At 58.6% G+C, this 57671-nt stretch carries 47 protein-coding genes and 1 pseudogene (2 of these 48 cut by a window edge); 19 read left to right on the top strand and 29 right to left on the bottom strand.

What is annotated here, in order from left to right; genetic code table 11:
* Positions 1-339: the start of a LysR family transcriptional regulator gene (locus tag DFR51_RS09510; protein WP_121050320.1), read on the bottom strand. Its footprint begins 636 nt before the window's first position; 339 of the gene's 975 nt are visible here — the first part of the coding sequence; the start codon lies at positions 337-339; its stop codon lies beyond the left edge, outside the window.
* Positions 340-411: 72 nt separating this feature from the next.
* On the opposite strand from DFR51_RS09510, the gene DFR51_RS09505 reads away from it, so the two are divergent.
* From DFR51_RS09505 to DFR51_RS09495, 3 genes are read left to right on the top strand one after another with little or no spacing between them, the layout of a single operon-like run.
* Entirely contained in the window at positions 412-2556 is a 2145-nt protein-coding gene (locus DFR51_RS09505; RefSeq protein WP_160119034.1) for a TonB-dependent receptor, read from the top strand.
* A gap of 12 nt (positions 2557-2568) precedes the next feature.
* Entirely contained in the window at positions 2569-4071 is a 1503-nt protein-coding gene (locus DFR51_RS09500) for an AMP-binding protein (RefSeq protein WP_197723667.1), read from the top strand.
* Between the two features lie 10 nt (positions 4072-4081).
* Positions 4082-5929, top strand: coding sequence for an AMP-binding protein (locus tag DFR51_RS09495; protein WP_121050312.1), 1848 nt, complete (start codon positions 4082-4084; stop codon positions 5927-5929).
* A gap of 228 nt (positions 5930-6157) precedes the next feature.
* On the opposite strand, the gene DFR51_RS09490 is transcribed toward DFR51_RS09495, so the two are convergent.
* The 9 genes and pseudogenes from DFR51_RS09490 to DFR51_RS09450 all read right to left on the bottom strand — a co-directional run bounded on the left by DFR51_RS09490 (position 6158) and on the right by DFR51_RS09450 (position 17775).
* Complete coding sequence (locus DFR51_RS09490) at positions 6158-6808, bottom strand: TetR/AcrR family transcriptional regulator (protein ID WP_170151770.1); 651 nt, start codon at positions 6806-6808, stop codon at positions 6158-6160.
* Positions 6809-7298: 490 nt separating this feature from the next.
* Positions 7299-8375, bottom strand: a complete 1077-nt coding sequence (locus DFR51_RS09485; protein ID WP_121050306.1) for a CaiB/BaiF CoA transferase family protein — start codon at positions 8373-8375, stop codon at positions 7299-7301.
* 290 nt (positions 8376-8665) lie between these two features.
* Positions 8666-10183: an AMP-binding protein gene (locus DFR51_RS09480; RefSeq protein ID WP_121050303.1), complete on the bottom strand. Its 1518-nt coding sequence runs from the start codon at positions 10181-10183 to the stop codon at positions 8666-8668.
* Positions 10180-10596 (bottom strand): MaoC family dehydratase, encoded by a 417-nt coding sequence (locus DFR51_RS09475; protein ID WP_121050300.1) that lies wholly within the window; start codon positions 10594-10596, stop codon positions 10180-10182. The genes DFR51_RS09480 and DFR51_RS09475 overlap by 4 nt, the downstream gene beginning before the upstream one ends.
* On the bottom strand, positions 10589-11032 hold the full coding sequence (locus tag DFR51_RS09470) for a MaoC family dehydratase N-terminal domain-containing protein (RefSeq protein WP_121050297.1): 444 nt from the start codon (positions 11030-11032) through the stop codon (positions 10589-10591). The genes DFR51_RS09475 and DFR51_RS09470 overlap by 8 nt, the downstream gene beginning before the upstream one ends.
* 1 nt (position 11033) lies before the next feature.
* Positions 11034-12212, bottom strand: a complete 1179-nt coding sequence (locus tag DFR51_RS09465; RefSeq protein ID WP_243445486.1) for a lipid-transfer protein — start codon at positions 12210-12212, stop codon at positions 11034-11036.
* Between the two features lie 584 nt (positions 12213-12796).
* Positions 12797-14053, bottom strand: a pseudogene (locus DFR51_RS09460) (IS701 family transposase).
* A 148-nt stretch (positions 14054-14201) separates the two neighbouring features.
* Positions 14202-15188 (bottom strand): enoyl-CoA hydratase/isomerase family protein, encoded by a 987-nt coding sequence (locus DFR51_RS09455; RefSeq protein WP_121050294.1) that lies wholly within the window; start codon positions 15186-15188, stop codon positions 14202-14204.
* A 400-nt stretch (positions 15189-15588) separates the two neighbouring features.
* A complete protein-coding gene (locus DFR51_RS09450) occupies positions 15589-17775 on the bottom strand; it encodes a TonB-dependent receptor (RefSeq protein ID WP_160119032.1) in 2187 nt (728 codons plus the stop codon).
* A gap of 425 nt (positions 17776-18200) precedes the next feature.
* On the opposite strand from DFR51_RS09450, the gene DFR51_RS09445 reads away from it, so the two are divergent.
* From DFR51_RS09445 to DFR51_RS09430, 4 genes are read left to right on the top strand one after another with little or no spacing between them, the layout of a single operon-like run.
* Positions 18201-19328 (top strand): DmpA family aminopeptidase, encoded by a 1128-nt coding sequence (locus tag DFR51_RS09445; protein ID WP_197723666.1) that lies wholly within the window; start codon positions 18201-18203, stop codon positions 19326-19328.
* Positions 19325-20476 carry an NAD(P)/FAD-dependent oxidoreductase gene (locus DFR51_RS09440; protein WP_121050284.1) on the top strand — a complete coding sequence of 384 codons (1152 nt, stop codon included), beginning with the start codon at positions 19325-19327 and terminating at the stop codon, positions 20474-20476. Before DFR51_RS09445 ends, DFR51_RS09440 begins: the two co-directional genes overlap by 4 nt.
* A complete protein-coding gene (locus DFR51_RS09435) occupies positions 20473-21804 on the top strand; it encodes an aspartate aminotransferase family protein (RefSeq protein WP_121050281.1) in 1332 nt (443 codons plus the stop codon). Before DFR51_RS09440 ends, DFR51_RS09435 begins: the two co-directional genes overlap by 4 nt.
* The gene (locus DFR51_RS09430; RefSeq protein ID WP_121050278.1) at positions 21804-22520 is read left to right on the top strand and encodes a gamma-glutamyl-gamma-aminobutyrate hydrolase family protein; all 717 of its coding nucleotides are present in this window, start codon (positions 21804-21806) and stop codon (positions 22518-22520) included. Before DFR51_RS09435 ends, DFR51_RS09430 begins: the two co-directional genes overlap by 1 nt.
* Before the next feature lie 15 nt (positions 22521-22535).
* Here the strand turns inward: DFR51_RS09430 and DFR51_RS09425 are convergent, their stop codons facing one another.
* From DFR51_RS09425 to DFR51_RS09400, 6 genes are all read right to left on the bottom strand, one after another.
* The gene (locus DFR51_RS09425) at positions 22536-23306 is read right to left on the bottom strand and encodes an enoyl-CoA hydratase/isomerase family protein (protein ID WP_121050274.1); all 771 of its coding nucleotides are present in this window, start codon (positions 23304-23306) and stop codon (positions 22536-22538) included.
* Positions 23303-24208, bottom strand: a complete 906-nt coding sequence (locus tag DFR51_RS09420; RefSeq protein ID WP_121050271.1) for an SDR family oxidoreductase — start codon at positions 24206-24208, stop codon at positions 23303-23305. Before DFR51_RS09420 ends, DFR51_RS09425 begins: the two co-directional genes overlap by 4 nt.
* 199 nt (positions 24209-24407) lie before the next feature.
* Positions 24408-25628, bottom strand: a complete 1221-nt coding sequence (locus tag DFR51_RS09415) for an acyl-CoA dehydrogenase family protein (protein ID WP_121050268.1) — start codon at positions 25626-25628, stop codon at positions 24408-24410.
* Positions 25629-25639: 11 nt separating this feature from the next.
* Positions 25640-26695 (bottom strand): acyl-CoA dehydrogenase family protein, encoded by a 1056-nt coding sequence (locus DFR51_RS09410; protein ID WP_121050266.1) that lies wholly within the window; start codon positions 26693-26695, stop codon positions 25640-25642.
* Between the two features lie 241 nt (positions 26696-26936).
* Positions 26937-28424, bottom strand: coding sequence for an N-acyl-D-amino-acid deacylase family protein (locus tag DFR51_RS09405; protein ID WP_174234233.1), 1488 nt, complete (start codon positions 28422-28424; stop codon positions 26937-26939).
* On the bottom strand, positions 28424-29749 hold the full coding sequence (locus DFR51_RS09400; RefSeq protein WP_243445485.1) for a dipeptidase: 1326 nt from the start codon (positions 29747-29749) through the stop codon (positions 28424-28426). The genes DFR51_RS09405 and DFR51_RS09400 overlap by 1 nt, the downstream gene beginning before the upstream one ends.
* Before the next feature lie 6 nt (positions 29750-29755).
* On the opposite strand from DFR51_RS09400, the gene DFR51_RS09395 reads away from it, so the two are divergent.
* Entirely contained in the window at positions 29756-31381 is a 1626-nt protein-coding gene (locus DFR51_RS09395; RefSeq protein WP_121050257.1) for a serine hydrolase domain-containing protein, read from the top strand.
* On the opposite strand, the gene DFR51_RS09390 is transcribed toward DFR51_RS09395, so the two are convergent.
* Positions 31359-32636 carry a peptide MFS transporter gene (locus tag DFR51_RS09390; RefSeq protein WP_126494445.1) on the bottom strand — a complete coding sequence of 426 codons (1278 nt, stop codon included), beginning with the start codon at positions 32634-32636 and terminating at the stop codon, positions 31359-31361. The two genes, DFR51_RS09395 and DFR51_RS09390, sit on opposite strands and share 23 nt — an antisense overlap.
* A gap of 5 nt (positions 32637-32641) precedes the next feature.
* Positions 32642-33652, bottom strand: a complete 1011-nt coding sequence (locus DFR51_RS09385; RefSeq protein WP_160119030.1) for a CPBP family intramembrane glutamic endopeptidase — start codon at positions 33650-33652, stop codon at positions 32642-32644.
* A gap of 85 nt (positions 33653-33737) precedes the next feature.
* Here DFR51_RS09385 and mlrC point away from each other — a divergent pair, with 85 nt between their 5' ends.
* Positions 33738-35330 (top strand): microcystinase MlrC, encoded by a 1593-nt coding sequence (gene mlrC, locus DFR51_RS09380; RefSeq protein ID WP_121050248.1) that lies wholly within the window; start codon positions 33738-33740, stop codon positions 35328-35330.
* Here mlrC and DFR51_RS09375 read toward each other — a convergent pair.
* Genes DFR51_RS09375 through DFR51_RS09365 form a run of 3 tightly spaced genes read right to left on the bottom strand, consistent with a single transcriptional unit; the run spans position 35327 to position 38549 of the window.
* Entirely contained in the window at positions 35327-35686 is a 360-nt protein-coding gene (locus DFR51_RS09375; protein ID WP_160119029.1) for a nuclear transport factor 2 family protein, read from the bottom strand. The genes mlrC and DFR51_RS09375 overlap by 4 nt on opposite strands.
* Positions 35687-35697: 11 nt before the next feature.
* A complete protein-coding gene (locus DFR51_RS09370; protein ID WP_121050242.1) occupies positions 35698-36996 on the bottom strand; it encodes an MFS transporter in 1299 nt (432 codons plus the stop codon).
* The gene (locus DFR51_RS09365; RefSeq protein ID WP_121050238.1) at positions 36993-38549 is read right to left on the bottom strand and encodes an AMP-binding protein; all 1557 of its coding nucleotides are present in this window, start codon (positions 38547-38549) and stop codon (positions 36993-36995) included. The genes DFR51_RS09370 and DFR51_RS09365 overlap by 4 nt, the downstream gene beginning before the upstream one ends.
* An 89-nt stretch (positions 38550-38638) precedes the next feature.
* Here DFR51_RS09365 and DFR51_RS09360 point away from each other — a divergent pair, with 89 nt between their 5' ends.
* Positions 38639-40855 carry a TonB-dependent receptor gene (locus tag DFR51_RS09360; RefSeq protein ID WP_121050235.1) on the top strand — a complete coding sequence of 739 codons (2217 nt, stop codon included), beginning with the start codon at positions 38639-38641 and terminating at the stop codon, positions 40853-40855.
* A gap of 117 nt (positions 40856-40972) precedes the next feature.
* Positions 40973-41575, top strand: a complete 603-nt coding sequence (locus DFR51_RS09355; protein WP_121050232.1) for a TetR/AcrR family transcriptional regulator — start codon at positions 40973-40975, stop codon at positions 41573-41575.
* A gap of 1314 nt (positions 41576-42889) precedes the next feature.
* Here the strand turns inward: DFR51_RS09355 and DFR51_RS09345 are convergent.
* From DFR51_RS09345 to DFR51_RS18800, 3 genes are all read right to left on the bottom strand, one after another.
* Complete coding sequence (locus DFR51_RS09345) at positions 42890-43543, bottom strand: hypothetical protein (RefSeq protein WP_243445483.1); 654 nt, start codon at positions 43541-43543, stop codon at positions 42890-42892.
* 93 nt (positions 43544-43636) lie between these two features.
* A complete protein-coding gene (locus tag DFR51_RS09340; RefSeq protein ID WP_243445482.1) occupies positions 43637-44671 on the bottom strand; it encodes a hypothetical protein in 1035 nt (344 codons plus the stop codon).
* A 91-nt stretch (positions 44672-44762) separates the two neighbouring features.
* A complete protein-coding gene (locus DFR51_RS18800) occupies positions 44763-45032 on the bottom strand; it encodes a hypothetical protein (RefSeq protein WP_126494443.1) in 270 nt (89 codons plus the stop codon).
* A gap of 234 nt (positions 45033-45266) precedes the next feature.
* On the opposite strand from DFR51_RS18800, the gene DFR51_RS09335 reads away from it, so the two are divergent.
* Positions 45267-45449 carry a hypothetical protein gene (locus tag DFR51_RS09335; protein ID WP_121050229.1) on the top strand — a complete coding sequence of 61 codons (183 nt, stop codon included), beginning with the start codon at positions 45267-45269 and terminating at the stop codon, positions 45447-45449.
* Between the two features lie 133 nt (positions 45450-45582).
* Here the strand turns inward: DFR51_RS09335 and DFR51_RS09330 are convergent, their stop codons facing one another.
* Entirely contained in the window at positions 45583-47358 is a 1776-nt protein-coding gene (locus DFR51_RS09330) for an FAD-binding protein (RefSeq protein WP_160119027.1), read from the bottom strand.
* A 134-nt stretch (positions 47359-47492) separates the two neighbouring features.
* Between DFR51_RS09330 and DFR51_RS09325 the strand changes: the two genes are divergently transcribed.
* Complete coding sequence (locus DFR51_RS09325; protein WP_121050223.1) at positions 47493-47843, top strand: EthD domain-containing protein; 351 nt, start codon at positions 47493-47495, stop codon at positions 47841-47843.
* 24 nt (positions 47844-47867) lie between these two features.
* On the opposite strand, the gene DFR51_RS09320 is transcribed toward DFR51_RS09325, so the two are convergent.
* The 3 genes from DFR51_RS09320 to DFR51_RS09310 all read right to left on the bottom strand — a co-directional run bounded on the left by DFR51_RS09320 (position 47868) and on the right by DFR51_RS09310 (position 50414).
* Positions 47868-48830, bottom strand: a complete 963-nt coding sequence (locus DFR51_RS09320) for a uroporphyrinogen decarboxylase family protein (protein WP_126494441.1) — start codon at positions 48828-48830, stop codon at positions 47868-47870.
* A complete protein-coding gene (gene pip, locus DFR51_RS09315) occupies positions 48827-49771 on the bottom strand; it encodes a prolyl aminopeptidase (protein WP_160119026.1) in 945 nt (314 codons plus the stop codon). Before pip ends, DFR51_RS09320 begins: the two co-directional genes overlap by 4 nt.
* A 208-nt stretch (positions 49772-49979) precedes the next feature.
* Positions 49980-50414 (bottom strand): ACT domain-containing protein, encoded by a 435-nt coding sequence (locus tag DFR51_RS09310; RefSeq protein WP_121051505.1) that lies wholly within the window; start codon positions 50412-50414, stop codon positions 49980-49982.
* Positions 50415-50584: 170 nt separating this feature from the next.
* Here DFR51_RS09310 and DFR51_RS09305 point away from each other — a divergent pair, with 170 nt between their 5' ends.
* From DFR51_RS09305 to DFR51_RS09280, 6 genes are all read left to right on the top strand, one after another.
* Positions 50585-50917 (top strand): EthD domain-containing protein, encoded by a 333-nt coding sequence (locus tag DFR51_RS09305; protein ID WP_121050214.1) that lies wholly within the window; start codon positions 50585-50587, stop codon positions 50915-50917.
* A 78-nt stretch (positions 50918-50995) separates the two neighbouring features.
* Positions 50996-51715: an SDR family NAD(P)-dependent oxidoreductase gene (locus DFR51_RS09300; protein WP_121050210.1), complete on the top strand. Its 720-nt coding sequence runs from the start codon at positions 50996-50998 to the stop codon at positions 51713-51715.
* 34 nt (positions 51716-51749) lie between these two features.
* The gene (locus DFR51_RS09295) at positions 51750-53933 is read left to right on the top strand and encodes a 4Fe-4S dicluster domain-containing protein (RefSeq protein ID WP_121050207.1); all 2184 of its coding nucleotides are present in this window, start codon (positions 51750-51752) and stop codon (positions 53931-53933) included.
* 105 nt (positions 53934-54038) lie between these two features.
* The gene (locus DFR51_RS09290; RefSeq protein ID WP_121050204.1) at positions 54039-55112 is read left to right on the top strand and encodes a M14 family metallopeptidase; all 1074 of its coding nucleotides are present in this window, start codon (positions 54039-54041) and stop codon (positions 55110-55112) included.
* The gene (locus tag DFR51_RS09285; protein WP_160119025.1) at positions 55109-56476 is read left to right on the top strand and encodes a CapA family protein; all 1368 of its coding nucleotides are present in this window, start codon (positions 55109-55111) and stop codon (positions 56474-56476) included. The genes DFR51_RS09290 and DFR51_RS09285 overlap by 4 nt, the downstream gene beginning before the upstream one ends.
* Entirely contained in the window at positions 56388-57338 is a 951-nt protein-coding gene (locus DFR51_RS09280; protein ID WP_121050198.1) for a GDSL-type esterase/lipase family protein, read from the top strand. The genes DFR51_RS09285 and DFR51_RS09280 overlap by 89 nt, the downstream gene beginning before the upstream one ends.
* Positions 57339-57345: 7 nt before the next feature.
* On the opposite strand, the gene DFR51_RS09275 is transcribed toward DFR51_RS09280, so the two are convergent.
* Positions 57346-57671, bottom strand: the final stretch of a protein-coding gene (locus DFR51_RS09275; RefSeq protein ID WP_121050195.1) for an SDR family NAD(P)-dependent oxidoreductase. It continues 460 nt past the right edge of the window; 326 of the gene's 786 nt are visible here — the last part of the coding sequence; its start codon lies beyond the right edge, outside the window — the gene reads right to left on this strand; its stop codon occupies positions 57346-57348.

The following is a 57671-nucleotide window of genomic DNA, read 5'->3' as shown; positions in this document are numbered from 1 at the left end:
GAGTGCTTCGTGGCAGCCAATGCGAAGTTGCCCTCTCAGTCCCCCCATATTGCGGAAAAAACTCCTTAGCTCCTCCATTTCGTCGAGAATTTCTAAGATCTTCGGAAGCAGTAGCCTACCTTCGACGGTAAGCTCTACGCCGACTGCGCGCTTGCGGACGAGAAGTGGGGTGCCGATTTCATCTTCGAGGAGCGCAACGCCCCGCTCGAGGGATGTGCGCGCGATATTGAGCTTGGTAGCCGCCTGCGCAAATCCGCCGAACTGAGCGACCGCTGCAAAGTAGCGAAGTTGGTGAGTTTTCATGCATATCAAAATACAGCCCAATTTGTGCGTTGTCATGCACAAATGCTGTATTTTTCGCTCATTATTGGCTCGTTACGGCTTCCTGTAGTGAGAACGGGGAGGACAACAATGTCAGATATCGCGCTTAGTCTCGTTGCAGCTTTCGCGGTTACGGCCGGTGCCACGGCGCATGCACAGACCACAGATCCATCCGAGGCTGGGGAGATCCTTGTCGTCGCACAAAAGCGCGGATCGGCCGAGTCCATTCAGGACGTGCCGATCGCGATGTCGGTCTTTGGGGGCGACCAGCTGGTTGATCGTGGAATCCGCGACCTTGGCGGACTAAATTTTAGCGTCCCGAATGTGAACCTAGCAAGTGGTGGTACTACGCCGGGCGTTCAAAACTTCTCGATCCGTGGCCTCGGCCTCAATAGTACCATCCCGTCGATCGACCCAACGGTCGGCGTGTTCCAGGACGGTGTTTATCTCGGCGTCACCTATGGCGCACTTGTCGATCTGTCCGATGTTGAGGCTGTGGAGGTGCTCCGCGGGCCGGTTGGCGTACTCTTTGGAAAGAACGTAACCGGCGGTGCGGTGCTTGTTCGAACGCGCGAGCCTAAGCCCGAGTTTTCTGTTCGGACGCGCGCGTCTGTTGCAACCGGACTGGACCGACTTATATATGCGAGCGTCGAAGGTCCACTCGGCGAGGCGGGAGTTGCGGCCCGCTTGTCCGGTTACTATCGTAACGACGGGGGCTGGTTTCGCAACCGCTTCAATGGAAACAACGACCTTGGACGAGCCGAAACGTTCATTGTGCGCCCTGCGCTTGCATATCGAGCTGATAACGGATTCAAGGCCGTCGTTCGTCTAGAGCGTGGCAGGACGACTGGGGATGGAGGTCTGTTCCAGAACGCCGGCGGCGGAACGACCTTGTCAGGCCACGACCTCAACATCGACACTGAGGGTAATTCGCGCCTTACTTGGCTTCAGGCAACTGGCCAGATCGACACGGATCTCTTCGGTGGGGTCGTGACGGCAATCGCCGGTTACCGGGAGATTGATCATTTTGGGCTCACCGATATCGACGGTACGCCAGTCCGGCTTCTCAACGCCGAGTTCCGAACGAAGCAGGACCAGCTCAGCGTCGAACTACGCTTTTTCCGCAGCTTCTCCGATTGGGTGGATCTGACAACCGGTCTATATTACTTTAATCAAGATATCCTCTACCGCGAACGCCGACTTTCTTCGGTGATCGGCGGCGGTCTCGATGCCACGATGGGCGGTAACCAAGCCCAAGATAGCTTTGGCGCGTTTGCGAACGGCCGGATTGCGCTCGGGCGCACCTTCGCAATTGATGCAGGGCTTCGCTATACGCGTGAGGAAAAGGATGCCAAGATTGCGACCTTCGTGCCAGCCGCCTCGCTGTGTGACCCAGTTGGACTCCAGTGCGCTTTCGACTTTTCGGGTTCTCATAGTTGGACCAATTGGACACCTCGCTTGTCGCTCCAGTGGCAGCCTAGCACTGATGTCCTTGCCTATCTCACCTGGGGCAAAGGCTTCCGAAGCGGCGGCTACAACTTTCGCAACACGGTGCTCGGCTTCCGGCCGGCCCCGACCGGCGATGAGAAACAAGACTCCTTTGAGCTGGGAGTTAAGAGCGACTGGTTTGCGCGCGCGTTGCGCGTGAACGTCGCGATATTCTCCAATCGCCTCTTGGACGTGCAGCGCGAGATTCAATACTCTGATCCAACAGTGGGATCGGTGCAAGTGATCGCCAACGTGGGCGATGTGCGCATCCGCGGAGCCGAGGCCGAGATCCAAGCTCGTGTCGCGTCCGGGCTCACGCTGTCCACTGTAGTGGGCTACGTACATGGCCGGTATACCGCTGTAGCTTTCGACCTTAATCGGGACGGTCGCGTCGACGCGACCGATAAAGGCCTCGAGTTGCCGCGTCTCGCGCCGTGGACCCTAACGTTGGCTGCCGACTATGAAGTGCAGATGAGCGATCGAACGGATTTGTCCGCCCGCGTCAGCTATTCATTCCAGGATCGTAATTTCCACAATGATGGAAATTTGCCTGGCACGCGTTTCTCGCGCGCCAATATTCTCAATGCGTCGCTGTCGGTAGAACTCGACCGGCGTTGGACATTTGCGGTTACGGGGCAAAACCTCCTTAACGACGAAATCCGCTCAGTACGAGCGCCGATACTCGGTAACGTGGGGGCAATTGAGAAGGGTCGGGTGGTCGGCGGCGAGATCCGTTGGTCGTTTTAGGGAGATGGAGCAGTGAAATGCGGACCCAAAACTCCAACGCCTGCCGTCATCCACGGTCTGGAGATGCGAACTTCGGACGCACTCGATATGCGGGCGCGCTGCGCGGCGCGAGGCCTCCAAGCCCTTGGCGTCGAAGAGGGCGCGACCATCGCAATGGTTTTGCGCAATTGCATTGTTTCGTTGGAGATGATGCGCGCAGCAGATCTCTGTGGGGCGTACCTTGTCCCCGTTAACTGGCACCTGACCGACCGTGAACTCGAGCACATTCTTGTCGACAGCGGCGCCATCGTGATCGTTTGTGGCGCGGAGTTTCTCGAGCGCATAACTGCCCTCCGGCCCGGCGTCCGTTGCATCGTTGCGGGCGCTAGAGCGGGACCCGGAGACAGTTGGGAGAACCTCGCTCTTACTGGTCCGCCCGTTACAGGAGATCCGGTAATGCACCGGTCGAATATTGTCTACACATCAGGAACTACGGGCACGCCGAAGGGTGTTGTGCGTGCCCCTGTCACCGCCGCACAGCGTCAGGGACAGCTAACCATTGCGCGTCAGGTCTATGGCATCGGCGACGGCGCGCTTCGAACTATAATCTGCGGCCCGCTCTACCACGGCGCACCTAACTTCATCGCCACGAGTGCGCTCGCCGTGGGCGGCTTGATTGTGCTCGTCGATCGATTCGACCCTGAAGAGCTCTTGCAACTGATTGAACGTCACCACATCACGCACCTACACCTCGTGCCGACGATGATGGTGCGCCTTCTCAATCTCTCAGCTGACGTCCGCCAACGCCACGACCTGTCGTCACTCAAATTCGTCTGTCATGCGGCGGCCCCCTGTCCACCAGCGATCAAGCAAGCGATGATCGCATGGTTCGGCTTGATCGTCCACGAATACTATGGAGGTACAGAAACCGGTCCGGCTGTCTTCTGTCGCGCCGAGGAAGCGCTCCGTCACCCGGGCAGCGTAGGTCGGCCGCTTCCCGGCGTCGAACTCGCGATCCTCGACTCAGAGGGAGCCTTGTTGCCGCCAGGAGTAGCTGGTGAAATCTTTATCGCCAATTCCCTGTTTCCGGACTTCACGTACCGCAACCGTCCCGATGAGAGACGCGCGATCGAACGGGATGGCAAGGTGACTGTTGGCGACATCGGTTATGTTGATGACGACGGGTTTCTTTATCTCTGCGATCGTACGCGAGATATGTACATCTCGGGCGGTGTCAACATCTACTCCGTCGAAATCGAAAACGAGATTTTGAGTTTGGATGGCGTGCGGGACTGTGCAGTTTTCGGCATTCCAGACAAGGAGATGGGGGAAGTCGGCTGCGCGCTTGTCGTCCTAGAGGACGGCGCTAGCCTAAATCCCAGCGCAATCCAAGTCGAACTACAGCGGACGCTTGCGCGCTACAAGATCCCGCGTCGAATTGAAATTCGCCCATCGCTGCCTCGCGAGGACTCGGGGAAGCTCTTCAAGCGACAGCTACGCGAACCCTTTTGGCGCAGCGCCGGTCGCCAGATATAGGAAGCTTTGTATGGACTTAGCGACAATTCCGCCTATCGTGGACCTTGAAAGTATTGCCAATATCGAGCGCACCGCAATCGAGGATCGACTGGTCGCGGACTCGGCCTTTGCACTTCTGCGCCACCAGGCGAACATCCGCGCTGATGAGACAGCAATCGTCTTTTTACCGAGCGGGTCGTTAAGCGACACACCGGAGGTGTACAGCTACGCTCAGCTATTTGACATTGTGTCGCGCTCTGCGCATGTCCTCCATGGCACAGTGGGGGGAAGCGGGCGCACAGTGGCTCTCCTCTTGCCTAACCTTCCAGAGACGCTGGCGCTCATTATCGCGGGGGGGCAGGGTGGTGTTGCCTGCCCAATCAATCCCCTATTGGATCCGCGCGACATCGCCGCGCTGCTTGACGCAAGCGACGCGCATGTTCTTGTCACCACCGCGCCGTCCTATGATCCTGCGCTGTTTGCTCGCGCGCAGCTGGCCACTTCGCTTGCCGCTCGCTCGATCCGTATGCTCGTCGTCCGCGGTGAAGCGCCGTGTGGTATCGCCCGACTTGAGGACGAACTCGCCTGCGCTCCGTCGGCCCCCGCCATGACGCCAAGCGGCCAACAGGTAGCAGCATATTTCCACACGGGTGGTACGACAGGGCGGCCGAAGCTGGCCTGCCACACACACAGAATGCAGATGGTTCAGACGGAGATCTCCTCCCTCGCCTTTGCATATCGTTCGACTGATACGGTGCTTACGGGCCTTCCGTTCTTTCACGCAAACGCGCTGTTTCTTGGAGGTCTCTGCTGTCTGCGCGCTGGCGCCCGAACGGTCATCGCTGGCCCCCATGGCTACCGTAGCGATGCCCTCAACCGCGACTTCTGGAGAATGATAGAACATTTTGGTGTCAACTTTTTCTCGGCAGTGCCGACTGTTCTTGCTCGGCTCGCGAGCATTGACCGCGCGGGCGCTGACCTGCGCTCACTACGCTTCGCGACCTGCGGAGGCGCGCCGATCCCACCGAGTCTTCTTTCGCGATTGCAGCGCGATTTTGGTTTCCGCGTGCTTGAGGGCTACGGGTTGACCGAAGCGACGTGTCTCGCTTCCGTCAACCCGCGCGACGGTGAGCAGCGCGTCGGCTCGGTCGGGATCCGTGCGCCGTACATGCGAGTGCGAGTGACGGTTACAGACGCGGACAACTCTGCACGAGACGCGCGCCCCGGCGAGGTGGGTCACCTCCTTCTATCGGGACCGAGCGTGATGCCGGGTTACCACGACGCGAACTCCAATGTTGGAACATGGCTTGAACCAGGATGGCTCGACTCCGGCGATCTCGCGAGCCTTGATGAGCAAGGTTACATATGGCTCCACGGGCGCGCGAAAGACCTAATCATCCGGGGGGGGCATAATATCGACCCAGCGACCGTAGAGAACGCCATCGCTGATCATCCCGGCGTCGCATTCGCTGCAGCAGTCGCCTACCCCGATCCCGACCTGGGCGAGAAGCCGGTGCTGTTTGTCGAGTTGCATCCTGACATAGATGTGTCAGAGCCGGACCTTATCGCCTTTGCCCGCAGTCGTTCGGCCGAGCCGGCTGCGGCGCCTGTGCGCGTCATTCCGATTGCGAATCTGCCGCGGACAGCTGTCGGCAAGGTAGCAAAGGCAGAGCTGCGCGCGATGGCTGCAGTCGAGGCGTATCGACTTCTCCTTGCGTCCAGTCTGCCGGCCGATGCTGAGCTTGAGGCAAATTACGATGCGCGAGGGTTGCAGGTCGTGGTGAGGACCTCCGACCCCGCCGCCGATCTTTGTGCACGACTTCAAGAGCGGCTGCGCGTCTGTAGTGTGCCTCTTGTGGTTAGTCAGCCCAGTGGCTAAATGGCAACACGGCAGCGCTTAAGCTTGATATACTATCAGAAAGTTGGTCAGAGCTACATCTGCCTTGTCTGGTCTTGCTGGTTCTTCGTTTTATTTTAAGACGAAGCGCTTTGGTCTTGTAGCCCGAGATGGTTTACGGATTGTCCGATGCCGATCGGGCCCGGTAAGATGGAAACAATTTAACAAGTGAGCCCCTTTCTTCTGATTCCCTCAACAACTAAGTGCATTTTAGGTGGCGCCAATAATTCCTTCTATGGGTCCAGGATCTAAAAGATGTTTATCACAAAGACCCCGCAATATTAGTCTGATCGCCATGTCAGTCAGTTCGTCAGCGTCTAACTTTCCCTCAGGTTCAAACCACGTGTAGGTCCAATTTATTGTCCCATAGACGAGCAGCGTCAACGGACGTCGTCGGGAGCGGGCCTTGGCAAGTTCAGGGCGCAGTGCCAGGAGGATCGCCTCCAGTTCGGAAACGGGTCGCCTTTCAATGGAGCGAAGTTCTGCCTGCTGCTTCTGGGGAAGGTAACGCATTTCGTTGAACAAAAATGGGTAGTTTATTCGATAGTCATCGTATATTTGTAGACATTCGCGTATAAAGGCGCGTAACCGATCAGCTGGCTGCTCTGATTGGGTTTTCTTACCCCGGCTTACGGCGGCGATGCGGTCGCTAACTTCAACCAAAAAGTCGCGTAGCAATGTGAATAATATGTCCTCCTTAGTCGAGAAGTAATGATAGACCCAAGCTTTTGAGGCATTGCAACTGCGCGAAATTTCCGCAACCGATGTTTTGTTGAAGCCCTGCAATGCGAACAGTCCCGCTGCATTGTCCAGTATAAGCTGTCGTTTGTCCCCGTGATCCTTTGACCTAACGCCGACCATAATTTCTCCTTTTCGCAACGGCTTGCAGATGGCACGCATCCGTTGACTATACCTGTCGCCACTTAGGATGCTCACATGTGCTTCGTAAAGGGGCGATGTCACACGGGCGGTGTCTGACCTAATCTGCGGCAGGTCACGGACGCAGGGCAATGAGCGATCCTCCGTGACCGCCGAATCAGAGAGCAGAGACTTTCCCCCACTTCATCACGTTTGGGCCGACAGCCGAGGCTGCATCATATTACTCCTATACCGATCCCTACAAGCTGCGTGAGTCTTTGCTCGACTTCATCAGTTGGGCATTCTCTTCTGGCGTGATCGCCGACACCATGGTTCCGATGCCGCTCCAACAGCAGATTTCAACTTGTGGAAGGTAGGGGAGCTGATACGTTGGCGGCGGCCAACCTCAGCCGTCGCTTGCCCAGCCTTCTGCTACTTCACTATCGTAATGGTCTGGTCCTTACTGAACGTACTTCGTTCATTCCACCGTCACCTAGCTGCCAAGCCAGTCCCGAATAATGGCTTCGCAATCGGCATTAGTAGCCGGTGGATCACTACCGACACAAAGCGGCGTTGCCGAGAAACGGGGTGCGGGCGCTGTCCGCGCGTTGGACGTAAATGTACCACGTGCTCGATTATGCGGATGCTGCGGGGCTTCACTCAGCGATAGAACGGGAGCAAAGCAAGCATCGCTACCCTCAAGCAATTCACACCAATGCACACGTGTACGTGTGAGAAAGATTTTTTCCAAGGCGGCGGATATCTCAGGCCACGAAGCTGGATCGTCTCGCCGGTCGAAGAGCGGATCGACAAGACCCAGCTTTTCACGCAACTCACCCCAAAATGGAGGTTCTATCGCAGCTATGGACACCCAAGTGCCGTCAGCACAGCTATAGCAACGATAGAAGGGCGCAGCTCCGTCGAGAAAGTTGGCGGAGCGAGCATCTGTCCACTCGTCGCGAGCTTTGAGTTCGTAGAACAACCCCATAAGCGAACTCGCTCCATCGCTCATCGCTGCATCGACTACCTGGCCGTGGCCATTGGCTCGCGCGTAGCTTAACGCTGCGAGTACGCCCATGACGAGATAGAGGGATCCTCCGCCGAAATCGCCAACAAGGTTTAAGGGTGGAATCGGAGGGCCATCGGCCGGGCCGATCGCATGAAGCGCGCCCGAGAGAGAAATGTAGTTGAGGTCATGGCCTGCAGCCTGGGCCAAGGGTCCGTTTTGTCCCCAGCCGGTCATGCGTCCATAAACCAGCTTGGGATTGATTGCGAGCATTGGCTCCGGGCCAAGTCCGAGGCGTTCCATCACGCCTGGTCGGAATCCTTCGATCAGAATCTCGGCGCGCTTGATCAAGTCAATGGCTATGTCTCGGTCCGCTGTCTGCTTCACGTTAAGCGCGATCGAGCGCTTGCCCCGTGCCAGAACATATTCCATCGGCGCGTTCGGCCGATCTATTCTGACAACATCAGCCCCCATGTCCGCCAGCAGCATTGCGGCGAATGGTGCAGGACCAATTCCGGAAAACTCGACTACGCGAAGGCCTTTGAGCGGTCCATCAGATGTCATGAATGCACACTCCCTTTATGCTGTCACAGGTTCTGACGTGGTCACATAAACGCCAACCGGACACGCGAACTGGGTTCGTCTCGCCGAAGCCGGCATAGGTCGGTTATCGGCCGGACGGCGGAGAGCTGCCAGACCGTCGACGGTCCAATCGTCATGCAGAGGCGCTACTGGTCGATTGATCGGGGCTACCTTTGGGGCCAGTCTTGCAAGCATGGTGGATCTGCGCTTGGCTGTTGCCTGCAACTGCGAGACTGTCCCTGAAACTGCGGTGAAAGCGCAGTTCGCAAGGATCAGATCGTCCTTCCGGTCCCGGCCCAGTGTGGCTCCTTGAGCAAGCGGCGGAGGATCTTGCCCGAGTCTTCACGAGGCAGGGAAAAGTGGAACTCGACGTGCCGAGGAGCCTTGAAAGCCGCCAGCTTGTTGCGGACAAAGGCCGTCACTTCTGCTGCATCAGGTGCGCCAACGTCAGCAGGTTGTATGGCGGCGCAGACAGCTTCTCCGAATTCCGCGTCGGGTACGCCGAAGACAGCCGCATCGGCGATTCCCGGATGCGAAAGCAGAACGGCTTCGATCTCAGCTGGGTAGATGTTGACGCCGCCTGAGATGATCATGTCGTTTGCCCGATCGCAAAGGAACAGATAGCCATCCTCATCGAGAAATCCGATATCGCCGATCGTGACGAAGCCTTCGCGCTCGATTGCATGACGGTCGGCGTCGCGACCATGGTAGGTAAAGTCCGGGAAAATGGTTGAACGAATATACACATGGCCAGGGATCCCCGAGGGAACCTCTTTGCCCTCGTCGTCCAGAATACGGATTGCACAGCCATCCATCGCACGGCCAACAGTTCCGGGCTTGCGCAAGGCTTCATCGGAATTGTGATAAACGGCGCCACCAGTCTCGCTGCCGCCATAGTATTCGTGAATGATTGGCCCCCACCATCGGATCATGGCTTGTTTGATTTCCGGCGGACAGGGCGCTGCGCCATGGGCTACAAACCGAAGCGATGACAGGTCATATTTCGAGCGCACTTCCTCGGAAAGCTTCAGGAGGCGCACGAACATAGTTGGCACCAAGTGGATATGAGTAAGCCGGTGTTGCTCAATGAGCGCAAGGAGTCCCTCGGCATCAAAGCGCGGCTGCATTACCACCAGTTCACCCATGCGCCCCGCTACCAGCGCATAAGTGTTAGGGGCGGCATGATAGATCGGTCCAGTTATGACGGTGCGGATTGTCTGACCCGGCACAAGACCGAGCGCCGTTGCCATCAGCGTGGCCATGCGTTTGGCCATCTCTGCATCCGCCGGCTCACGTTTCACGCCCTTTGGCTTGCCCGTGGTGCCCGAGGTGTAGATCATTCCGAAGCGCGTGATTTGCGGTTCACCTCGCCATTGTTCGTGCCGCTCACGCCAGTTCGTCCAATCATCCGTGGTCGAGACCGGACTGCCATAGGCCTCAGCGACTTCTTGCGGGACTGGACAGACCAGGATTGGCAGTGACAGTGCGGCGCGGTCGCCGAGGATTGGGAGAAGATCCTCGTGAGCGACAACGAGCTTGGCTCCGCTGTCGGCAATTACGAACAGGGCCTCGTCACTGCGGAAGTGCCAGTTTACCGGCACGACATTCGCCCCAAGCAGGTTTGCTCCAAACGAAATTTCGAAGAAAACCGGATCGTTGCGCAGCAGGATTGCAACGGTGTCACCAGCTCCAATGCCAATCTCAGCCAATCCAGTCGCCACCTTGGCGGCGCGCTGCTCGATGGTACTAGCGGTGATCAGGTTTGACCCACTGATGACGGTTGCAGTCATGGAAGCGCTACCTCCGCTTCGCCGGCCAGGGTTTGTATGTCGCCGTCGATCGCTGCCTGGATCTTCAGGCGGGCTCGTCGTTCGCCATCCGCTTCGAAAAGCTCGACGACGTCACCGTTGCAGGAAACGACCGCGCCAACAGGGGTAATGGAAACAAACCGGGCCTTCCATGAACGCAATTGCGACTGGGGCAGCCAACTGGTGAGCAGTTGTGCAAGATAGGCCATCGACAACATGCCGTGTGCGAAGACGTCTGGCATGCCGGCGGACTTGGCGAAGTCTATGTCGACATGGATTGGATTGTGATCGCCCGACGCACCCGCGAACAACGCAAGGGTGGTGCGGGAGATTGGCGGCAGCACGTGCTCCGGCAAGCGGGTGCCGACTGAGATCGCTTCGGTTCCGTCAGCCATGTCGCACCACCAGGGTTGTCTTGAGCAGCGCACATTCGTCTCCCTTGGCATCGGTGATGGTCATGTCGCGCACGATGAACTCAAGGAGACCGCCCTTTCTGTCATAGGCGTCGCTGATCCTTGTTTCGATAGTCAGCTTTTCGCCAGCATAGGTCATGCGGCGATATTCGAAGCTTTGTTCTGCATGGAGCACTTTTGCGAGAGGAACCTTAAGGTCATCGAGCCAGAAGGTTTCAGACGGCGCAAGCAAATCAAGCGAGAACAGATAGGTTGGCGGCAGCGGGAGCGTAGGGTGTCCCGCTGCCTTGGCAGCTGCCACGTCGCTGTAGACCGGATTGGTCTCGCCGGTGGCTTGCGCGAAAAACCGCAGTGCCCCTTCCTCGGGAACAATAGTTCGCTTCGGCCACGTTTTACCGATTACCGACAGGTCAACCATTTCACGCTGCCTTGTAAAGTGTAACGACGCAGGCGCCGCCCAGACCGAGATTATGTTGCAGCGCAACTTTTGCTCCTGCAACCTGACGCTTGTCGGCGTCGCCCCGCAACTGCCAGACGAGTTCGCTACACTGGGCAAGACCAGTGGCACCAAGCGGGTGGCCCTTGGAAAGTAGTCCACCGGAGGGGTTGGTTACAGTCCGCCCGCCATAAGTGTTGTCGCCGTCGCGGATGAACTTTTCTGCTTCTCCTGGTGCGGCCAGCCCAAGAGCTTCGTAAGTGAGTACCTCATTGGTCGTGAAGCAATCGTGCAATTCGACTACGGGCACATCTTGGGGGTCGATCCCTGCTTTCTCGTAGACCTGAAGGGCAGCGGCACGAGCCATGTTGAAGCCGACCGCATCGATCAGGCTGCCATTACTGAACGATTGCTCCGGATCAGTGGTCATGGCCTGCGCGGCAATTTCAACATAGCGCCCCGGATTGGCGCGCTTGAATTTCTCAGAGACTATGATTGCTGCGGCCGCTCCGCAAGTTGGCGGGCAGCACTGCAGCCGGGTGAGGGGGCCAAAAATCGTCGGTGAGGCCATGATCTCATCGGCGGTAAGCGGATCGCGGAAGATCGCTAGCGGGTTATTGGAAGCATGGCGGCGGGCCTTTTCTGCGACGAGTGCAAAGCTTCGGCTTTCAAAACCGGTGCGTCGCTGATACTCCGCACCAGCCCCCCCAAACAACCGAGCGGCTGGGGGCCTAGTGTTGTCGTCGCCTGGCGCCTGCTCTGCAATCCTGACGTAGTTATCGAGGATCGAAGGCCGGTCCGTAAACATCACATCCAGCGCACCGGGCATCATTTGTTCAAATCCGACGGCCAAAGCAACATCAACTGCGCCGCTTTCAACTGCTTGGCGCGCAAGGAACAGGGCAGTGGAGCCGGTTGCGCAAGCATTGTTGACATTGATGATAGGAATGCCGGTCAAGCCGACCGAATAAAGCGCCTTCTGGCCGGACGTCGAATCGCCATAAACAAACCCGGCATAGGCCTGTTCTACTTTCGAATAGGCAATTCCTGCGTCAGCAAGCGCTGCGCGTGCGGCCTCAGCGCCCATGAGATCATATGTTTCGCTTCGCCCAGGCTTGGTGAACGGGACCATGGCGACACCGGCAACGTAAATCTTCGACACGAGAACTCTCCTCTGCTCAATCGATTCATTTATTGACCGACCGGTCGCCAAATGCAAGCGCCTTTTGTCGATGGAGCTTGGTGCCCTGTAACACCGGAAATTGGTGAAGGCCGGACACGAGGCAAGCCGCGGGCGGCGCTTCTGCTCATTCCAAGCATAGCGTTGGCTACCCGCTCTTGGGCAGGCAAGAGTAGCCGAACGAATAGCCAGACGTTCCGCGCGAATTGTCGGCGGTTTCAGTTTCTGGTTTGACGCCGCGAGATTAGAGGATATCTGCTCTTGAGCCCTCTAAAGGATCCGGGCTCCTCATAATCGCGACTAACGTTGGGCTAGGCGCCCTACAATCCGCAAAAGAGGGCTAGCGTAACTTGGGCGAGAATTTGTACCCGAGGCGCTCCCACCCAAGCAAGGGGCGCTGCTCGCCAACACCCTGCCAAGGCGCCATTGACAACATTCGTGACGCTGGCCACAGCAAAGATTTGCACCTCTCGGCCTAGCACTACTTTGGCAGATTTGGTTTGGCGGGAGGTCGGAGGCTGCATCCGCAGTTGGGGCAATGGCGCGGCGGAGGTCGTGAGAGGCGATCAAGGATGGCTTGCCTGACTGCTGGCAAGCTGGGCTGTGGCGGCGGACCGCCGATTCTTTTTTTCCGTCCCGCTGCTGCGAGGCGACGGGATTGGAGGAAGGCATAGGCGATCATGGTCATGAGCGCATGTCGGTGCAGGCCGGTCCATGATCGACCTTCGAAGTGGTCGAGGCCAAGCTCTTCCTTGAGTTGCTGATGGGCCTGCTCACAGATCCAGCGGGCCTTGATGGCACCGGCCAGCTTCTTGATCGGCGTATCGGCGGGCAGATTCGAGAGATAGTATTTGCGCTCCCCATTCGAGCGATGCTCGCCGACCAGCCAGGCCTCATCGCCGGGCATATGCTGCGATCCCATGCTGCCGATACGTTGCGGCGCCCCGTCAGCGATCCTGACCCGCATCGCCGCAAAGTGGGCGATGAGTCGTCCCTTGGTGCCCCGTCGCCAACTGACCTGCCGCCATTTGGCACCTTCCAATATCATATGGGCAGCGATCGACTTGCAGTCGGGAACATGGCGTTGACGCGGCCGCCCCCCGGCCAGCGACAGGGAAGATCAGTTCCACACCGGTCGGATAGACTTTCTGGTGCTTGGGAATGCCCACCGCCCAGCACAGCCCTCGCGTGCTCAGGGCCTGCCGGAATGATGCTGACAGACCATAACCGGCATCGGCAAGAACGCAGCCAAAGCGCACACTGGCCGCGATGATCCGGTCGATCTCCTCGATCGCAATTTCCGGCTTGGTCCTGGGCTGGCGATGATCTTGTGGCACGCCCGCTTTCGCCATCCGCGCGTCGTCACTCGTCCAGCTCTCGGGCAGAAAGAGCCTCAAGCTCAGCATGACGGGCACTTCACCGCTCGCGAGCGTCGTGGAAACCAGTGTCTGACAGTTGGCCCTCTTGCCCAGCGCCGACGCATATTGGGGAGCGACGCCGACCGAACTCTGCCCTTTCTTTGGCAACGCTGTATCGTCGATGATCAGCCAGGCATCCCGACCGCCAACCAGACTATCGGCATGCTGCCACAGCGCTGCCTCAAGCGGCCTGCTGTCCCACAGTCCGGCCCCAATGAAATGATGCAGCCGGTCGTAGCTGATCGCGTCGGCGCGCGCCGCTATCGGCTGGATACTCTTGCGGTCGCCCGGACCGATCAACCCGGCGATATAAGCCGGGCACATCCGACGCCGCGTCTTGTGCTCCAGTCCGTCGAGAAATGGCTCAAGCCAGCGCTCGAGATCGTCGGTCCAGTCCGTGTCCATCGCCAGCCCTTCCAATAAGCTGGCTCCCTATGAATCACCGAAACCCCAACAAGGGAATCCCAAAAATCAACAATCTGCCAAAGTAGTGCTAGGCAACCGCTTGTCCAGGCGACTAACGTGACGCCAGCCCAATCCAGCACAGGCCTTCTCAGTCGATCATAAGGTGAGCGTGCCACGCGGGCAGGTCTAGAGCCGCAACGATTGCAGCGTCAGCGACAGCTGCGTCGGGCAGTTCGCCTGAATCGATCATATGCTGCGCCATGCGACGAAGTGCATCCCGATCATCACCCACCTCATTTAGTCGCACAACGATACTGTCGCGTGCGGCGAGTCGAGTAAATGTCCTGTTGGCAAAGAAGTGGCGACGCAATATGTAGGATTGCCACGAGGCGCGGAGCGCTTCGAATAATTTAGCTTCATGCGCGAGCCCTGCTTCAAGCCCGCTTTCTACCCCAACACGAGCGGCTGTAAGTGTCGCCTGCGGGGCCTGCCATTCGGGATCGACACTGGCTTCAAGGCGAAGAATTTCTCTGAGAGCGGTTTGAGCTGGTTCGGGTGCGATGCCGCGAACAGGGCGCTTGGGGATTCCGGAAGCTTTCACCATTGCCGTGTTAATGTCGCCCACGGCATCCACGAAACCGATTGCCCGAGCTTGTTCGAGGTCGATAGGCTCAGCCCCTATCAAAAGTTCAAGTGCGGCTTTCATACCGACCAGCCTCGGCAACAACTGGGTGCCCCCGAAGGTTGCCAACAATCCCAGCTTGACTTCCGGCATACCAAACTGGGTGCCAGGCGCAGCAATTCGAAAATCAGCACAATAGGCAACCACCATCCCGCCCCCCAGCACCATGCCGTGCATCACAGCAATCACTGGCTGCGAGGCCAGGCGACACGCTTCCTCGAGTTCGAGCAATCCGGGCGCTAACACGGGATGATCGAGCTCGGCGATGTCCGCCCCCGAAATAAAGCTACGCCCTCTACCCATGATCACAATAGCTTTTACATCGCTCCGTGCAGCTTCATTGACGGCGTCGATCATCTGGCTGCGCACTGCGTGCGACAGGGCATTGACTGGCGGATTATCGATTTCGATACAAGCAAATGTTCCGCGACGGCTAAGCAATATAGGGGTCATTATTCCTCCGCACGCCAATATGAAACCATCATCTGGAAATGGGAAACACAATGTGCCTGAAGCCCGGCCAATGCTAGCTGATGCGTTCGTCAGAAACGTAAGAGAGGGCGAATTGTCCCTAAGCCCAATCACTTGCCCGTCGAAAACGAGATGCACTGACCAACCACATCAGCGCCATGGACATCCGGCCATGAACTTGCCCGGTGTCCGCAGCCAAGCTGCAGCGGAAACGACCTTTCGCTAGGTCTTGGATTTGGTTAATTTCGCGGATGTTGAAAGCTAGGTGAGCCCGGTCCCGATGGACGAGATCGGAAGAGGCGGGCGGCTTGAATAGACAAAGTCACCGCGCCGCCTCTAGGTCAATTCGATTCCGGAAGTACGAGCCCAGTATCTGAGCCTACTAAAACTTCATGCTCCCTCGCACATTCCACATTCGCGGCAGAGACAATTGTAGGTTTTGATTTGCCCCGACACCCGGAAAGCCGAATCCGCCCGGGCCAACAAAGACCGGCACCTGATTGTTGAACACGTTGCTGACATTAAACGCTAAGCGAAATTTCTCATCAAGCTCGGCTTCGATGGACATGTCGACAGTGTCACGAGAAGGAATGCGTAACGCCGCGCTGTTATCGCGATCTTGAAAATAGCCATCAACGTAACTGTATTGCACACGTCCGCCCAGGGAAAGTCTCTCATCCACAGGCACGCGAAGAATTCCTGTTAGGCTTGCAGTGAGCTCCGGCGAATTCGGGATGCGATTACCGTCATAAACCAATGGTGTGCCACCTGCGGTAGCATCGCGGTAGTCCTTGAACCTCGCGTCAGCGTATCCGAGTGTTCCGACAACTGTGAATGGCCTGAATGGGCGAACACTTACCTCTCCTTCAAAGCCACGGATTCTAGCACTGGCAGCGTTTGAAACGATTGCGACGAGTGCACCGCCGCCGCCCAGAACGGGTACCAGCTTCGCAGTCTGGATATCGCCATAGTTCTGCTGAAACGCGGAGAATGCAAACCCCAAGCCGCCATTTAGAACGTCACCCTTAAGGCCAACTTCGTAGTTGGTTAGCTGCTCGCGATTGAACCGCAGCTGTTTGAAAGAGGTAATCGAAAAGCTTGTGACATTGTCGAGGTTCCAGCCACCACTTTTATAGCCGCGCGAAGCTGTCGCATAAACTGATACGCTTGGCGCGAGTTTATAGCGCAACGTGACCAGAGGTGAGAAATCCGTGTCCGATCCTGCATCGGTTTCGCGTGGAAGGCTTGGTGCGACGAACGGGAAGCCCTGCTGAAGGAAGTCGAGGGTTTGCCGCTCGTACGTCAGGCGCGCGCCAAGCGTAAGCGTAAGTCGAGGAAGCGCTTCCCAGTCCGCATTGAGAAAGCCGGCAAACGATTCTGAGCCGACAGTCCCGCTCGTGAAACCGTTGAGACCTCTCAGGAAAGCTGGGACATTGGAAATGTTACCAAAGGTGCTGGCTGCGTAGCCGTCCACTTCCTGTTTGAAATAGTAAAGACCGCTTACAAACGAAAGCTCTGGATTCAAATTTCCTGCTAGGCGCAGTTCCTGCGAGAATTGCCACTGGTCCTGCTTTTTTTGACTGTCTACGACCTGTAGTGGTCCAAGATCGGGATCGTTGTTCCGTAACGACGACGCCGTCCGGAAGGCCGTAATCGAGGTAAGGGTTAGATCGGCTGATGTCGTCCAGTCAATTTGACCGGATACACCAAACAACTCTCTCTTGGCGATGGGGGCGAGGTTGGTATTGGTCTTATACCTACCAGTTACTGCGCCATATCCACTGATCGGCTGTGGCGCGGGAGACAGTTGGTCTTCGTAAGTATAGTCCGCAGACAGCAAGACCGATACATTGCCGTTTGGCCGCCAAAGCGCCTTTATCCTGCCGCCAACCGAATCGATATTGCCAATATCCCGCCCGTCAAATACATTGGTGATATAGCCGCGTCGAGTGGTACGGAAACCGCCGATGCTGACGGCGAGCTTTTCGTTTACAACTGGTCCCGTCAAAAATCCTGAAATGCGGCGCTCATCATAGCTGCCGAGTTGCGCCGTAGCGTCGCCACCGAACTCGAACTGCGGCTTACGCGTAGTGATACTGATCGCTCCAGCGATAGAATTTCGTCCAAACAGAGTGCCTTGCGGCCCCCTCAGGAACTCAACCCGCTCGGTATCGAATAATTCCTGATTGAAACTGTAAAGCTTTCCTTGAACTACACCGTCGACATACACGCCAACCCCAGAATCGAATCCGGCATTTACGCGCGATTGGCTCGCCACGCCGCGGACAACGATTAAAGACAGAGAATCATTGCCGTTGCTGATGTTGACAAGATTTGGAACTGAATTGGCCAAGTCAAGAAGTCGCAGCGACGCTTTCTCCTCGATGTCGCTCGCACCTAACGCACTGATAGACAGCGGAACATCGACAATTCGTTCGTTCCGCTTACGGGCCGTCACAACGATAGCGTCGTCGTTGGCTTCTAGCTCACTGGAATTCGAACCGAATTCCTGAGCGAAAGAAGGCGTACTGATTAAGATGGCACCGAGAAAAAACGGGAACTTATGCATCGATCCTTCTCCCCCTGCATACATCATGCGGCGGGTTGAGTATCATCAAGCGACCGGTCGGTCAATGAATAATATGCCGACCAGTCTCAGGTTATCCCCGCGAATTCGGCGCTGAGTTGGCGATCGTTAACGATTTTGACCCAGGATTATGAAACCGATCGAGTCTTAGCGGGGTTGCGACAGTCGAGAGTTGGGCGCTACGCAGGTGCGCGGCGGGGCGGATCTCCGTCTTTAGGATGGGCGACCCGCGCTCTGCGTACCTTTCTTGAAGTTGCGACAAGCACGAATGTGAAGCGCACGAGGTGCTGCTGGCGGCGAACTAAAGGCGTTCGAGCCGTGAGCCGTGATTGCGAGAGAACATTGGCTACGATTTAAGCTGGGAAAATCGATTGAATTAGCCGGACGGACGGTTAATAGATCGCCGAGTGCATGATCTGATGGTTGGTTGGGGATGGATGGTAATCCGAATGACTAAATGTAGATATCGCGACCTGGCGCTGACAATCGGCCAACTGCCGACAGGGCCTTTGAACGCAATCACGGATGTCGCTGGGGTCCGGGTCGGCCACGTGACGCGGATCGAAGAATCGCCGCGAATCTTGCGGACAGGTGTCACCGCCATCCAGCCGCTGGGTGTCCCCTACTGGCAGGAAACGGTGTTTGCAGGCTTCCACTCGTATAATGGCTTTGGTGAAGTTACTGGCAGCCATTGGATTGCCGAGACGGGCATTCTCACCTCACCGATCTGCATGAGCTCCGCATTTTCGGTGGGAGTCCTACGCGACACGCTGTTGGCTCATCCCAAGCAGAACGGAATTGATGACCGATGGCACCAGCCGATGGCCGGCGAGACTTTTGACGGCGTACTCAATGATGGCTGGGACGGGCCGGTTACCCGGGCAGATGTCATTGCGGCGCTCGATGCGGCTGCTGGCGGGCCGGTTGCCGAAGGTTCAATTGGTGGCGGCACCGGCATGATGAGTTTCGAATTCAAGAGCGGGATCGGGACCTCATCAAGAGTTACCGCTACGACATGCGGAAGTTTCACCGTGGGGGCTCTTGTCCAATCCAATTTTGGCAACCGGTCCGAGCTTACAGTCGATGGTGTCCCGGTCGGTCGACATCTTGGCTATGAAGTCGTGGACAGTCCCCAACGACGCGACCAAGGTTCAATCGTGATCGTGCTGGCAACAGACGCGCCGCTGTTGCCACCGCAATGCGCGAGATTGGCGCGGCGCGGCGGCATCGGTCTGGCGCGCGTCGGTGGATTTGGTTCAAACAGGTCGGGCGATTTTATCGTTGCCTTTTCGACAGGGAATCGCGTGCCGTTCAATGAGGCGGTGATCGCAGAAGGCCTTCGCATGCTTCCCAATGAGGCCATGAACCCGCTCTTTCGCGCTGCCTCAGAAGCGGTCGAAGAGGCAATCATCAATTCCATGACCATGTCGGACTCGATGACCGGCGTCGATGGAACAACTGTGCATGCACTGCCGAACGACAAGCTTGTCGAAGTGATGCAACGGTATGGCCGCGGGCCTGCGAGTGCGACATGAACTGTGCTGATGTGCTAGTAATCGGGGGCGGGATCGCCGGCATGTCAGCTGCCGCTGCATTGGCAGGTCACGCCCGCGTGTTGGTGCTCGAAGCTGAACAGGCCGTCGGCTATCATTCTTCCGGGCGCAGCGCGACCTACTACCATTTTGGCATTGGCAACCGTGCAGTGCGCGCGATGACCGCATTTAGCCGGGAGTTTTTCGAGCAGCCGCCAGTCGACTTTGCGGACCAACCATTTTGCAGGCCGACACCAGCCCTGTTCGTAGCTCGCCCGTCCATGGTGGAGGCGTTGGCCGCGCTTGAGGCCGAGATGCAGCTGTTCACCGACACGATCGAGCGGATCGACGAAAAAGGCATGCTGGCAATGGTGCCAGTGCTGAAGACCGGCGGAGACGACATAGTCAAAGGTGTGGTCGATTACGGCGGTCGCCGGCTCGATGCCGATCGATTGCTGCAAGCCTATGCCCGAAGGGTCAAGCATGGCAAAGGAGACACCGTTATCGGAGCCCGTGTCGCGGGCATCGATTACAAGGCAGGGCTGTGGCAAGTGACCACCGAACGCGGTCAGCAATTCGCTGCGCCGGTGCTGATTAATGCGGCCGGAGCTTGGGCGGATCATGTGGCCGGACTGGCAGGCGTGCGGTCCCTTGGTCTTGAGCCAAAGCGGCGGACGGTGATTATGTTCGACCCCCCCAAAGGGATCGACGCCAGCGAGTGGCCATTCGTCAAGGCCACAGTCGACGACTTCTACATGATCCCGGAATCCGGGCGAATTCTGGCGTCGCCAGTAGACGAAGTCGATAGTCCTCCCACCGACGCTCAGCCTGAGGAATATGACCTGGCGCTGGCAGCGTGGAAGGTCGAGGAATATACGACGATGACAGTGCCGCGGATCCAGCATCGCTGGGCAGGGCTGCGCTCTTTCGTCTCTGATCGTGTCCCAACGGCCGGGTTCGCGCCCGACGCCGATGGGTTCTTCTGGCTGGCGGGGCAAGGCGGATACGGCTTGCAGACAGCGCCGGCAATGGCAGCGATTGTGTCTGCGCTCGTCACGGGAGGGTCATGGCCGGAAGGCCTTGCAGCTTTTGGTTTGACACCGGATCAGGTCCTGCCGGATCGACTGGTGGGTAGGGAGGTCTCGGTATGACCAATGTAATGCGCCGACTGCTTGGCCGTGAATACCCTGTCGCCGTTGGGGGTGATGGGCCCTATGTCATCGATGCTGCCGGCCGGCGCTATCTCGATGCCGCGTCGGGGGCTGGGGTCTCGTGCCTAGGCCACAGCGCCACCCGGGTTGCGGATGCTATCGCCGCCCAGGCGCATACCATGCCCTATCTCTATAACGCCTACTTCACGACGGATGCGGTCGAACGTTTCGCCGAAGCGTTGGTTGCCGCGACGCCGGCCGGGCTCGACTGGGTATATCCCGGTTCAGGCGGATCAGAATCGATGGATGGCGCGCTCAAGCTTGCGCTGCAGTTTCATAATGAAAACGGTGAGCCTGGTCGGACACGCTTCATCTCTCGCCGCCAGAGCTATCACGGATGCACGATCGGAGCTCTGGGCGTCAGCGGGAACCTGATCCGCCGATCGCTCTTCGAGGGGTTCCTGCCTCCACATCATTTTGTCTCTCCTTGCTATGCGTACCGCGAGCAGGGCGATGGCGAGAGCGAAGCAGATTATGTCCGCAGGCTCGTAAACGAGCTCGAACAAGCCATCATTGAGCTTGGTCCGGAGAACGTCGCGGGGTTCGTAGCGGAAACTGTAGTCGGCGCGACTGCGGGGTGCATTCCTCCGGTGCCGGGCTATTTTCAGGCAATCCAGGCGGTCTGTCAAAAGTATGGTGTCCTTCTCATCCTTGATGAGATCCTGGCAGGTGCCGGACGCTGCGGAACGTACCTCGCATGCGAACAGGATGGGATAATTCCGGACATCGCCGTTGTCGCGAAAGGTCTTGGTGCTGGCTATCAGCCGCTCAGCGCGATCTTGGTCAGCGACCGGATCGTGGCAACTTTGGCTGGTGGAAGAGGGTTTTTCTTCCATGGCCATACCTATAACGGTCACGCGACGGCCGCCGCAGCAGGCCTCGCCGTGCTTCAGGAAATCACCGAGCAGGACCTTCTCGCCAACGTTCGCCGCCAAGGTGAGCTTCTGCGGGAAGCTCTGACCGACAAGTTCAACCAGCATCCCCATATTGGCGATGTCCGTGGGCGTGGTCTGCTCGTCGGAATTGAACTGGTCGCCGATCGGGAGAGCAAACAAACATTCGCGCCTGAGCGCATGGTCTGGAACGCCATCCAAGGCACCGCGATGGACAACGGGCTGCTGTGCTATCCGGGTTTCGGAACAGTGGATGGCACTCGCGGTGACCACATCTTGCTTGCTCCCCCGTTCATTATCACCGAGGCGCAAGTGGGCGAGATCGTTGACAAGCTGGCGTCGGCGATCGATCGGGCAATTGCGGGTACGGCCTGATGCACAGACCACTCATTGGTGTCACGGCGGATGTCGAATTGCGGAGCGATGCGCGTCATCTTCATTACTTCGCCAACCAGGCCATGATGACGGCCTTGTCCAGTGCTGGTGCCTTACCCGTGATGCTCCCACATGAGCTGGCGCTCATCGATGATTATCTCAGCGTATTGGACGGCGTTCTGATCTCCGGCGGCGGGTACCAATTCCCCCACGCGCAGCTCATTGATCCAGCAACTGTCGATCAGGAACCAGTGGAGAAGGTGGCGCGGACGCGTTTTGAGTTGGCTCTGGTGCGGCGCGTGACGGAATGCGATCTACCCCTGCTTGGTATCTGCGGTGGCTTTCAGGTCATGAATGTCGCAGCGGGTGGGACAATCGTTCCTTCACTCAAGTCGGTGCGTCCCGAATGGCACATGCATCGCGACGCGGCGCCCTATGAGGAGGCGGCGCATGAAGTTATCGTCACGCCGGGGAGCCGGTTTCGCGAAATCGTTGGTCGCGACCGTCTGCCGGTCAACAGTCTGCATTCGCAGGGGGTTATCGAGGCAGGGGTCGAAGCGAGTGCAGCCGCAGTTGCTCCTGACGGCATTGTCGAAGCGATCGAGCGCCGGGATCGACATTTCTGGATGGCTACCCAGTGGCACCCGGAGTTTCACATTTCGGAAGCTGATCGCTGCCTGTTTAACGCTTTCGTCGCTGCAGCGGCTGCCCGATAGATTGCAGCACCGAGCTCAGGAGCCCCTGAGGAGGGCGAGTGCCGAGGTCAGAGCTGCTTGGGTGATCGGATCGCGCATCCTGTCAGCTTGAGCCTGGGCCTCGGCTATTAATCCTGCTTCCGCCTCGCTGGAAGCCAGCAAGGCTCTGATGGTGCCATGCGTTCCGCGCGGAACTCCCGCCAGCTTGATCGCCAGACTCCTTACTGCATCGGCAAGCTCTTCCTCGGGTACGACAGTTTGCGCCAGGCCCAAGTCGAGGCATTGCTCAGCAGACAGCGAGCCCCCAGTCATGAGCAGCGCGCGCGCGCGCGCCGAACCCACTGCAGCGATCAGGCTGTGGTTGATGCCGGTATCAGGAACCAGACCCAGGCGAGCGAACGGGAACAGCAGCCGTGCGCTCGAAGACATAACCATGATATCCGCGAGTAAGGCGATCCCAGCGCCCGAGCCCGCAGCAGCACCATCGACTGCAGCGACGATGGCGACCGGAGATCCGGCAATTGCCGCCGCTAGCCGCCGGGTTTGGTCTGCGACGATCGCGGCCAGTTCATCGGCAGGGCTGTCGGCCAGAACATCCAGCGCAGCTCCAGCCGAAAAGATTCCATCCCGCCCTGTCAGAATAATGACTCCGACGTCGTCAGTTGTAGCCAGATCGTTGATCACGCTGGCGATGCGACCTAGGTCGGCTGGCCCAAGCGCATTTCCCCGTCCGGGCGATGCTAGGGTTACGATCGCGATCGGGCTGTCGTGCTCGACCTCGATCGCGATCGCGTAACCTTTGTTCATGCGCCTTCCATGATCTTCTGGAAGGGCGCCATTCCCGCGGCGAAGTCAGCGGGAGCCTCGGCCCCTTCGAAATCAACAATCGCCGGCCATGCATCGCGCACCTGTTCCGGAGCGAAATCCTTGCCATCGCCGATCCGTTCGCCACGTGTGCGCTGCCAACGCAGTTTGCTTACCCAGCCGCCCCCGACTTCGAACAAGCTTCCAGTCTCGGCGCATGTCTCGTGGGTCAACCACCCGACGAGCGGACTGACAAGTTCTGCGCGCATCGGAGCGAGCTGTTCGGGCGTCATGACTGTTCGGGTCAGGCGCGAATCCGCCGCCGGTGCGATCGAGTTGACATGAATGTTGCGTGCACGTCCTTCAACCGCGAGTGCCTGCGAGAAGCCATGGAGCGCAAGCTTGAAAGTGCCATAATTAACCTGGCCGAAGTTGCCATAGATCCCAGCGGCCGAAGAAGTATTGATGATCCGGCCGTAGCTCTGGTCGCGCAGCCGCGGCCAGGCGGCATGAACGATCCGGAATGCTCCGAGCAGATGGACGTCATAGAGATCGCTCCAGTCCTGTTCGGTCATCTTGTGAAAGCCGACGTCACGCAGGAACCCGGCGTTGTTGACGATGATGTCGATCTGCCCGAAATGATCGAGCGCTGCTTCGACCAGCTTGGAACCATCGATGACCGAGTCCGTGTTGGCTACCGCTTCGCCTCCGGCCGCGCGGATCTCCTCGACAACCTTAGCCGCTGGGCCAGTGTCAGTCCCGGCGCCGGCCGCCGACGATCCGAGGTCGTTGACAAGGACGCGCGCGCCTCTGCTGGCGAGCATTAGGGCATGTGCCCGCCCCAAGCCGCCGCCAGCACCAGTGACAATGGCAACCCGTCCATCATAGCGAAGTGTATCAGTCATCAGTCTTCCCTTCGGATAAAGAATTTTTAGCCACCGTGGCGATCTTGAAAGGCCGCTCCTTTGCCCCGCTGCAAGACGTGGCTGCGACCGGCAATTGCGAGAGGTTTGGGATGGGATCTGTGCCGGGGTGCGGAATGGCTGGCTGCCGGTGCGCCATAGCAATCGGCCGGTCGGGTTTGTGTCCCTTTGGTGTGCGTGATCACGCCGGATTCTCATTGAACGGGCGAGTGGCATCGTCGCGCTTGGCCGCCGGCAGACCTAGAACCCGCTCTGCAATCACGTTACGGAGAATTTCGTCCGTACCGCCCGCAATCCGCATCGCCGCGCCAAAACTCCAGGACCTCTCAACAGCCTCCCAACCTTCGCCGAGGGCACTGCCGGCGAGCGCTCCCTCCTTTCCGCGAAGGTCAAGCAGCAAATTGGCAATCAGTTGCGCCTGGCTGGCTATCACGAGCTTGGTGATCGATTGTTCTGGACCCGGCAGCTGGCCGCGACCCAGCTTCGTCAAGGTCCGGTAAGTGAGCAGTTTCAACCCGCGATCATTCAAGTACGCCTGGGCAATCATGTCGCGAACAAGGGGGTCGTCGCTTGCGCGTCCGGTTGATGTTTCGAGGCGCCCGCTGAAATCGATCAATGTCGATGAATCGATCAGCCCGATGTTCGCACCGACATTGAGCCGCTCGAACATGAGCGTCGTCATTGCTCCCGCCCAACCGCCGCCTGGCGCGGTCAAACGAAACTCGTCCGGGATTACAACACTGGACAGGAAAACTTCGTTGAACTCGGCGCCACCATCGAGCTGCCGGATCGGTCGCACCTCGACGCCGGGCGCGCGCATGTCGACAATGAAGAGCGTCAGCCCGGCATGTTTGGTCGCGCTAGGATCGGTCCTTGCAAGCAAAAGGCCATAGTCCGAGAACTGTGCTCCGGTGGTCCAGACCTTCTGACCGTCGACAACCCAGTTGTCTCCAGCCTTCACGGCCTTCGTTCGCAAGGCAGCAAGGTCAGAGCCGGCTGCTGGTTCCGAGAATAGCTGACACCAAATCTCTTCACCATTGATCGCGCGGGCAAGGAACCGCTCTTTGACCTGATCGCTACCAAGTGCGAGCAAGGTCGGCACGCACATACCGAGTCCAATTTCGTAGACGCCAAATGGAACGTCGTATCGCTCTTCTTCCTGGCGGAAGATCACCTGCTGAGTGGTTGTCCCGCCACCTCCGCCATACTCGCGTGGCAGTGCGACAGCGGCGTAACCGGCAGCGGCCTTCTTGCTTTGCCATTCCCGGGCTGCAGCAACGAGTGTTGCGTCATCAGACCAGGAAACCCGCCCCCGACCGCGCGTTACCGGTGCATGTACGGCAAGCCACTCCCGCGCATGAGCGCGGAACTGGGCATCGGCTGGAGAATCTGCGAAGTCCATCTGCTGGCCTTTCAATGCAGCGCGGTCTCGCCGGCGATCAGCCTAGCGGCCAAACGCGACCGCCACTCGATTGCAGGTCCGAAGCTGGCCGCAAGCGCTCGGGCCCGACGGTAGAATAGGTGTGAGTCTGCTTCGAAAGTGAAGCCGTAGCCGCCATGGACCTGTAATGTTTCTTGCGCGGCAAACAGATAGGCTTCGGTCGCAGCAGCGCGAGCCGCGGCAGCAGCCAGCGGCAAGTCGCTTGCCCGGGTATCGAGCGACGACGCAGCATACATCGCATGCGCCCGCGCAATCTCAATCCTTGTCCAAATGTCGGTCAGCTTGTGCTTGATGGCCTGGTATGAACCAATGCTGTGGCCGAAAGCCTGGCGTTCGCGCGCATAAGCAATCGCCCCATCGAGAGCTCGGGAGGCTCCACCAATCTGTTCGAAGGCAACGCAGACAACTGCGTGGTTGAGCGCGAAATCCGAAGTGTCGCTGACCATTGGAGTGGCCGGAGTGCCGCGAAATGCGATGCGGCAGAGAGGTCGGCCTGGGTCTAATGTGGCAAGCTGCTCCCGCTCAATGTCACTTGCTGTCAGATCGACGAGCCACAATCTGTTGTCTGCTCGGACAATCGCCACTGACGCCTCGTGTCCCCCCGAAACGGGCGAAACTGCGCCAGTGAGACGATCGTTATGGATCGCCAGGACTGCGCCTGTAGCCACACATCCAGTCGCTTCACCACTAGCCAGTGCTGGTAACCAGTGAGTCCGCTGATCAGCTGATCCGCACGACTGGATCAGGGGTGTAGCATGATACAATGACTCGGTCGGCACCGCAGCCACCGACCAACCAATTGCTTCTGAAGCCAGGCAAACCGGGATCGACCCGAGATCGTTGCCGCCAAAGTCAGCGGAAATGCCGCTGGCTAGGATCCCCATTTCACTTAGCAGACCCCAAGCCGAGCGGTTGAGCTGTCCGCTGTCGACAGTTTTTCGTGCCGCATCGAGCGGCGCTGCTACCTCGAGAGCCCGCCGTAATTGATCCGCGAGGAGCCGATACTCCTCGGTGAAATCGAACTCCACCTAGCGGCCCCCGTTGCGGTCAAGCGCTGAAGCAACATTCTTTATCATGGCCGCCGCTATCGCATTAAATGAACGGTCGGTCAATAGATGATAAGCTGCAGTCTTCGCTGACAAGTCCACTCATAACCGGCACTGATGCTGTTCATTAGCGCGATGACAGATTGTCATGATGGTTGGAGACGCGAGAAAATGTCAGCGATACCGAAGAAGCATAGTTGCTCCGCCATTTCACTGACATGGATTAGGCCCTAAGAGATGATACCGGCCGATCCTTTTGGAGCCGCGTCTGTAGCCCTCTAAGAATGCAGCCTGGGCGCGCGCCGGTGGCCGTCCCGTCGCGATAGACGGGTGTCCCAGCGACATATACACTCTCGACCCCTGTGCTAGGCTGGATCGGATTTTCGAAATCAGCCGCATCGCCAACGGTGGCCGGATCGAGCACCACCAGATCCGCAATTGCGCCAGGGGCAATCACACCGCGCCTGGCCAGGCGAAACCGCCGCGCTGGCAAGCTTGTCATCCGACGGATCGCTTCCTCGAAGGGAAATAGACCTTCATCGCGCGCGTACCGGCCAAGAACTCGCGTAAATGTCCCCCACAGGCGAGGGTGAGGGCGGATACTGGTGGTCGTCCCGTCCGAACCGATCATCGCATCAGGGCAGGCAAGGATGTGGCGCAGATCATTCTCGTCCATGCAGAAGTAAACCGCGCCGCCAGGCGCCAGCGCTGTCAGTGCCGCCTCGCCGCTCAGGCCTAATTCGGCTGCAACCTCGTCAAGCTCTCGACCTGCAGCATCAGGCTTGACTGCACTCCAGGTGATCAGGACACGCTTCGAAAGGCGGTAAAGGTCCAGGTTGAACGAACTCGCAGCCGCGACATAAGGGTAGACATCAAAGCCAACCTCCTGCCGAGCTGAAGCCTGGACAATCCTGCGCAGAGTTTCAGGTGCGCGGCCGAAATTGGCTTCGCCCATAAGCTTGTGATGCGAAATGATCAGCGGCATTCCCGCACGTTCGGCGATAAGGAGCGCCTCATCGATTGCAGCATCGATGGCGCTCCCTTCGTCGCGCAGATGGGTCGCATAAATACCGCCGTACTCGGAGACAACTTCCGCAATTGCGATCACTTCTTCCATCGGCGCTGCCCTCGCTGGCGGATAGAAGAGCCCAGAGGACATACCAATCGCCCCGGCAGTCATGGCCTCAGCGGCCAGCGAGCGCATCTCCATTCGCTCGCTGGCGGTCGCGGGACGATCAAGCCTGTCCATTGTCGCGGCGCGAAGCGTGGTATGACCGACAAGCGCGGCGACGTTGACGGCGGGTGGTGTGGCTTCGAGCGCGTCCAAGTAATCGCGAAAGCGTGAGAAGCGGAAATCAACCTTGGCGGCGACCTCTGCAAAGGGGGGAGGGAGTTCTCCGGAGGCGACGAAGGGGGCGAGACTCACGCCGCAATTCCCCACGACAACCGTGGTCACCCCTTGGCTGACACGGGGAAACGCGGAAGGATCGGCGAACACGAAGTGATCGTCATGCGTATGAACGTCAATAAAGCCAGGACAAAGCGCTCGGCCCGCTATGTCGATTGTCTCGCGCGAACGCCATCGAGAAAGATCTCCGGTCGCAACGATTGTGCCGTTTTCGACTGCCACGTCCTGGATCACGCCGCGCGTTCCGGTACCGTCGATTACAAGCCCGCCGCGGAACAGCAGGCTGCACTCAGGCGATCGCATCATTGCGGTCCAGCGACTGCAGACGGCTCGGCCCGAGCCTGCGCTTCGCGCAGGACGCGCAAAACGTTTCCTCCCCAGAACTTGCGGAGGTCTTCAGCGGTGAAGCCGACCGCCAGCAAGCGCTGGGTGACCTTTGGATAGTCGTTCGCTTCGTCGAAGCCATCGATACCGCCACCACCATCGAAATCACCCGACAAACCGACATGATCGATACCAACAAGGGCCACTGCGTAGCGAATCTGAGCGACCAGAAGATCCAGGTTGGCACGTGGGGCCGGATTTTCACGTTCGATCTTGAGCACTGCCGCGCGCTGCGCCTGAAGCTCGGCGATGTTGGCGACCGGTTGCCCGAGCAAAGCGCGGGCCGGTGCGCGGCCCCGACTGTTGGGTACCCCGAGATGGCTCGACACGGCGTTGATCTGAATGACACCGCCCTTGGCTGCAAGCGCCCGCAGCCTCGCATCATCAATGTTGCGGGGATTGTCCGCAAGGCTCTTGAGGCTGCTATGGGACAAGATGACCGGTGCGGTGGACAGGGCAAGAATATCATCCAGCGCTTCCGGAGAAGCGTGTGAAGCGTCGATCAAGATACCGAGTCGATTGGCCTCGGCTACCCACTGACGCCCAAGCGGAGACAGGCCGTACCATTCCGGCCCGTTGTCGGGATTTGAGCTGTCCGCCAGATCATTGTTGCCGACGTGGACCGGGCCCATCATTGTCACACCGAGCGCACGGAAGGTGCGCATTAACGACAAGTCCCGGCCGATTGGATAACCGTTCTCCATACTCATGAAGACGACCCGCTTGCCCGATTTGACGATCGTTTCGGCGTCGTCTGCCCGTGTCGCAAGTTCAAAGTCCTTGTTGTGTCGCGCGACCATGTCCCGAATTTCAAGGGCGCGGATCAATGCTGCGTCGCGCGCCATGGCGAAGCCAGCCGGGGTTCTGGGGCCCTGCTCGGTGAAGACGACGAAGAAGCCACCATCAAGCCCGCCATCTTGCATTCGCGGAAGGTCAACCTGTGTTCCGTCAACCGAAAGCGAGTGGCGATCCATTATCGACCAACCGGCAACGTGCAGCAATGCAGGGGTGTCGATATGGGTATCGAGCACGATTGCGGCCCGGTGTGCCGGTGACATCAGCGCTCCATTGCGAGCGAATACGATAGAGGATCCCATCAGCGCAGCTGCGCCAAGGATGATTGAACGCTTTAGCATCAGGAAATGCCTCTCTTTGATTGACCGACCGGGCGGAATATGGAACATCGCTTTGCCATTAAATGCGCTGGAAATCCAGCGGTTCGATTGGCTGATTGAGCGAGGCAAGATCTGATGACTGCAACAAAGCTTTTCCTGGCGCTGACGGCCGCAATCCCAATGGCGACGCCCCATGTCGAGCCGAAGGACCTCGATGCGGTATTTGCTGATATCAAGCCGGACCAACCGGGTTGCGCCTATGCCGTGAACATGCGCGGCAAAGTTCTCTATCAGGGTGGCTTCGGTCTTGCGGACCTGGCCACACGGGAACCGATTACACCCGCAACACGCTTCGAACTGGCGTCAACATCGAAGCAGTTCACGGCCGCTCTCATCCTGATGTTGGCACAGGAACGCCGACTAAAATTGGCGGCATCGATCCGCACCTATCTGCCTGAGCTCCCTAAGGTATACGATCCGGTCACGGTCGCGGATTTGTTGCACCACACCAGCGGCATCCGGGAATATTTCGATGCATTCAGGGCACGCGGAGACGATGAGAGCAAACCCCATTCCCGCGAGGAAGTGCTGGCATTTGTGATGGCGCAACGGGGACTCGACGGCCCACCTGGCCGTCGTTTTTCTTACGTTAACACCAATTACTTCCTGCTCGCAGAAATCGTGGAGCGCCTAACCGGAAAACCATTTCCGGATGTTGCGCGCGAGCGGCTCTTCATGCCGGCGGGCATGAAGGAAACGCGCGCAACGCTTGATACAACCCGTTTGATTGCAGGGGATGCACGCGGCTACCAAATCGCCAAGAATGGTAGCTTTGTCGCCGCAGCCTGGACCTGGCAAGGCTATGGCGACCGCGGTGTGCGCACCACTGTTGGCGACCTTGCTCTTTGGCATGGCGCTTCGCTCGCTGCTACAACCGGCGGCAAGGCACTCGAAGTGGCCCGCCTCGTGAACGGAAAACTGCGCTCTGGCAGACCTGTCGATTATGCCGGTGGGTTGTTCGTGGATAATCGGCAAGGCGAGCGTGTTGTGTCGCATTCGGGCTTGGTTGTGGGCAACCGGGCCATGGACGTGCTCTATCCGGACAGCGGGATGGGTATCAGCGTGATGTGCAATCGTGATGATATCGCGCCGGCTGAACGTGCGCGCAAAATTGCTTTGCTCGTGAAGCCCGGGGCACCTGATCCGGGGTTTGATCGCGCAATTGATCCTGCCGAGATGAAGCGCCTGGGACAAATTGGTGACCTCCGCGCCGCGCCTGATGGCTACTATCGCGATCCCTTGTACGGACAGTATCTCATCGTCGCTCACCGTGACGGTGAACCGATTGTCAGCTACAACATGCGAGCTGAGAAAGTGACGCGCCGCCAGGATGGGATCTACCGCGCGCGCCGGGGTGTCCTGCTAAGCTATGCAATCGCACGCGGCGGGCGCGCACGTGTTGTCCAGTGGACCGAAAGCGGGCCAATCTTATACAACTACGTCGGAACTGGCGCACCTGGAGCCAAGCAGTTCAGGCCCGGTCGATATCGGAGCGATGAGCTCGGTGTCACTGTAACCCTGTCAAGGGATTCGAATGGATGGACGCTGAATACTCCAGCGGGTGCGGTTCCGCTCGTTGCTGCGCTGGCGGATGACCTGGTGGCCCCGAACGCCGCATTTTCATTGCATGCAACTGGTCCTCAGAGTTTTACATTTCACACCGTCAATCTGAACAGACTTATGTTCCGGTGGCTTCCATAATGCGCCGAGGACGCCGGCTTATTGCGACGAAGATCGCTGCAGCAAGCAAAGGAAAGGCTGCGCAAAGCAGGAAGAAGTTGCCATAGCCGAGTGCAGGTTCGGCGCGGCCCATCAGGCCAGCTAAAAAATTGCCTGCTGCACGAGCGCTATACCAGAACGCGATGGTGATTGCGCCTCGCCCGGCGGGCGCCAAGCGGGCAAATAGACTGAGGCCTACTGGGAGCACCCACAGTTCGCCGAAAGTTACCATCAGGAAGAAGGCCGCAAGGACTGGCCAGGGGATCTGACCAGGTTGCCCCAGTTGGATGACCAGTGCGAGGCCAACGAAGGCGGCGGCCATAATGCTGCTACCGATAGCCATTCTGAAATAATCGTCCTGTGGACCGCCTCTTGAGGCGGACTTGCGCCATCCCCAGACGAGCAGGGGGGTGAACAGAATGACCCCCAGCGGATTGAGTGACTGAAACCAGGTATAGGGGATGGTGATATCTCCATCCAATGAACGATCGACCTGACTGGCGGCGAAGAGCGCAACAGTGTTGCCGAGCTGCTCATAAGCGACCCGCAAGATGATGACTGCCATCAGGACACAGGCCAGAAGCGGGATGACGGACCGACCCGTCGCACCGATCGGGGCTTCGTAGATCGGTTGGGAAGCTGCTGCCGCTCGATCGGGTGGCAGCAGATGACGTCCGGCCAAAAAGATGACGATGGCGGCCGCAAGCCCTGTTGCGGAAGCCAGGAAGCTATAGCGCCAGCCGAAATTCTCGCCAAGCGTGCCGCAAATCAGCGGTGCAAGCAGCGCTCCGGCGCTGACTGCCAGATAATAGAAGCTGAAACTGCGTTGGCGATCAGGGTCGTTCGGAGAAAAAAGAGCGCCCAGAGTAGCGGGAAGGGTAGGCAGAAACAGGCCGTTGCCAATGACAATTGCGGCGAGACAGACCGTAACGTTGGCGCCAAACAAAAGGCCGATGTACCCGGCCATCTTCAGCAATGCGCCACCGACAATTGCCGCCGATCGGCCAATAAACCTATCGGCGATCCACCCACCCAGGATTGGCGTTACATAGGCTACGCCGAGGAACGTCCCATAGATAAGTGAGGCGTCCTCGGTCGAATAGCCCAAGTCCTGCGTAAGGTAGTAGACCAGTACGGTTCTGAGCCCGACATAGGAGAAGGCCTCCCACATTTCCGTCGCGGCCAGCAGTAAGACCGCTGGGTGATCCCGAAATGTTTTCGGAAGCCACCGGGACATGACGCTCACGCGTTCGCGCCGGACTTGTCAGTCGCTCCGCCCGGCAGCTTTGGCGGCACGTTGCCCCAGGCCAATCGCGCATTGTCAGGAGATGCGGCACCAAGGCTCCTTCCACAAATCAGGACGAGCCCAATGGCCACGGCGAATTCGATGAAATCCCAAGGGCGCCACCCGAGTCCTGCAGCCGCGGGCGACCATTCGGCCATTACGTTTACGCCCAGCTCGTTATGGATCGCGTGAGTAAGCAATCCGCCCCACAGCGATCCACCCAGTTTGTTGCAAACAAAGACAGCGATGATCGTACTGGCGATCATTCCGGGCGCGATAACGAACTGCTTGACGATAACCCCCCAGAGGGCACCAGGCTCGCCGGAGAACATTGCCGGCAAGTCGCGTGGCAAATGCCAGGCCCACCACATGGTGCCGAGGATGACCGCCGCCGTCAGGGGGTCAAACTTCTTGAGCAGCTGGGGCAGTGCGAACCCGCGCCAGCCAAGCTCCTCGAGCAGCGGGCCCGGGCTGATAAGAAGCGATGCTGCCAGCATCGCGTAAATGGAGAGCGGATCTGACCCATAGCGCAGGAATGCGCGATCGAGCGTACCTGACGGAGCGTATAGGTAGGTCTGAACCCACATCATCCCGGTGAGCGCGAAGAAGACAAGGAAGCACACCGCAATGACAGTGACGCCCTGCCGCCACGAAACAGGATCTCGCCAAGGGGCGCAGCGGCTTAGCAGCTCACGAAATCCTGCGCGACCGTAGCCTATTCCGGTCACAATCAGGGCCGCAAGCATTGGTGCAGCCGGGAACAACAGGAACGTATAGGCTGTTGGATAATCGAACGTGGACCTGATGGCCGTCACAATGTTGAGGTGAGCGTGCGTCTCTTGCAACATCTTGAACATGGGGCCTAGGGGGGTCGGGTCCATCGCGCGCAGCACATTGGCTGCGAGAGCGATCAGGATCGCCAGCACATAAAAGCTTACTAAAGGCCGCTGCCTGACAAACTCCCGCATTGTTCGATTCTCCCATACCCTCAGCCGAACATTCCAGATGACTCTGAAAGGGTCAACAAGAATTGACTGTCCGGCCGGATGATTTATGACGGGGTGGCTGCCGCCAGTTGGCGCGAACAACAGCAAACCGAAGATTCGTGTTATGTTTGATCGTCGAACGTTGATGGGAGTCATGTTGTCGATGGCTGGATCGAAAGCGGCTGGTGCGGCGCTGCTGGGCCGAAGGTTGCGCGTATTTGTGGCGACTTTTGGTACCGAGACGAATTCATTCTCGCCACTGCCGACTGGCCTCGATGCATTCAGGGCAACGATGCTCTGGCGCCCCGGGGAGCACCCGGATTTTGCAACCGAGGCGACCGGACCACTCTGGGCTGCGCGAGAGCGAGCCCGAGACGGACGATACGAGGTCATCGAGGGAACCTGTGCCTTCGCCATGCCGGGCGGGCCGGTCACCGCGCAGGCCTACCAGATGCTGCGCGACGAGATTCTTGACCAGCTGCAACGTGCCATGCCTGTCGACATCGTCGCCTTCGGTTTGCATGGTGCGATGCTTGCCTTCAGTGAGGACGAATGCGAGGCCGATCTTCTCGAGCGTGCCCGAGCTATTGTCGGCCAAGATGTTGCGCTTGGAGCCGAGCTTGATCTTCACGCTCACCTGTCGCAGCGCATGGTTAGCGCTGCCGACGTCCTTGTTGCGTTCAAGTACTATCCGCACATCGACTACGTCGAGCGCGCGCGTGACCTTTTCGATTTGCTCGAGAGAATTCGCGAGGGCGAGATCAGGCCGACGGCAAGCCTGTTTGACTGCCGGATGGTCGGCGGATTGACGACGCAATCTTCACCAATGAAGGAACTGGTCGCGGACCTCATCGAGCGCGAGCGGCAAGGGCAAGTCCTCTCCGGCTCACTGATCCACGGTTTCCGTGCTGGCGATGTCGCTCGCATGGGCTCAAAAGTGCTGATCTATACCGACAATGACCAGCCAGCTGCCGCTTCGATCGCGCAAGATTTCGGTCGCCGCTATCAAGCCATGGCCGGGGTCATGAAAGGCAACGGGACAGGGCGAACCTTTGCGGATGACATCGAGCTTGCCAAGGCTGCGACCGCATTTCCCGTAATTTTGGTCGATAGTTCCGACAACCCCGGCGGAGGGGCTTCCGGTGACAATATGGCATTGGCCCGTGCAATGCTGGACAATGGACTTACCCCAGCATGCATTGGCCCGATATGGGATCCCTTGGCAGTACGCTTGGGCTTTGAAGCTGGTCTTGGTGCAGATTTTTCCCTGCGCGTTGGCGGCAAGGTCGGCGAGGCATCCGGGCCGCCCCTCGACGTTCGCGGCAAAATCACAGGGCTTGCCGAAAACGTCACGCAAAACCTTCTAGGCTCTCGGCCGCCTCTGGGGCGCGTCGTTTGCATCAATGCTGCCGGACTCGACATCATCGTTAGCGAAATTCGCGACCAGTGCTACGGCCCCGAGATGTTCCGGGCGGTCGGTGTCGAACCTGCCGAAAAGCGCTATGTTGCCGTAAAGTCGTCCGAGCAGTGGAGGATTGGTTTCGGGAAAATGGGGAGCAGTGTGATTTACGTCGTTTCGAGCCAGCAGCCGTCCAACCGACAATATCACAAGCGCTCCCGGCCGATGTGGCCCTTCGAGGCTGTCGATTTTCCAACCTAACGGATGAACCAGACCCGATCGATGCAATCGCCTGCGACACGATAGGCAACTATGGTTTCGAAGCGACCATCTGGACCACGCGTCGAATCACCTTCACCAAGTTCATGATCAACGACATAGTTGTCGCGGATCATCCGCCCGATGAGCTCCATCCTTAGATTGGGGACCCTGGCAAACAACTGAGTATAGACCTGCACAATCTCGGTACGGCCCACGGCCACCGGGGGGCCGGTCAATTGTTCGAAACGCGCGTCGCTTGTGAAACAGGAAGCAAAGCCCTCGGCATCATGGGCGTTGAATCGCTCCAGCTGGCGAATGACGGGGTCCAGAAGCGCGATCGACTTTTGGTGTGACATGTGCGGATCCATTAAGAGGTCGGTTTGGCGGTTGTGACCGGGAGGCGGACCAAAAGCATTGCAAACAGTGCCACCGCAAGCATGCCGGCGATTGCCATTGCCATGAGTAGTGCGGAGGCCATTGTCATGCCGGTGTCCTTGAAGATAGGAACCAGGATTGGGCCTATACTGAGCCCCAGCATGATATTGAACACACCGCCTAGGGATGAGCCAATTCCGCGCACCTCGTCGATGAGGCGTTCCTGAAACAAAGGCAATGAAACTGTTTGTGCAAAGGCGCTCGAGAAACCCCAGACAGAGATTGCGCAAATGACGCCGTAAGCGCTTGGAACAAGTAACAAGCCCGTACCAGCCAATCCTGTGACAGTTGCAGCGATAATCGCAGCAGGTCGGCGGTCTCCCTTAGCTGTGACTCTGAGCCGGCTGGCGGCAGCTCCGCCGGCAAGCGCACTCAGCGATCCGGCGACGATGGCAAGCATGCCAAAGATGAATCCGGTAGAAGAGGTCGAGACGCCATAGCTGCGGATCATCAGCGAGGGTGCCCAGCTGACCAACGCGAAATCGCCGAGCGAGAGGGCCGCGCATCCGAGATAGATGGGGGCCAGCTGTCTGCGGTGCCGCCAAAGCCATGCCAGTGGCTCTGCCAGCGAGTTCGGCGGTCGGCTTACAGCGCGCAGAGGTTCTCGGATGGAAACCATCGCTGCGGCAAGGAAGATTCCGGGCGTGCCAGCAATCACCATGACGACGCGCCACCCAGAAAGGTCACCAAGCACAGGCAGTCCGCTGAAGGCCTGGTGACTGACCAGTTCTACCAGTGCTCCACCTAACAGGAAGGCAAAACCATTGCCGGCGATCATGCCCAGCATTAGCAGAGCCAGCGGCATGCTCCGTCGCTCCGGCGGGAACATATCGGCGAGCATCGACACCGCGGCCGGCATAAGCATTGCCTCGCCTGTGCCGACAGCAATGCGCAATATGACCATTGTGTTGAAATCTTGGGCGAAACCAGTTGCAATCGTGGCAACACTCCAGATCAGTACTCCGACAATGATCATGCGTTTGCGGTTGTGGCGGTCTGCCAGCCAACCCGCGGCAACACCCATGGCCGTATAAAAGACTGCGAACGCTGCACCCACAATGATGCTGAACTGAGCATCGCTAATGCCAAGTTCGCGTTCGATCGGATCAACGAGCAGCGAAAGTATGAAGCGGTCAGTGTAGGAGACCATTGCGGCGACGGTGAACAGCGCCGCCGCCCACCAGCCTGCTCGGGTGGAGACGGTTATCCCGGCTTTGGTCGAGGTCGTCACGAATGCCCCTCTACGGCTGCCAGAGGCAATTGCCGCAGCACCTTTTTGTCGATTTTCCCGATTGGCGTGACGGGCAGGGCAGCTATGAATTCAATTCGCTTGGGAACGGCGGCTGGACCTCGGCGCTCCCTGACAACCCGCATGATCTGGACTGGATCAGGCGGATTGGCGGGGTCATTAGGGACAATGAATGCTGTAACGGCCTCGCCCCAACGCGGATCGTCGATGCCTACCACGCCGCAGGCCAGAACACCCGGGATAATGGCGATGACCTGCTCAATCTCGTTCGGATAGACATTGAAGCCGCCGGTGATGATCATGTCCTTGGTGCGATCGACGATGCTTAGGTAGCCGTCTTCATCAAAACGTCCTACGTCGCCGGTTCGAAGCCAGCCGTCACGTATCGCTTCCACAGTGGCTGCTTCACGCCGCCAATAACCCTGCATGACAAAGGCACCGCGGACGCATATCTCGCCGCATTCGCCTGTGGGAACAGGCGCGCCATCGGTATCAACGAGTTGGATATCCACGCTAGCCAGCGGCACTCCACAAGAGCCCAAGCGATCGGGCCGATCCAGCATATGCTGGTCCCGTGCGAGATAAGCGATGCAGGTTGGCGCCTCAGTCTGACCGTATAGCTGCATGAACAACGGGCCGAAAAGCTCGATGGCTTCAACAAGACGCGGAATGGCAATTGGTGCGCCACCATATATGATCGTCTCGAGCGGCCCAAGATCGAGCTCAGTTTCCTTTGCATGGTCGATGAGCCGGTAGATCATCGTCGGGACGAGGAACGTAGCGGTGACGTTGTGCTTACGCGCATAGTCCGCCAAGCCCGCTGGATCGAATGAAGGAAGCAGGTGAAAAGTTCCACCTTTCAACCAGGCGGGGTAACATAGCATTCCCGCTGCATGCGAAACCGGAGTGACAGCGACGACGTTCGTGGGGCTCGGCCATTCCCATTCACTCGCAGCCATCAAAACCGTTGCCAGGGTCGAATTGTGGGTATGGACGACGCCTTTTGGTCGACCAGTGGTCCCTCCAGTGTAGGCAATCACCGCGATATCGCCGCATTGAGCAACTGACTCCAGTGTTGACGGGGCGGCTGAATCAGCCCGCGCCACAAGATCGATGCCTTGTTGGGCTGCACCGAGAGTCGCGACCTGGATACTGCGGCCCAGGTTCATCACCAGCAATGCTACTCGTTCAGCCTGCTCAGGTGCGACCAGGATGACGTCAATCTCGGCATCGCCAAGGATATAGGCCAGATCCTCGTCGGGCATGAACAGCGAAACCGGCGTCACGCGGATAGCGGCAACCATGGCAGCAGCATTGGCAATAGCTGTCTCGGGAAGGTTAGGTGCCATGATTGCCAGCGCCCCGCCACGGGCGAGCCCGAGCGAGCCATAGGCCGCGATGAACTGAGAAATGCGATTGCCTAGATCGGCGTAAGTGAACGCGCCTCCGGGCCACTGAAGCGCAATGCGACCATGCCAGCGTTGACATGCTCTCACGATCAGGGATCCCAGCGACCCGCCCAAATCGATCCCCATTCTTGCTTCTCCACCGCACCGGACACGTGCCCCTGCTTATATCCCGCCGAAGCCAGGTTACAATCATATATTGACCGTCTGGCCGGTTAATGACAATTTCCCTGAACCAATATGGGGGGAACGAAATGATTCGTCGATCGATTGCTTGTGCGACCTTAGTCACTCTGATGGCCTCAGCTGCGCCTGCTGCGTTCGCGCAGACCGCGCCCGCAGCAGCGGACGATGCGCAAGGCGACAAGGTACCTGGAGAGATCGTGGTCACGGCTCGGAAGATCACCGAGCGCCTCCAGGACGTGCCGATCGCGATCTCCGCAGTTTCGGCCGATAAGATTGCGGAACGCGACAATGTCCGGGTCTCGGAATTGGCTTCTGCTGTTCCGAACGTCACATTTAGCGGTGGTCCACTGGCCGCTATCACCGTCCGCGGCGTCTCGAGCCAGTCACGATACAATCCAGGCTTTGACAGCGGGATTGGGGTTTACATCGACGGTGTTGTGCAGGGAAAAAGTTACACGTTTGACTCCCCGCTCTATGACGTCGAGAGGGTCGAGTTCCTCCGCGGACCGCAAGGTACACTCTTCGGCAAGAATGCGATTGGCGGCGCGATCAGTATCGTTACGCGCAACCCGAGCTTTACGCCGACAGGTCAATTCGAACTTTCAACCGGCAGCTTCAACCGTTTTGAAGCGCAGGGGTTTGTTTCAGCGCCGCTGTCCAGCGCCCTTGCGGTGAGTGTCGGTGGATTTCGGGTCAAGCGGGATGGTTACGTTCGTAACCTGCTCGACAATCGGCGCTTCGCGAATGACGATAGCTACGGTGGCCGAGCAAAGATTCTCTGGAAGCCCTCGGATTTCGTCAAGCTGGTCTTCTCGGCCGACTACCTGAATGAGGACAATTACGGTTACGTGGATGAGATTTCGGCCGGGTACGGCGGGCCGACCGGACGCTATGAAAGCAATGTCAACACCCCAACGCTCGCCCGGCGCAAGTCCAAGGGGGTTTCACTGACGGCCGATATTGAGACCGGCTTTGGCGCGACCCTGACGTCGATTACCGCTTACCGATGGGCCGAAAACCAGAGAACCAACGATTCCGACGTCGGGCCACTCTCGATCGTCGTAAGCGAGTCTGCGTCCAAGCAGACCCAGTTTTCGCAAGAGTTGCGTTTGTCCGGTAAGCTAGGGGATAGGATCAACTACTTGATCGGTGGATACCTCTTCCGCCAGGACACCGATAACTTCGCGCAAAGCACGTTTGGCCCTGACAGCAGATTTGCGCCACTCCGAGGGCAGGTTGGCAATACCTTTGGCGAGGCCGACACTGAAGCAGTGGCTGCGTTCGCAAGTGTAGATTGGGAGTTTGTCGACAAGCTGACTGCGACCGTCGGCATTCGCTACACCGACGAAGCCAAGCGCCTCAATTACCAGCAGAAAGGCTTCCCGCTGATCGGCGCCCCGAATCTCCCGCAGGAGTTTGACCGGATCAGCGCGACGGATGTCTCGCCGACATTTACCCTTCGATACCAGCCGTCACGCGCCATCATGGTTTACGGCACGGCTTCAAAGGGCTTTAAGTCGGGCGGCTGGAACGTGGACAATATCACGTCGCCGCGCATTACGACTTTTAAAGCCCTGCGTTTTGATGACGAGAGCCTGTGGAACTATGAACTGGGTATCAAGGCGCAGTTCCTCGATAATCGCATCACGTTCAACGCCGACGTCTTCCGGCAGGATTACTCTGACATTCAGACGCCGCAGCTCACCCAGGTCCTCGGCGGAGGTGGTGCTGTCGTAGCAATCGTCACGAACGCGGCGTCGGCCCGGTTGCAAGGGCTTGAAGCCGAATTGACTGTGCGGCCGACCGGGATTCTGACTTTGAACGGCGTTTTGGGCTATACCGACGCAAAATATAGCAAGTACACTGACGGGGCCTTGAACTTTTCAGGAAACCGCCTGCCTGGGGCGCCCAAGTGGACTGGCAACCTCTCGGCCACCTTGCGGGTGCCGGTGAGTGATGACTGGTCGCTGGGTGCACGCGGTGAATATCTCTATCGCTCAAGCACGTTCGACGATCGCGAGAATTCGGCTGCCCGAACGAGGCCCGCGTATTCTTCGGTCAATGTCTCGGCAGGCATTTATGGTAAGCATTTCGACTTGGTCGGGTTCGTCAACAACCTCGCCGATAATCAGGACGTGATCTTGGTCGCCAATGGTGGCTTCCCTGCGCCAATTGGTCTGGGACTGAATACGCTTGTAACCCGGCAACTGGGACGTACCTGGGGCCTGCGACTTGCTGGGCGTTTCTGATCTTCAAAGGCGCGGATCCCCCCCCCCCCCCGTACCGGGGATAAGGCTGGGATCCGCGCTTGATCTCCGATCGACCGAGTTTAAGGTCCAGTGGACTAGGGGCGGAGATAGCATTCTATGGTCGGGGTGCGGGCAAAAGACCATGAGGACAAGAAGAGACTGATCCTCGATACTGCCTCGGGGCTCTTTGCGCGCCAAGGCTTTGCCAAAACCTCCATTTCTGAGCTCTCTTCAGCATGTAGCGCCTCCAAGGCTTGGATATATCATTATTTTCCGACCAAAGAGGACATTCTCTTCACGCTGCTTCGTGACTTTCTAGTGGTTGTACGTGCTCGTCTAGAAGCGATCGATATCGAGGGGCTCGCTCCTGAGGTTTCGTTGCACAAGTTCATCCTCGAATGCCTGCGGATCTATGACGATTACCGCATAAACTATCCAATCTTGTTCAACGAGATGACTGTTCTGACAAGCGAGCAGCAAGAACAGTTGCGCGCGATCGAGGACGCTCCGGTCAAGCTGCTGACGGCAATTGTGGCGAAGATCAGACCTGAGATCGCGCAAGCTGCAGCCATTGGGACACCCATAACCTTTCTCATCTACGGGGCCATCAACTGGACCTACACCTGGTATAATCCAGACGGAAAATTGAAGCTCGAGCGACTTGCCGATCTCGTGCGCGATTTCGTCCTTGGGGGTATCCAAACCGTCGATGTCGGATGAGGGCCATACGGCGGACCGTTTATCGGCTCTTCGTGCATCGGTTTGATGAACTGAGCCAAATTTACGGCTCTCGGGAATGGCGGCTTAGGGCCAGCCCGCCTGCACTTCCATCGCGCCGGTGAGCGGTTACGTCACCCGAATGTCTGATGTCGAGTAATCATCTTAGGTTGTGATCGCCCAGGGATTTTATAGTGCGTTTTCGCCGTCATCACGGATTTCGCGGACCTTGTTAAGGAGCCTCTGGAATAGGCGGCTGAAGAGACCGGAGCCGAGACGGTTGGCAGTTAGAATGAGCACAGCGTCCTATGCTTGATAGGCAAGTCGGGACTGCTCACGAGTCTGACGACGTCTCGTGTGTTCCGACAAGCTGCCGGCGGACAGCTGAGTGATGACTTGGCGACCTTTGCGGTCGTCACGCCCTATCCATCATCCTACTGCGCGGGGGCAATCTCTGCGAGAAATGCCGCTACTTCTGGCTCGGATCGTCAGGCCGCATTCATCGTAAGCAGATCGTATGCGGCCACCAACTCATTGTCTTGGTTGGTTACGGACACCGCCCAGCGGACCTCTCCCATTTTTGGACTCCGCAAGGACTTTGCCTTCGCTGCAAGGGCAACCTTGATGCTCTCTCCCAGTTTGACCGACTTAATAAAGCGAAGATTTTCAAGTCCGAAGTTAGCGAGGACCGGACCCGGTGCCGGGTCGACAAACAAGCCTGCAGCGAAAGACAGGATGAGTAGCCGTGGGCCACCCGTCCTCCTAAATCGGACTTGCGGCGGCCGCTACCTCGTCCACGTGGGCATAAAAGGTGTCGCCCGTGAAGTGCGCGAAATGCTTGACATCATCAAGGGTGATCGTCCGAGATCCTGTCCTCAGGGTATACCCGAGTTCGAGCTCGCCGAAACGCTTCCTAAATGGATGCGCAATTGCTTCGGGTTGCGGAGCTCCAGGCAGCCATTGCCGCACCACATTGCTCAGGCTCCGTGGGCTTCCCTGCAGGGCGCTTCGCTGCATGTAATGTTTGACGGCGCGATTTCCACCCATTTCCTCGCCGCCGCCAACTCGCCCCCGGCCGCCGTGGACCAGCATGGGCAGCGGTGACCCGTGCCCGGTCGATTCTTTCGCGCAATCACGATCAATGAAGGCGATCCGGCCATGAAAGGCCCCGAGCCCAATGCAAATGAGCGAACCACGTCTGGAGAATAGGAGAAGGCTAAAAGGGCTAGCGATCCGTTGCCACGATTGGCGAGGGCACCCGTCTGTAGGGCGGCGCTTTCCACGTCATAAAGCAGAACCCGTCCGCCTGACGGTTGCTCAAAGATGGTAAGCGGCGCGTAGGCGTGCGGCGACGTCCTCGCACGTCATGTTCACCTTGAATTGCCTGGGGCCGAAGTCGTCTTCGATCGCTGCATTCTCGACAAAGGCGAGCATATCGTCGGCAACGGGGCCGGGCAGCTCATATCGGGCCTCTTGGCTCAACAGTTGCAACAGCCGCGCGACGTCGTTGCGGTGCTTGCGGATGTTCTTTTCATCGACATGGCTCCCTTCAGCGCGTTGGCGGGTAAGATCTAGCCAGGCACGTGCCTTGAACGGGATGATTGCTGCCTCATCAAGGACCGGGATGCCGCCGGCCTCACGCACCATCGATTTCAGAAACTCATAGTAGCGCTCGTCGAGGAGGATGGCGGACAGGCTGCCCGCGGCCTCATCGATGGGCAGCGGCGTCAGTTGGGCGTTGCCGCCAAGCTTCAGGCCTTCGGGCGCGCGAGAGAAGAGCTCGAGCATGACGGGATAGCCTTCAGCCTTCGGTTTCTGAAAGCGGTAAAGGACCTTCGCACCCTTGCTACTCTGCCTGATTTCGTAGTCGCCCGCCTCGACAAAAGCCCAGAAGCGCGTCGCGAAGGCGCTGTCCAGCGCTTCGACCACCAGGACGATATCGAGCCTTTGTGGCGCGGAAATCGAGCCCAACCTCGTCCATGATCAATTCGCAGGCCGCCCCACCGATCAGCACATATTGATGCTCGTGGCCCGCGAAATGCGCCCTAAAGCGATCGACCCCGATCACCATTCAATGGTCACCAATAGTTCTTCTGCCGCTTGCGCAACGCGTTCGTCCGGGCTGCCCCGGACGCTGAGGTAAAGCGAGAGGCGATCGACAACGCCATTGTTGGCGAGAATTCTGGGATCGTAGGTCCATGTCTGGACTTCGACGCGCTCGTCATCGAAGGCTGTGGCAGTCCTCAAGGACCATGCCGCCTGCAGGTTCTTCCAACTGGCAGCCAGAACGGCTCTCGTCTCGACCCGCGGCGGAGCCAGCATGGTGTAGCGAGCAAGCGCGGTTGTCCCGGCAAGAGGACCAATGACCTCGCCATCCAGGGTACAGACCTCCCGAACCTTGCGCACCGGCGATCGGAGCTGTGCCTGGACAGTATCCCAAAGCTCCCGGCCCCCAAGAGCCATGTGCAGACGGCGCTGCCGACCGACATGGTGTGCCTTCGCCAGTTGGAGCGCCTCGAGCTCATCCAGAGTGCGGCTGATGCTCATGATCGAGACACGCAGCTCGTCCGATAGTTCGGTGAGGTTCAGGCCATCCAGAGTGCGGCCTTGCATGACCGCCAGCAGCAGTAATTGCGAGGTCGGGCTGATCTGCTCGGCTTGAACGAGCGCGAATGCTGGTGCGCGCTCGCGCAGGTCGAGGAACACTTCGGGGACATAGAGCTGCGCGCCAGGTGCGATGAACCCGATCTTGCGCTCCATCATCTGGCGGCGGATTGCGCCCGGCACGCGGCTCAGCAGCAGGAGGACCAGGTCAGCCCCGAGTTGGTGGCGAACCATTTCTCGATGCTTCAGGTATTGGGCCGTCGCGCCTGACCCTGGCGGCAGGTTTTCTCTGGCGACCATGAGTAGCAGCGCACGGCCGTCCAGCCAGCCTTGCCAGATCGCGTAGCGATCGAGGATGAAGTGCGGCAGGTTGGTGGGCGCTACCGGCACGAGGGCAAAGCGCTGTCCGAACGCGTCCTCTACATACGCTTCAGCAGCTTCCGCCAGCGCTTCCAACCGCGCGTCAGGGACTCTTTCTAACATCACCTTTCTCATCTAACATCACTACTGTTAAATGTCCATTGAGATGTTATACGAGTTGCAAGCGGTGTCCATGCTGCCTCTCCATGAGGCATAAATCCGACATTTATGCCTCATGGGGCCGAGCGGGCCGCCTTGCGAAGCGCGGGATTGCGCCCGGGCTGATCGCCACGCGGCGGCCGACCTGCACGTCTCGATCCCGCAGTCCGCCGGCATCGATCCACTCCTGAACCGCGATATGCGCCCTGGCTGCAAGCTGAAGGTTTCGCTGCTCGGGATCAGCGCTTAAGTCATTATTGAGAGCGCGCTCGATGTCGATCGGGTGCGTGTTGTGCCCTTTGATCAGGTTGCTGCAGTAGCAGTTCACTGCCCGCACGAGCTGCGCGAGGGAGGTTTGAATGCCTCCAGGCAGACCGCTTCAGAAGGAAGCGGCCCTTGCGGCTAGGTCGATGGCGAGATCGCGCAGTTCGGCCACGCGGCGATCCTTCACCGATCTTCATCGGCTGCATAAGATGGACTGTTTTGCCATGAACGGTCATCGAAATATCCGCTTTAAAGTCAGCGATGACCTACCTGATCGATTGTCCGCTAGAAATAGTTCGTCTGGTTATTGATCCACGAAGACCGCACCAAGGCCCCGACCCAATTACCCAAAATCGCGCAAACCGCTGACCCGCGAGAGGTGAATATCGGCGGCAAGCACCGGAGCCAAGCTATCTCGCCAAAGCCGGACGGTCTCACCGCGCAGGGCGATGCCCCGCTTGAGCAACAGTTCCTCGATGGTCCGCAATGACAAGAGACACGCACATACATGGGCACAAGCGGGCCGATGTTCTCAGGTGATGAGTGGAATCCCTTGAACGGGCTGTGCGGTTTGGCTCAGGACTTACATGGCATGGACCGGATTAGCCCGTTCGCGAGGGAGGCTATCTGTGACCTGTCGATTTGACATTGCCCCCGCGCGTCGTGCCTTCTTCAAGCTTTGGCGCCTTCGCTCGCTGATCCGTTGCTTCTTCCGCAATTGCTTTGGCGGCAAGAAAACCGAAAGTCAGAGCCGGCCCCAACATTGCGCCTGCCCCGGGATATGTTCCGCCCATTATGCTCGATGTGGCAGTGCCGACTGCGAACAAGCCGGGGATTTCGGCTCCCCCATCCGTCAGGACATGCCCCTTTGCATCCACGCGGATCCCTGTGAACGTGCCGATGTCGCCGGGTATCATTCGGATGGCGTAGTAGGGCCCCTTCCCAAGGGGGGCAACGCAGGGATTCGGCTCGTTGGCTGCGTCACCGCCTGCTCGCTCGTATGCCGTTGCGCCCTTATTGAACAGGGGGTCATCACCTCGAATGGCATGCCTGTCATGGGCTGCTACGGTTTTGACGAGGCCCTCGGCATTGATCCCAAGTTTTCCGGCAAGGGCCGATAATGTCTGGCCTTTCAGCAGATACCCATTGCCCAGAAATGGCGAAATCCGACCAGGCGATGCCGGAACACGTCCGAGACCATAAGCCCGAAGGTGACGATGACTGGTGACGAGGTAGTATTCAGCGCTGACCTTGCCGGCACTATGCCGGAGCATCTGCCCTACGAAATCGTGATAGTTGGTCGCCTCGTTGGCAATCCTGTTCCCGCTGCCGTCGACCACGATCACCCCGGGCTTGGCCCTGTCGCCGAAGTGGGGGGTTAGCCAGTCTGCGCCGTCCGGCCTGGGAATAATGGATACCGGCGTGAAGGCTGCGGGCTGGGCAAGAGTGTTGTCGATGCTTCCGCCAAGCTTGCGAATAAGGTCCAGGCCGGAGCCGTCATTGGTGTCTGGCAAGTGTGAGCGATGCTGCTGGCCAGCCCTGACGTGTGGCAGGAATTCGATTTGCTTCTGACGATTTCCCGAAAAGCTGCCGGTAGCGATGACGACGGCACGGCGCGCATTCACCTGCCGCCGACCTGATGGATGCGCGACGAGGGCTCCGAGCACCCTGTCATGTTTGCGGACCAGTTCCAGGGTCGACGTATTGGTCCAGAGCGCAACCTTCCGTTCGATGAGTGTCAAAGTCAGCCTGCCCACCAATGCGTTGCCCATGACCATCCGGGTTCCACGATGGTGGCCCAGCAGGCGATCGCGCGCGTGTTTGGCAAGCATTCCGCAGACATGCAGCAGGGACGGCAATGAACGTGTGAAGCGTGAGAAATGAGGAATGTCGAGCCGACCGAGGGACATCCCGCCAAAGATCATCGATGCCGGCATGGGCGAGCGGATTGTCTTGAAGTGTCTGCCCAGTCGGCGGCCATCGAACGGCACGGCGCCCAATGACCTGAGGCCCTTGGTGGCGCCTTCCAGGTCAGTGAAGTAATCGACAACCGTTTGGAGCAGTTCATACTTGAGATGACTGTTGTCTTCGAGGAACGCCAGGGCCGTGGCAGCGTTCTTGACATAGGTTTCAACCCTGTCCCGATCGAAATTGTCGCCAATCACGCGTGCGAGATACCCGATCGCTGCTTCTTCGCTGTCATTGGCAGATCCACCTGCCTGGCGGCTGAGCGGTACCCAGACCTCGCCACCGGAAATCGCACTGGGACCACCAATATGCGCTGCATGTTCCGTCACAATGACTTTGAGACCAAGAACAGCGGCAGTGACCGCCGTAGCAAGGCCAGCAGCACCTGAGCCGATAACCAGGACGTCACAATCGAAAACCTCATCCCGCATATCGAACTTCCAAATTTCCGTAGCCGTATTTGAATTGACCAGGAGGCAAGGTCCATTTAAGAGCATTGTATGCAGCATGTCGACAATGTGTCAATGTGGATGCAGCTCTTCGGGGTGCATTGATGGAGTGACAAATGGTCAAGGTGATGTGGTTCCTTCGCAAGGCGGGACACTTGTCGATGGAGGAATTTCGTCAGTGGTGGCTTGAAGGGCACGCGCCGATGATTGCTACCCGGCAGGGCCATCTTATCTCGCGCTATGTCGTGAACGTTAGCCTAGCCGACGATCTCCCTGGTGGGACTGGCGTCGAGGCTGGCTGGGATGGAGTCGCGGAGGAGTGGTTCGAGACCATGGAAGAGGCGAGACAGGCCTTCTCGCTTCCTTCGGCGCCTGAAACGCGCGCGGACGTGATGGCGCATGTTAGCGCTATGGCCCGCTTGGTCGTCTCGGAAGACTGCATACTCGACTGGCCTTCCAATCGTTAATCGGCCAGTTCGATCAGGTCGGAATCAATTCGAGATCTGCAGGACTTTGCGGGCCAGCAACAGATTGCCGGATGGTGCTTCACCTTCAAGCGCACAGCCCGCTCCCAACATGAAATTACGCGGGCCAACCTCTTCTATGATTGCGCGAACTTCAGCTTCGATCGCTTCCGGTGTGCCCGAAACCAGCGTTCCAGCCTGATCCATCCCGCCCACGAGAGTTTGGCTGAAGAGTCTTCGGCCATCAGCAAGGCTGGGGTTGTTCGCTTGCGGTGCCCAGTTGACTGCATGAGCTGGGTAGTCGCGATAGGCCTCCATTCTCAAATCGCCGCCGCACATGTGAAGGAGGTTGAACTCGGAGCCGGAATCGAGAGCGGCCTGGAGTATCATTCGGTCATGGACCGAGACATATTCGCTGAACTGCTCCGCCGTGAACCGGCCGCGCTCTCCGCCATTTGCAGACAGGAACAAACCAGACACGCCCAGTTCCAGACAGTCCTGGGTGAATTCGCACAGACTTTCGGTGATCACGCCGAGGCCTGCCAACGTCGATTGGGGATCTTCGCGAAGATGCGCCGTAATCCTGTCAAACCCGACATCACTGAAATCAAGTTGGCCTAGCATGTTGTCATTGGCCGTAGCGAAGGGATTGAACATCGTGACAATGATCATGCATTCGTCGCCGATTGCGTCGAGAATCCGCCTGCGCCCATCGAGGTATTCGACCCGGACCGCGTCGTGCCGCGAAGTGGGTTTCAGCCGCCGCCAATCGCTGGGGCTAGATATCCGCTCAACGCCAGAAAACACAAAGGGATCGTCATTCATTACCTTCAGGTAGTCGGGGTCGGTCGCTTGATAGAATGCGATATGAGCTTCCGCCATGCCGCGCCCGTTCGCTTGATCTTGCCCGAAGTGCCGCCAGAAGCTTGCAGGCACTCGGTCAACCTGCTGACCTGCAAGCGCTGCGCGTACCCGCTCGACTTTGTTCACGAGGCGAGCCCCTTCAACTCTTCCATCGTGCCCCACATCGCTTCCGCAACTGCCGGTTCGCTTGAGGAATGACCGGCACCCTTCAGGAGTAGGAGCCGTGAACCGGGCCAAGCGCGGTGCAGCCTGACTGCCGACCACGGCGGACAGACCCAATCGCATGTCCCCTGGACGATGTATCCCGGAATGCCATGAACCTTGCCGATTTCGCGGATCAGTTGGTCCGGATCGATGAAGAAATCGTTCATAACATAGTGGCAGACGATCTGGGAGTATTGGAGCGAGAATTCGGGAGTCAGCTCAGCTTCGATCTCTTTCAGGTCCGGGTTCACCGTTGCAGCTATCCACTCGAACTTTGCCAGTGCGATGGCGGCCCGGACCGCCGCTTCTCGGTCTTGTCCGGACAGGCGCGCACGGATAGTCGAGTGAAGGTGATCCTGTTCTGCCTCGCTCATCCCCTCGACACATTCCAGCCACTCAAGAGGAAATAACTTGCGCATACCCTGGTTGACCCAGTGCATTTCGTCGCGTGTACCCAAGAAGACGCCGCGCAGTACAAGGTTTGAGCAGCGGGCAGGGTGTGCCTCGGCATAGGCCAGTGCGAGCGTAGAACCCCAAGAGCCGCCCGACACAATCCATTGCTCGATCCCGAGGTGATTGCGCAGCTGTTCGATGTCTTCGATCAGCAGTGAGGTGTCATTGAGTGCGATGCCCGCGTAGGGCTTCGACAGTCCGGCACCGCGCTGATCATACATGATGAGATTGTAGGTAGAGGGATCGTGGAAGCGCCGCGCAGAAGCATCCATGCCTGCACCCGGTCCGCCATGCAGGTAGAGCACAGGCAACCCTTCCGGATTGCCGCTTTCCTCGAAGTAGAGGTCATAGCTTTGTCCGAGGTCGATTCGGCCCCTGTTGCGGACTGGCTGTCCATCATAGAAAGTCATGGCTGAATCTGGCTCCGCTGCTTCACTAGGCGTCCGAAGAGGGCGCGCATGATGCAGAGATAAACCACTCGGGGTTGGCATGCAATCTTTGTCGACAAAGAGTATGCATAATGCCTAGTGCATCGGGAACGCAGCCATTCTAGCTCTCCAGGCCTGCGCGAGAAACTGGACATTCCCGAAGCTGCACAATCCCGGGTATCGGCGAGGCTTACTCCGCGCCGTCGATCGAACTTGAAGCATACTGCAGTGCTTCGAGGACCGACAAGGCGAGTTCCTTCATCTCTTCAGGGATGAAAACATTGTCGTGATGGTAAGCCGCGATCATGTTGCATGGGATGCCCAATTCCGCCAGCGCGGTTGCAACACCTGCGGTAAGGCCAACACCGTCTAGGGCGGAATAGACACCGAGGACAATTCGAGACATCGGCATCGAGGCGTCGAAGCCGAGTTCTACCGCAACGTCCTTTGCAAGCACGAATGAGACCCCTTCCTGTTCGTGGAAAACCGCAAGAGCCCGTTCTCTTGCGGCAACGATGACTTCCTGGTCTGTCGTCGAGCAAAAGACGTAGCTTCCGGTGCATGGGGCAGGCTTCATACCCGCCAACATGGCCCTGCGCTCGCGAACCGGCTTGTTCTGTTTCATCATCCCGTCATCGCTGCGACTTGAGCGGACACCGCTGAGCTCCTTTCATGTCTGTGACAACAGTTGCGGATTGTCGTCATGTATGCAAAATGTATACAAGAGAGTTGGGCGATCGGGATGCTCACCACTTGGTGAAACAATCCGCCGATAGCGGTTGGAAGGGGTAGTCAGTGATCAAAGTGATATGGTTTCTCAAGCGGGCGGAAGGTCTGTCGCTGTCAGAGTTTCGTCAATGGTGGCTGGGGCATGCTCAAGATGTGCTCAACAGCCAACAGGCTCATCTCTCCGGCTATGTCGTCAACATCCGGGCAGACGATGATGATAGTGCACCGGGCGCGACCAGTGATAGCTGTGAGTGGGATGGCATTGCAGAGCAGTGGTTTGCCGATCGCGCCGCGTTCGATGCAGCCTACAGCAATCCTTCTAGCGCTACCCGTGCCGATACCTTGGCCCATACCAGCCGGTTCTCGCGCATGATCGTCGATGAGACGAGATTTCGCTGATTCCCTTAGCCTTGCAGGCGGGCGGTCTGGAGGAGATGCTCGGGGAGAGTTTGCACGGGACTTGTCAGGAGAACGCACGTGGCGCGTAAGGGAATCGTGGTCGGAGGGGCCGGTGGCATTGGACAGGCGATTGTCGAAGCCGCCATCCAGGGTGGAGATGAGGTGATTGTCCTCGATCGCGGACCTGGCAGTTGCGGGCACTTTGTCGCCTGCGATCAGAGCGATCCGGCAAGCGTCGAGAAGGCCTTCGCCGCAATCGATGAAGCCTTTGCCGGGGCCTCTCCCGACTGGATGGTCGCGACCGCGTCTATCAGTCGCCGTCACGGCGTACTGGATGCCGATCCTGCGACGATCCTCGAACTGCTCAAGGTGAATGTGCTGGGCACTGCCCTCGTCGCTCAGGCCGCCGGGCGCCGGATGCGCGATGCCAGGGGCGGCACCATCGTCGTCATAACATCGATTGCGGCCGCCCAGGCTTGGCAGAATGAGTCATTTTATTGTGTCACGAAGGCGGCGCAGGCAGCGCTCGTGCAGGCACTCGCCGTGGAACTCGGGCCTTATGGCGTCCGTGTGAATGCCGTTGGTCCGGGACCGGTGGACGTAACCTCACGCGATATGGTCTCGACGCGAAATGACGGGCAGGTCATGTCTGACATCATCCGCAGGACACCGGGACGGCGCCTCGCTGCGCCTCATGAGATTGCGGACGTCGCCCTGTTTCTGACCAGGACAACCTGGGTCAATGGCCAGACGCTTTATGTCGATGGCGGCTATCTGGCTTCGGGAATGCTTGAATAGGGCTGCAAGGCTCATGACAGGGAAGGGCTGACACGTGCGTCTTTACAGTCACCGGGACCGCCCGGTCCACCTGGGTCCCTACCCTCTCGAGCATCTGCGCCGGATTGCAGAGCCGGTTTCGGTCCCGAACGGTTCGACAGCGCAACAACCATCGGATAACCGGCTTGCCTCCAGCGCTTCGGCATTGCCAGCGATATGCGAGTATCTGGAGCTGTTCAAAGGGCTCCTCGACGGCCCTGTTGCTCCGCAAGTTGCCCCAGTGCCGTCGGATCGGTCGGCAAGGGCGCACAATCTCAAGGCCTCGGCATACTTTCTCGATGCCTCGCTTGCCGGCGTATGCCGCATCACGCCGAAGGACGGTACTGACCTTCCGCGGCACCATACCCATGCCCTGGTATTCCTGGTCGAGTTCGGTCGCGAACCATGGGCAGGCGATCCCGGCGAGAGCTGGATTGCCGGAACCAACGCAACTCGTACGGATATGCGCGCGGCGGAAATCGCTTCCGTTCTCGCCGGCTATGTCCGGTGGATGGGGTTCGCTGCGCGTGGGCACGTGCATGGGGCGTCGGCGATTTCGCTTGAAGAGCTTGCGGTGCGAGCTGGTCTGGCGCGGGTTGAACAGGAGCGGCTTGTGGCCCCCTTTGTGCGGCGCGGTTTCCGGATCGGCGCGGTGACTTGTGATTACGAGATGGCCGAAGACCTGCCGCTGGCCGTCGACTGCGCACTTGAGCCTGACGATCCATCTGTCGTTCTCGGCAGGAATGGAACCCGACCAAGCTGGTGGTCGAACGATCACGACAAACGACCGCTGCACCTAGGCTACTACCCCATGGAACGGATTCAGCGGGTTAGTGAACCAACCACCCTGGTCCTGCGAGATCGCATTCAGCGTGTTCCGAAGCGCGGCGACTTTTTCTATCGCGCCGCCGCCGGTGACCTCGGAGCCAAGGCCAAGGAGGAAATGTCCAGGTTTCCGATGAAGCATCCTTATGCACTGGCTATGGCGCCTCTGATTAGAAGCATGGTGCCGCTACAGGGCACAAGAGAGCCGGTCCTCAAAGAGAAGCCCGCTGAAGAGGTGCCCGAGGCGCAGTTCAACGCGGATTCAATAAAGGCGCTAGGGTACTATCTGGGAGCTGATTTCGTCGGTATCTGCGAAGCCGAACCGTGGATGTATTACTCTCATGATGCCGTGAATGGCAGCCCAATCGCCGCTTATCACAAATATGCGGTATGCATGCTGATCGATCAGGGCTTTGAGACTATGGAAGGCGCATCCGGAGATGATTGGATTTCCGCCTCCCAGTCCATGCGCGCTTATATGCGCGGAGCCGAGATTGCCGGTGTCATCGCGGCGCATTGTCGAGCCTTGGGCTACTCCGCAAGAACCCACACGAATGCCGATTCAGAAATCATCCACAACCCGGTAATCGTCATGTCAGGGCTGGGTGAAGTAAGCAGGATTGGCGACACATTGATCAATCCGTTCATTGGCCCGCGTTCGAAGTCTGTGGTTTTGACCACCAATCTCCCGATGACTGTCGACCAGCCGATTGATTTCAATCTGCAGTCATTTTGTGAAAGCTGCCGGAAATGTGCGCGGGAATGTCCTTGTAACGCGATCAGTTTCGGACCGAAGATTCTCTTCAACGGATACGAGGTCTGGAAAGCGGACGTTGAGAAGTGCGCCAAGTACCGCATCACGCAACAGAAGGGCTCCGCTTGCGGTCGGTGTATGAAGACATGCCCTTGGAACCGGGAGGACACGATCACGGCCCGGGAACTGATTTGGCGATCCATCGAGCACCCGGAACTGGCGAGGGCGATTGCCCTTGACGATGACCTTCAAGGCAATGGCTCACGCAATCCGGTGAAGAAGTGGTGGTTCGATCTCGAGGTAGTAGACGGCATTGCCCAGCGCCCACGAGTTGGTACCAACGAGCGAGACCTCAATCTCGGGCGGGAGGACAAGCTGGCAGGATTGCAGAAGCTGGCCATTTTCCCACCGGAGCTACAGCCGGTTGGCGGCACTACGCTGGATCAGGTCGTCCCTGTTGATCGCGAAGCTGGTCAAGCGCTTTATGGAAAGGCACGTGCTGACCTGGCCGCACTTAGCAGCGCTTCCGAGGATTCCACCAGTTTCCAAGGCCGGGAAGGGGACGTGCTCGCCTGCGAAGCCAGTTTTTACCCTGAAGGGGCGAAGGGACATGGTCCTTGAGTCGACGGACCCGACCGTGACAGCGAGTTGGCCGGAAAGAATTGTCTGGCCCCCGGATTGCTTTGTGCATACATTGTGTCGGCAAGATTCAGGGACTTGACGGAGATGCTTCGCGTTATGCTTTTCCCGAATGACTATGTCGATGCTCGTGAGCGCTTCCGCACGCTCGCCAGCCGCCGCGGTTTTGCGCTCGAAAGTTATGAACATCCAGCAGAGAATGGGCCGCAGGGCGAAACTCTGTCGTGCGATGTGGCGCGATTGGGGCCAAGCGATGCCGAACGGGTTATCCTGATCAGTTCGGGTGCTCACGGGGTCGAGGGCTTTTGCGGCTCGGGATGTCAAGCTGAACTGCTGGCATCAGGTCTGCTCGACGGATTGCCTGGCGATACTGCGGTCGTACTGGTCCACGCGGTGAACCCCTATGGCTTTGCATGGCTCCGCAGGACTAACGAGGACAATATCGACCTCAACCGGAACTTCGTCGATCACTCCGTCGCCCTTGCCAATCCGGGTTATGACGAAATCCACAACTGGCTCGTGCCTCGGGACTGGGATGGCCCGGCACGGGCCGAGGCGGACGCCGCAATCGATGCCTATATCACTGAACGCGGACTCAGGGCCTTTCAGGTCGCGATGACCAGTGGGCAATATACTCACCCCGATGGCCTGTTCTATGGTGGCAAGGCTCCTGCCTGGTCGAACGAGACTTGGCGAAGCCTGCTTCGAAAGCACTGCGCGAATGCCAGTCAAGTTATTGCAATCGACATTCACACCGGGCTTGGTCCGCGCGGCGTTGGCGAGGTCATCTGCGTCACTTCCGAAGCTGAGTATCTCAAGGCCAAGGCGATTTTCGGAGAAGACGTCACCTGGACCGGCGGCGGCGAGGCCGTGTCTGCACAAGTTGGCGGCTCGCTGGCTCATGCTGCGCATCACGAGATCGGCTCCGAAAAACTGGTGATGGTTGCGCTTGAGTTCGGCACCTACCCCATACCTGAGACGCTGGAGGCCTTGCGAGCCGAAACTTGGCTCGTTGCGAGGGGAAACCTGAAAGGCGAGCAGGCGGACAGTCTCAAGAAGGCGCTCAAAGATGCCTTCTATATCGATGAACCCGACTGGCAGATGGCAGTGACTGATCGGTTTCTGGGTCTGTTTCGCAGAATGAAGGAATGCCGCCCGTGACTGACACCCCCTTTAGTAAGTTGCGCCCGGTCAGCATGCCTCGCGATGCCCGACCGATCATGAAGTTCACGGGTGAACTCGCCAATGCGATCGAGCAGCATCTAAGCGCCGCTTCGGACGGCCGATGGGACGTTCCTGTCGATGTGAAACTTGACCCGCGCAATCCGGAGTCCCTGGCGCACTGGCTTTACAAGTCAATCAATCCGGTCGCGAAAGGGGGGGGCAGGGCTGGTGTCGACATCGAGGCATTGCTGAAGCCATTCAGGAAGACCCGCTTCGACCTGCTTCCGGCGGATTTTGCAGTCGAAGCCGAAATTTCCATGAGTGCCTCAGGTGACCTGATGTGCACCCCAGGTCTCGACGGTGCGAAGGACCGCCTGTTCCAGTCTGTGGATGATCTGATCTTCGGGGCGGACATTTCCTATGCCAACCTTGAATCGACCCTGACCACGGAGGAGGTCGAGCCCACCGAATTTACGGCGGAGAGCACGCCCAAGATCAATCTCACACCCATGCAGTACGAGACGGTTGTTTCCCACAAGGGCCGCCGGTTCGACGTTGTGCATCTCGCCAACAATCACATCCTGGATTGTGGCGAGGAAGGTATCCTGACCACCCTGGCCAGGCTGGATCAGGATGGGATCTCGCAGGTAGGCGTCAATCGGACCAAGGAGGATGCCGAAAGGCCACGGGTTATCGAGATCAAAGGTCTGAGGATCGGCTGGGTGGCCCACACCTTCAGCGTTAACTTCAAGCCGTTCCCACAGGACAAACCGTGGATCGTCAACATGACACCGTTCCACCTGGAGCCCGATCCAGACATCAGCCCGATCGAACTGCAGATCCAGGCCTGTCGTGATGCTGGTTGCGATCTTGTAGTCGTTGCCCTTCACTGGGGACTGGAGTTTGAGCTTCACCCCCACCCCCAGCAGGTTGAATGGGCCCATCGCTTTGCCGAGGCTGGTGCCGATCTTGTTATCGGACATCATCCGCACGTGCCTCAGCCAGCGGAGATCTACCGACCCGCAGTCTACCCGGATCGCGCCGTCCCCATCCTGTACAGCCTGGGCAATCTGTCGACCCTGTTGTCACATCCGGCAATGGCATTGAGCCTCATTGCGCGCATCGGCATTGCTAAAGGCAACTACCGTGGCGAACCGGTCACACGAATTGCAAGTCTTGAGCTAGTGCCCGTGGGCCTGGTCGCAGAGGATGACGGGGGCAGGGAGATCACTAGGCTTGTTCCATTGACGCAGTTGGACAGCGGCGTCAGCGATGGGCCGATGCGGGGCTATGTTGACGAAATGGCTTACTATGCCGGGGTTGTTGTCGGCGACGACTGGAGAGTCGATGGCCCAGTCTGACCAATCCAGACCCTGTCAACTGGAACGGGCGAATGAGGCTGGCCTGCAAAATGCACGGCGAACGAGCCCGCAGCCCTCCCGTCGCAACTTTCTCTTGTCGTTCGCGGCAATCGCAGGCGGAGCTTCGATGATGACAGCAGCTTCTGAGGCCCAGGCGGACGATCGAAGCGGCACAGGTCGGCAGGCAGATGCAAGGGTGCCGACTCTCCTGGCTTTCGGCGACTCCAATACCTGGGGTTACATGCCGCAAATCGATCCAGGGCCTACACGGTATTCCCGCTATGGTCCCTCAATCCGTTGGCCCATGGTTCTCGAGCGGTCCGGCCGGGGTCGCTTTCGCGTTGTCGAACACGGGATCTGCGGCCTTGTCGGTGGTCTGGCGAGTGGCGAGGCCAGATTTGAAGACGGAACCTCGCGGGCGGCAATTGATCATGTCCGCGGCGTGATCCTGGCCAACTGGCCTGTCGACGAACTGGTCGTGATGCTCGGCACCAACGATCTGGCATATCCTTCACTGTCGCAACCCGAGGTCATTGCACCGAAAATTGCAGCGACTGTGCTCGCGGCGCTCGAAACCCACAGGTGGCTTGGTGGTAAATCACCGGGCATCACCCTTGTAAGCCCGATTCCCCTGGGGCGCCGGGTGATGGAACTTGGTATTGAAGAAGATGCATTGGCGCGCTCACGCCTACTTGCGCCTGCGCTTGCTGACCAGGCGCGCCTCCATGGTTGGCGTTTCCTCGACGCAGCCGCTGTCGGCGAATTGGATACAGTGGATGGCATCCACTGGGATGCCACGCATCACTACCGCTTCGCCGGCATGCTTGCCCCCACTTTTGGGGAACTGGGCAGACCCCGGTGAATGCAGCTCAATATGATAACAGCCCACCATCCACTGGCAGGATCGTGCCTGTCACATAGCTGGAGAGCTTCGAGCAAAGAAACACGACCGGCCCGACCAGTTCATCCGGGTGCCCCATCCGCTGCAACGGCGCGCGTGCAAGAAAGCGGGCCAAGCGCTCGGGATCGCTTCGCGTTCCCTCGGTCATGGCAGTCTCGAAAAAGCCGGGAGCGACCGCATTCACGCGAATGCCGTCTTCCGCGAGGTCAGCAGCCAGCGATCTGGTGAACTGGGCCAAGGCGGCCTTGGAAGTTGCGTAGGCGCTGGTGCCCGCCTGGTAGGAAATGAACGACT

The sequence above is a fragment of the Sphingosinicella microcystinivorans genome (genome assembly GCF_003634215.1).
GTDB lineage: Bacteria > Pseudomonadota > Alphaproteobacteria > Sphingomonadales > Sphingomonadaceae > Sphingosinicella > Sphingosinicella microcystinivorans.
Note: the sequence above shows the minus strand (reverse complement) of the source record. Positions and strands in the feature narration are given on the sequence as shown.

Coding starts and splice junctions, on each gene's coding strand:
- DFR51_RS09505 (WP_160119034.1), top strand. CDS start 412: ATGTCAGATATCGCGCTTAGTCTCGTTGCAGCTTTCGCGGTTACGGCC.
- DFR51_RS09495 (WP_121050312.1), top strand. CDS start 4,082: ATGGACTTAGCGACAATTCCGCCTATCGTGGACCTTGAAAGTATTGCC.
- DFR51_RS09490 (WP_170151770.1), bottom strand. CDS start 6,808: ATGGTCGGCGTTAGGTCAAAGGATCACGGGGACAAACGACAGCTTATA.
- DFR51_RS09485 (WP_121050306.1), bottom strand. CDS start 8,375: ATGACATCTGATGGACCGCTCAAAGGCCTTCGCGTAGTCGAGTTTTCC.
- DFR51_RS09480 (WP_121050303.1), bottom strand. CDS start 10,183: ATGACTGCAACCGTCATCAGTGGGTCAAACCTGATCACCGCTAGTACC.
- DFR51_RS09475 (WP_121050300.1), bottom strand. CDS start 10,596: ATGGCTGACGGAACCGAAGCGATCTCAGTCGGCACCCGCTTGCCGGAG.
- DFR51_RS09470 (WP_121050297.1), bottom strand. CDS start 11,032: ATGGTTGACCTGTCGGTAATCGGTAAAACGTGGCCGAAGCGAACTATT.
- DFR51_RS09455 (WP_121050294.1), bottom strand. CDS start 15,188: ATGACCCCTATATTGCTTAGCCGTCGCGGAACATTTGCTTGTATCGAA.
- DFR51_RS09450 (WP_160119032.1), bottom strand. CDS start 17,775: ATGCATAAGTTCCCGTTTTTTCTCGGTGCCATCTTAATCAGTACGCCT.
- DFR51_RS09440 (WP_121050284.1), top strand. CDS start 19,325: ATGAACTGTGCTGATGTGCTAGTAATCGGGGGCGGGATCGCCGGCATG.
- DFR51_RS09435 (WP_121050281.1), top strand. CDS start 20,473: ATGACCAATGTAATGCGCCGACTGCTTGGCCGTGAATACCCTGTCGCC.
- DFR51_RS09430 (WP_121050278.1), top strand. CDS start 21,804: ATGCACAGACCACTCATTGGTGTCACGGCGGATGTCGAATTGCGGAGC.
- DFR51_RS09425 (WP_121050274.1), bottom strand. CDS start 23,306: ATGAACAAAGGTTACGCGATCGCGATCGAGGTCGAGCACGACAGCCCG.
- DFR51_RS09420 (WP_121050271.1), bottom strand. CDS start 24,208: ATGACTGATACACTTCGCTATGATGGACGGGTTGCCATTGTCACTGGT.
- DFR51_RS09415 (WP_121050268.1), bottom strand. CDS start 25,628: ATGGACTTCGCAGATTCTCCAGCCGATGCCCAGTTCCGCGCTCATGCG.
- DFR51_RS09405 (WP_174234233.1), bottom strand. CDS start 28,424: ATGCGATCGCCTGAGTGCAGCCTGCTGTTCCGCGGCGGGCTTGTAATC.
- DFR51_RS09395 (WP_121050257.1), top strand. CDS start 29,756: ATGACTGCAACAAAGCTTTTCCTGGCGCTGACGGCCGCAATCCCAATG.
- DFR51_RS09390 (WP_126494445.1), bottom strand. CDS start 32,636: ATGTCCCGGTGGCTTCCGAAAACATTTCGGGATCACCCAGCGGTCTTA.
- DFR51_RS09385 (WP_160119030.1), bottom strand. CDS start 33,652: ATGCGGGAGTTTGTCAGGCAGCGGCCTTTAGTAAGCTTTTATGTGCTG.
- mlrC (WP_121050248.1), top strand. CDS start 33,738: ATGACGGGGTGGCTGCCGCCAGTTGGCGCGAACAACAGCAAACCGAAG.
- DFR51_RS09375 (WP_160119029.1), bottom strand. CDS start 35,686: ATGTCACACCAAAAGTCGATCGCGCTTCTGGACCCCGTCATTCGCCAG.
- DFR51_RS09365 (WP_121050238.1), bottom strand. CDS start 38,549: ATGGGGATCGATTTGGGCGGGTCGCTGGGATCCCTGATCGTGAGAGCA.
- DFR51_RS09360 (WP_121050235.1), top strand. CDS start 38,639: ATGACAATTTCCCTGAACCAATATGGGGGGAACGAAATGATTCGTCGA.
- DFR51_RS09355 (WP_121050232.1), top strand. CDS start 40,973: ATGGTCGGGGTGCGGGCAAAAGACCATGAGGACAAGAAGAGACTGATC.
- DFR51_RS09340 (WP_243445482.1), bottom strand. CDS start 44,671: ATGAGAAAGGTGATGTTAGAAAGAGTCCCTGACGCGCGGTTGGAAGCG.
- DFR51_RS09330 (WP_160119027.1), bottom strand. CDS start 47,358: ATGCGGGATGAGGTTTTCGATTGTGACGTCCTGGTTATCGGCTCAGGT.
- DFR51_RS09325 (WP_121050223.1), top strand. CDS start 47,493: ATGGTCAAGGTGATGTGGTTCCTTCGCAAGGCGGGACACTTGTCGATG.
- pip (WP_160119026.1), bottom strand. CDS start 49,771: ATGACTTTCTATGATGGACAGCCAGTCCGCAACAGGGGCCGAATCGAC.
- DFR51_RS09310 (WP_121051505.1), bottom strand. CDS start 50,414: ATGAAACAGAACAAGCCGGTTCGCGAGCGCAGGGCCATGTTGGCGGGT.
- DFR51_RS09290 (WP_121050204.1), top strand. CDS start 54,039: ATGCTTCGCGTTATGCTTTTCCCGAATGACTATGTCGATGCTCGTGAG.
- DFR51_RS09280 (WP_121050198.1), top strand. CDS start 56,388: ATGGGCCGATGCGGGGCTATGTTGACGAAATGGCTTACTATGCCGGGG.